This is a genomic window from Azospirillum brasilense, assembly GCF_007827815.1.
GTDB classification, from domain to species: domain Bacteria; phylum Pseudomonadota; class Alphaproteobacteria; order Azospirillales; family Azospirillaceae; genus Azospirillum; species Azospirillum brasilense_C.
The window spans coordinates 1-52131 of sequence record NZ_VITH01000011.1 but is presented as its reverse complement, the minus strand read 5'-3'; the positions used below and the strand labels follow the sequence as shown (position 1 = coordinate 52131).

Sequence of the window (52131 nt, the reverse complement as noted above, 5' to 3'; positions counted from 1 at the left end):
GGGAGAAGGTCAGGCTGCGGGCTTGCGCGGTGGATTGACCGGCGCCATCAGCGCCGAAAAACGCTGATCCATGGACTGCAGCCACATCAGCATGATGGACATCTGCCCCTTCAACTCGCGGATGTCGCCCTGAGTGGCATGCTGCATATCGATGAGCTGATCGAGCTTCGACAGGATTTCCGATTCGCGATCCATCACCGAATCCCCTGGGACGCATGCATTGCGATGCAAAACCCTACCACAACCTCCCGCGCCGGTCGAATCCGGAGAGGGACCTAGTTGATCGCCGCGCTCTGCTTGCCGCGGTAGTTCTTCAGGAACTTCTGGAACACGTCCACCTCGGCGACGCGGGAGCGGACGGTGTTGACGTCGATCAGGCCGAGCGCCTGCTCCGGCCGGGTCAGCACGCGGAAGGCGTCGGCGTCGGGACCGTTGGTCATCGCCGAGCCGAATTCCTTGCGCAGCAGGTTCAGGTTCGTGCCGTCACCCGCCAGGGCCAGCGCCACCGCGCGATTCAGGACGAGCTGCGAGGTCGCCGGGTTGATCGGCTGGGTCGGCGGCGGCGGCGCACCGATCAGCTTGTTCAGCGCGAAGGCCGCGGCCTCCCATTTCTGGGCACGCCACGCGATGTCCACCCGCAGCGAGTTGGCCGGCTTGCTGTCGTCCTCGGCCAGCAGCAGCAGCGCCTCGTCGCCGCGGCCCAGTTCGGCCAGCGCCTTGGCCTGCATCAGGCGGCGCTCGCCCACCAGATCCGCCGGCAGGTTCGGAACGTTGGACAGCTCCAGCGCGCGCAACGCGTCCTCCGGCTTGTTGTCGAGCAGGCGGACGGAGGCGAGCCGGGTGCCGACGCGCGCCTTGTCCTCGCCCGACAGGCGGTACTCCACCTGATGCTGCAGCAAGTCGGCGGCGCGGTTCAGCAGGTCCACCGAGATCAGCCGTTCGGCGAGCTGCCGGATGACCTCGTCGCCCGCCTCGCCCACCGGAGTCAGCTCGCGGAACTGGTCGTAGAGCTGAAGCGCCTCGATGGTCGGCAGCTTCTGCGCCCCGTCCTTGTAGAGGTCGGCGAAGATGCGCGACATCTCGCGGGTGATCTCCTCGGCCCGCGGCGTGTCGGCGACCAGGGCGGCGGTCTCCTTCATGGCGTTGAAGCCGTCGGCGTATTGGCCGGCGGCGATCAGCACCTCGCCCATGCGCTGGCGGATCTGCATCTCCAGCTCGTCGCCGCGCCACGTGAAGGTCAACCCGGCCAGCCGCTCCGCCGCGGCGGGCGGCGACATGCGGCCCTCCGCCAGTTGCAGGTTCACCAGCGCCAGCCCGGCCTTGGCCCGGTAATAACGGTCGAGGCTGTTGTAGGAGGCGGTCAGTTGCTCCAGCGCCCGCTCCGGCTCGTTGGTCTGGGCGTAGTAGAGGCCGCGGAGATACTGGACGTCGGGCCGCTCCTCGGCGTCCGTGCCGCCGCGCTCGACGATGCGGTCGAGCAGCCGCTTGGCGAACGGCGCGTCGCCGGTCTTCAGCGCCGCCTCGGCGGCGCGGGTCGCCAGCTTGGTCAGGATCGGGTCGGGGTAGGAGTTGAGGATCGGCGCCGCCGCCTTGAAGCCGGCCTGGGCCGCCGGCCAGTCGTTGCGGTCCGCCGCGATGGCGGCGCGCCACAGCGCAGCCTCGCCGTTGTTGGCGAGGTTCGGATGGGCGAAATCCTCCGCCGCGGCGTCGGTGTTGCCCGCCAGGAAGCGCGCGGCGCCGCGCAGGGCGCGGAATTCCGGCCAGCCTTCCAGATCGGGCTGGGCCTCCTGAAGGACGTCCATCATGCCGATGGCCTCCTGCCCGAAACCGTTCGCCAGATAGAAGCGGGCGAGGTCGAGCTGGGCGCGGGGCCGTTCGGAATCCGGCGCGTTGACGATGTTGAGCTGAAGATTCTGCCGCGCCTCGGTGTAATGGTCGAGGTCGCCCTTCTTCCAGGCCGGCAGGTCGAACAGGCGGCGCCCGGAGGGCACCGGCTTCGGATCGGTCGGCGGAGTCAGTGTGTTCGAAGCGCCGCCGGGCGACGGTCGCGGCGGCAGCGACGCCGTCTGCGCGGGCGCCGCCGGGCGGCTTCCGGCGTCGGCCATCGGCGACAGGTGCAGGCCCCCCGCCGCGGTGACCTCCACCCCTTCCTTGACCGGACGCACGGTGATGGCGTCGGCGATGGGCCGCACGACGACGCCCTGGTAGCTGGGCAACAGTTCCAGGTCGGCGTAGCGGTGCGATTCAGGGATGGCGTTGCCGGGAACCGGCAGCGGCACGACCTGGAGGCGGTCGCCGACGTCGGGATCGGACAGCGTCACCACGGTCGCTGCGTCCGCGGCGCGCACCAGCAGGCGGGCGCCCAGCAGGAAATCCGGCTCCGGGTCGATCTTCAGCTCGAAGGGCGGCGTGCCGGTCAGGCGGCTGGTCGGCGTGATCTTCCAGCTCGTCCCCTGCCGTTCGATCTTCGGCCAGACCAGCGGGCCGATCCGGGTGCGGAAGGCGCTGCCCCCGGTGGCCGGCACCGGCTCGATCGCACCGACCGTCCCGGCGCCGGTCCCCACGGCCTTGCCCGCGCCGATGGGCAGGGGCTTGTCGAACACGATGTAGAGATGGCCGGCGCGCGGGTAGACGGCGATGGACGCCGGGCCGCCCGCGTCGAACACCAGGGTCGGCCCCTGCGGCTCGGCTTTCGCCGGATCGGGTTTCGCGGTTTCGGGTTTGGCCGCTTCGGGCTTGGTGGCTTCGGCCTTGGCGGGCGCGGGAGCCGCCGCGACCTCCTTCGGCGGGGAGGCCGTCGCCGGTCTGGCGGCGGGAGGAGTGGCGGCCGGGGGTGTCGCCGTCGCGGGCGGCGGGGCCGCGGCGGTGGCCGAGGGTGGACGCACCGTGGTCGTGGTGGCGCCGGACGGCGGGGCCGCGTTCGCCGTGTCGGCCGTCGGCAGACCGGCGCGCGTGCCCGGATTCTGCACGTCGATCACCACGGAGCGGCCGGATTTGCTGTCCTTGATCTCGGCGTCCTGCGGCACCGCGAAGGTCACCGCCAGCGCGCCGTTGGCTTGCCGGAACTGCTCCACATTCTGGATGTTGCGCAGGGCCGTCTTGCCAACCGGCGCCAGGTCGGCGGTGCCGTTGCGGTCGAACAGCAGCGTGGCCGAGGCGCCGTCGCGGCGCAGCGTGTAGTTGGCGCCCTCCGGCCAGGTGAAGGACAGGCGGCTCTGATCCGGCGTGTCGGCCGCGCTGACCGTCACCCGCCCCGCGGAGCGCGCCGGGGCGGCGGCGGGCGGCGGCTCGGTCTTGGCCGCTGCAGCCGGAGCCTGGGTTTGGGCCGGGGCCGGGACTGGCGCTTGGGTTTGGGCTTGGGCTTGGGCCGGCGCCTCAGCGGCCGGGGTCAGGTCGAGCGCCACGGCATTGCCGTTGCGGAAACTCTTCAGCGTCACCGGCCGCTTCAGGTCGAAGGTCACCGTCTTGCCGTCGCCGCCGATCCTCACCCCGGACAGATAGCCGGGCAAGGCCGCCACGGTGCGGTCCAGCGCGGCGTTGATCGGCTCGTCGAAGCGGACGACCAGCGTGTTGCCCTCCACCGACGCGCTGTAGCCGGTCTGCCGCGGCCAGTCGAAGACCATGCGCCCGAAGGTCTTGTGGGTGGCGGCGCGCACCGGCACATCGACCGCCCAGGCGGCCGGCGGGACGGCGACCTGGGCGGCGAGCACAGCCGTGGCGGCCACGAAGCCGCTCAGCCAGCGCCGGTGTGCCCCGCCCCGCCCCATCCTTCTCACTCCTCCACGTCCGCATCGGCGGCGGCCGGTCCGGACACCGGCGGCCCCGCCGTCTCCTCGCGCACCACCACATCGACCCGCGCCCCGCCGGGCACCGGATCGATGCCGGGGGCTTCGCTCATCAGGCTGCGCGCCACGAGGTCGCGCTTGTAGCCCGTCTCGCGCAGCAGCGCCGCAACGGCGACCGCGCGCGTCAGGGCGCGTTCCCAGGCCAGCCCCGCGGACTGGTCCTCGCGCTCGGCGTGGCCGACGACCTCGATCCGGTTGCCGATCCGGCCCACCGCCGCGCCCAGCAGATACAGCACCCGCCGTCCCTGGTCGGTGAAGCTGCCGCCGGTCGGGTCGAACATCACATGGGCCGGCAGGCCGATCACCACGCGGTCGTCCTCCCGCCGCACCTCCACCGCCGCCAGATCCTCGTTGGCCGCGGTCTGGGTACGAAGCAGGGCGCTGAGATAATCCAGATTGATCGCCGAATATGACTCCACCGTGGCGGCGTTGAAGGCGGCCTTCGGCTCGGGCGGCGTCGCGGAGGGGGTGACCGCGGTGGACCGGGCCGACGACAGCGACTTGACCAGTCCGGTCCAGCGCTGCGCCTCCGGCTCGCTCATCGAATACATCAGCACGAAGAAGGCGAGCAGCAGCGACATCAGGTCGGTGAAGCTGATCAGCCAGATCGTCCGGTTGTGGCCGCCGCTCTTGTCCTCGGCCTTGGGCAGCTTGGGAAGGCGGATCATCGGCGCCCTCCCCCCGGAAGGTCGTCCATGGCGCGCAGGCTGAACAGCAGGCGGACGGCGCCCGGCGCGCCGCGCTCGATGCCCACCGTGACCGCGTCCGACGGCGCCCCGTCGGCGATCAGCAACCGGGCCAGCGCGCCCGCCCGCACCACCGGGCCGGGCGGCTGGCTGGGACCGCCCGCGCCACCGATGGACAGCAGCGCGTCCAGTTCGATCCGCTCGCCCGGACGGTTTTGCAGAAGCGCGTCGGCCACCCGGTCGATCAGACCGATGCGGTCCGGGCGCAGATCGGCCGTGCCGGGCAGGAACAGCTCGTCGGCGGGCAGGCGCACCTCCAGCAGGCGGCCCGGCGTGACGCTGTCCACCTTCGCCACGGCGATGGCGGTGGCGAACAGGTTGCCCAGCCCGTCCAGCCGCTGCACGGCGAAGACGGTGCCGGCGCGGGAGGCCAGCGGGTCGGCCGGCTCGCGCAGGCGGGGGTCGATGTAGAAGGCGGGAAAGCTGCGCTCCAGCGACACCAGGACCGTGCGCACCCGCTGGGCGGTCTGCACGGACTGGGCGTTCAGCACGATGAAGAAGACGAGCAGCAGCAGGAACAGCGACAGCAGAAGCACGATGCTTCCGTTGTTCGGGTTCGGCCGGCTGCCCGACAGGTCCGGCTTCCTGTGGCCGGGCGCAGCCATGGGATTAATCGAAGCTCGCCAGCAGGCGGTCGATCTCGTCCTGGTCCATGGCGGCGCTGGTCATCTGCGGCCCGTGCAGCAGCCCGGCCTCCGGGTCGTCCGCCGGGCGGTCGGTGGCGAAGTTCGGCGCCGCGTCGGTGTGGACGTCAGCCGCGGCGACCACCGGGGCGGGACGGGTGTGGTTCTGCCGCACCTCGTCGCCGAAGGCCGCGACGATCATGTCGACCTTCGATTCGATGTGCTTGAGCGTGCGCACGACCTTGGAGATGCGCTGGCCGGTGATGTCCTGGAAGTTGCAGGCCTCGAAGATCTTGGTCACCTGCTCGGTCAGCTTGGCGGAATTCTCCGGGTCGATCTGGCCGGAGATGCCGGTGATGACGTCGCAGGCGTCGAAGATGGCGAAGGTGGCCTGTTCCGTGGCGCCGACGACGGCGTCCAGTTCATCGGTGGCGTTGGGGATGTGCTGGTCGCGGATTTCCGCGGGCTGCAGCGCCGCCAGCTCCTGCTTGGCGCTCTCGATGAAGCGGGCGAGGTCGACCACCTCCTTGTAGAGGCGCAGGTCGGTGGCGGAGATGTCGCCGTCCATGCTGCCGAGGATGGAGCGGACGATGTCCGTCACCTCCTCGCGCGACAACGGCTGGGCCGCCTCGGCGTGGGCGGCGTCGAGCTGCTGGCGCAGGAGCTTCTGGTCGGCGAGCGAGGTGGAAACGGGCGGGGCCATGTGCGATCCGATGTGAGCGTTCCGTGGTCTTGTCCGGCCTGCGTGCGATCGGGTGCGTCGGCCGGCCCGGACGCGGGCGCCCGAAGCGGGTCCGACCCAACCTCGCGCCCTCGCACGGCCGCCGCCGACTCGGAGCCTCGTCAGCCTTTCCAACCCTAGTTTCGCTCGGTTAACACGCCGTTAAGCGCCTGAAACGTTGCAACGCAAAGACGGGACGGAATCACACGGCCGGAAGGAAAGCGGAAGCGTTGTTCTGCGCCCGCCCGCCTTCAACCAGCGCTCGCCATTGCCGAACTTTAAAGAGAGCTGCGGCAATTTGTTTCAATTCGAGTCCGCAAACGGACAAAGGGCCGCCCGTGGGGGCGGCCCTTCTTCACCGTGGCGCACACCAACTGTTGGGTTGGGTCACGTTGGCGGTGAATCCGTCAGGGATGACGGGGTTCCGGCGATCAGCTCCCGCTGCTTCGCCCGCCGCCATGGCTGTGTTCGCCGCCCTTGCGGCCCGCTTCCGATGCACGCTCCGGGTCGTTCTTGAAGTTGCCGCCGGACGCCTGACCACCCTTGTGGCCGGCCTCGGAGGCACGCTCCGGGTCGTTCTTGAAGTTGCCGCCGGACGCTTGGCCACCCTTGTGGCCGGCTTCGGAGGCGCGCTCCGGGTCGTTCTTGAAGTTGCCGCCGGAAACCTGACCGCCCTTGTGGCCGGCTTCCGCCGCACGCTCCGGATCGTTCTTGAAGTTGCCGCCGGAGTGCTGACCGCCCGAGCTACGGCCCTGGTTCTGGTCGTTCATCTTGTCTCCTTCCTTTTGCTGTTGGGCAAACTTGCGCTGCCCGAACACACCGGAGCCAACATGAACCGAAGCCGACCGTCGCGGGCCGTCTACCATCCTGACAGTACGTGTACTTATATTCAGTAGGTGCGGCTCCGGCGACGGGTATGACCAACCGCTCGGTCATACCCGCCTCACCGGAACCGCAATCAAAGGGCGTATTCAGTTCTTCGGTGCCGCGGGCACGCCACGCCGTTCGATGAGCGCCGAGGTCAGCTCCTTGGCCTTCAGGGGGTCCATCGCGGCCAGGATCGGCGCCGTCTTGGTTTCCTTCATCTTCTCCACCACCCCCAGAAGGACGGGCATGTCCAGCTCTTCGAAGATGCGGGCGGCCTCCTTGGGCTTCATCGTCTCGTAGATCTTCACGAGGCTTTCGAGTTGGGCCGCCTGCTTCTCGTCGCCCTGCCGCATCAGCTTCTGGATGTCGGCGCGGACCTTGTCCATCTCCTGCACCTTCTGATCGATGCGCTTCTCGGCGGCGGTCAGCAGGGCTTCGCGCTGCTCCAGTTCCTTGGTGCGGCGTTCGATCTCGGCGCGGCGCTCGGCGAAATGCTGGAGAAGCTCCTCGTTCTTCACCGGGCCAAGGGCGGCGTTGTCCGGCGGCGTCGGGTTGGGCGGCGCGCCGTTGCTCGACCCGCCCTGGGCCGGGGCCGGTTCGGGCGAGGGTTTGGCGCCGTTGGCGGCAAGCTGCATCGGCGGGGCCGGAAGGCCGCTCTGCCCCTGGGCCAGGGTCGCCGGGAATTCCGGCAGGCGGGCGTCGCGCGTGGTGATCCGCCACAGGTCGCCGACGCGCACCCCGAGCATCAGGACGGCGACGAAGATGGTCAGCGGCAGGATGCGGAACCGCCATGCCTTCATCTTCTCGCGCATCCGCTCCGACAGCGGACGGCGCGGGACGGCGGGCTTGCGCTTGGCCTTGGCCTTCACCTTGGCCTTCGGCTTCGCCTTGGCGGCGGCTTGGGCCGCCATTTGGGCCGCGGCCTGCGCGGCGCCGGGAGCCGACGGCTGGCCGGCCACACTCTGGCTGGTGCGGACGCCGGTCGGGGTGGCCCCGGCCGGGCGGATCACGACCTTGGGCTCCCCGCCGGCAGCGGCGGTCGCGCCCTTCGTGGTGGTGGCGTCGCTCATCCGACCCCCTTGCCGGCGTTCTCGATGGCTTGCAGAAGTTCACGTTCGGCGCGGGACAGACTCTCGCCCTCGCGCACGATGGGATCGGACACCGGGGCCGGACGCCGCGACAGGGCATCGACCCGCAGCGGATCGACCCGCAATGGATCGGCGCGCAGCGGCTCGTTCCGGAACGCGGCGGAACGCAGCGGCGGCAGGTCGTCGTGATCGTCGTGGCCGTCGTCGTGGAGATCGTGGCCATCGTCGTGGAGATCGTGGTCGTCGTGATCATGGTCGTCGTGACCGTGATCGTCCTCGACGATCGGGCGCGGGGCGACGGCCGGGCGGGAGGCCACGGGCGGACGGGCGGACAGGCCGGGGCGCGCCGCCGGACGCGCTGCGGGGCCCGGCTTCGGGCGCTCCCCGCCGACGTTGCCCAGCCGGTTGGCCATGGCGTCGGCCGCCTCGATCATGAATTCCAGCTCGTCGCGCAGGGTCTGCGCCTTGGCGACCGTGCGCTGCAGGTCGTCGCCGGTGTCGTGGGCCGTCTTCTTCAGCCCGCGCACGCCGGTTTCGGCGCGCGACATGGCCTCGTTCAGGCCGCGCACCAGCTCGGCCATCTCGCCGCGGCTCTCGCGCAGCTTGATGATCTGCCGGTTCAAAATGATCGCGTAGGCGATGGTCGCGGCGAGCAGCCCCACCATCACCAGATCGAGGACGAGCGTGAGGGTCGGGCTCATAGCCGCATGACCTCCTGCTTGGGCAGCTCCCGCTCGATCCGCACGGCGATGTGCCCGCCCTTGCGGCCCATGCGGCCTTGGAACATGGAAACGTCGCCGCAGCGCAGCTCGATGGTGCCGTCCGGCGTGGCGTTCAGAAGGATTCGGGTGCCGACGCGCCAGTTCAGCACGTCGTGCAGGGTCATCGTCACCTCGTCCAGCACCGCGGAGATGTCCACGTCGGTGACCAGCAGTTCCGAGGCGAGGTGGGTTTCCCAGATTGAGTCGCGGCCGAACTTCTCACCCATGAACATCTGGAGCAGAAGCTCGCGCACCGGCTCCAGCGTCGCGTAGGGGATCATCAGCTCCAGGCGGCCGCCGCGATCCTCCATGTCGATGCGCAGCTTGACCAGCACCGCCGCGTTGGCCGGGCGCGCGATGGTCGCGAAGCGCGGGTTGGTCTCCAGCCGGTCGAAGCGGAAGGTGACGGGCGACAGCGGGTCGAAGGCGGCGGACAGGTCGGACAGCACCACATGGACCATGCGCTCCACGAGGTTGCGCTCGATGGTCGTGTAGGGGCGGCCCTCGATGCGCATCGCCGCGGTGCCGCGCCGCCCGCCCAGCAGCACGTCGACGATGGAGTAGATCAGCGCCGAGTCCACGACCATCAGGCCGTAGTTGTCCCACTCCTCCGCCTTGAAGACGGAGAGCATGGCCGGCAGCGGGATCGAGTTCAGGTAGTCGCCGAAGCGCACCGAGGAGATCTGGTCGAGGCTGACCTCGACGTTGTCGGAGGTGAAGTTGCGCAAGCTGGTGGACATCATGCGGACGAGGCGGTCGAAGACCACCTCCAGCATGGGCAGGCGTTCGTAGTTGACCAGCGCCGAATTGACCAGCGCCATGATGCCGGAATTGTCGCCGTCCCCGGCCCCGCCCTGGTCGAAGCCGAGCAGGCTGTCGATCTCGTCCTGGTTCAGGACGCGGGTCGAACCGCCGCCGCCCATGTCCGCCATGTCGCCCATGTCGCCGCCGTCTTCGGCGAGGGCGGCCCATTCGGCGGCAAGGCGTTCTTCTTCGCTCAGTTCCTCGGTGTTGCTCATGGCCCGTTTCCGCCGCCCCTACTGGACCAGCATTTCCTTGAACAGAACGTCCTTGACCTTCACCGGATGGGCGGAGGCGGTGATCCGCATCAGCAGCTCCTGGCGCAGGCGGTACATGCCGGCCGACCCCTTCAGATCCTCCAGCCGCAGTTCGCGCAGATAGACCTGGAAGTTGTCGATGATGCGCGGCAGCACATGCTCGATCGCCGGTATGTCCTCGCCCTTCGCGAGCTGGATCGAGATCTTGATCTTCAGGAAGGCCGGACGCTTGCCGCTGCTGTTCAGGTTCACCAGCATGTCCGGCAGGTCGTAGAAGACCGGGGCCGCGTGCGGATCGGGCTGCGCCGGTTCCGCCGGCACCTCCGCGTGCTCCTCCTTCTTGCCGAGGAGCGAATCGAGCAGGCCGCTGAAATACACGCCCGCCCCGGCGCCGATCAGCAGCACCAACGGCAGGATGACGAAGAGGACCAGTTTCTTGCCGCTGAATTTCTTGCGCGGCAGGCCATCGGTCGGGACGTCGTCTTCAGCGTGCGCGGTCATGGAATCCTAAGCGCGAGCGGTGGCGGAGCGTGGCCTTACCAGCCCAGCAACCCTATCTTTCGGATAGTTAACAAAGCCTTTCAGACAGGGTCCGGGGCTGTGACAGACACGCAACCAAAGGCCGCGGCACGGTTCTTGATTGGGGCATCGCCGGAGAACCCTGTCAACCAAGGAGCGAACGCCCGAACCACGCCCGCAAGCCCCCTTTCCACGATCCCGCCCGCGTCCCCTGCCCGCCGCCTCCCGCGGCGGGAGCCGCCCATGCCCGCCGCCTCCGGCGGAGGGAGCCGTCATGACCCGCGCGCCGCCGGCGCCGCGGCAACGGGACGCTTTTGCCCGGCGGGGGGCGGCATCCCTTGCCATCCCACCGGCAGTTCTTGCCCGGCAGGCGCTTCCCCAACGGCGGCGGCGGCCCTCCATGCCGCAACTCCGGCAGATTCCCGCTTTGGCACGCGCCGTGCATTGCCATTTGCGCCGGTCGGAACGCTCCCCGGCCCGAATGGAAAGAGGCCGCCGATGGAAAACCCGATCTACGTGTCCCTGTCGCGCCAGATGACCCTGCGCCGCCAGCTGGACGTGATCTCGAACAACATCGCGAACATGAACACCACGGGCTTCAAGCAGCAGCGCATGCTGTTCACGGAGTTCCTGGAGCGTCCGGGCATGCACGAGCAGATCAGCTTCGTGCAGGACCGCGCCGTGGTGCGCGACCTCTCGGCCGGCGGATTGATGCAGACCGGCAACCCGCTGGACATGGCGCTGACCGGCCACGGCTACTTCACGGTCGATACGGCGAGCGGCCCGCGTTACACCCGCGCCGGCAACTTCCGCCTGAACGACCAGCGCCAGATCGTCGACGGCGGCGGCCTGCCAGTGCTGGGCGACAACGGCCAGCCGCTCGCCATCCCGAACGGCACCAAGGACATCATGGTGTCCGGCGACGGCACCGTCTCCACCGAGTTGGGTCCGGTCGGCCGGCTGAACATCGTCACCTTCCGCAACGAGCAGCTGATGACCGAGGTCGGGGCCGGCCTCTACGTCAGCGACGAGGAGCCGCAGGCGGCCCCGGCCGACACGAAGGTGGCACAGGGAATGCTAGAGAATTCGAACGTGAAGCCGGTGGTCGAGATGACGGCGCTGATCGAGATCCAGCGCCAGTACCAGTCGAACCAGAAGCTGATCGAGAACGAGCACGAGCGCATCCGCAGCGCCATCCAGAAGCTGGGCCGCACGGCCTGATCGACCGCGTAAAGGAGCAAGAACCATGCGCAGCCTCGCCATCGGCGCCACCGGCATGATCGCCCAGCAGCTGAACGTCGAAACCATCTCGAACAACATCGCCAACGCGACGACGACCGGCTTCAAGAAGCAGCGGGCCGAGTTCCAGGACCTGCTCTACCAGAATTTCCGCCGCATCGGCTCCACCTCGTCGGACGCCGGCACCATCGTGCCGACCGGCGTGCAGGTGGGCGCCGGGGTGCGCGTCGCCGCGGTGGCCCGCGTGCTGGAGCAGGGCAACCTGACGGTCACCGACAACAAGCTGGACGTCGCCGTCAACGGCTCCGGCTATTTCCAGGTGCAGCTCCCCAGCGGCGACACCGCCTACACCCGCGCCGGCAATTTCAAGCTGTCGCCGGAGGGCATCATCGTCACCGCCGACGGCTATCCGGTGCAGCCGGCGATCACCATCCCGGCGGAAGCGGTGGACGTCGCCATCAACGCCTCGGGCGAGGTGATGGTGAAGCTGGACGGCCAGGTGGCCCAGCAGAATGTCGGCCAGCTCCAGCTCGCCACCTTCGCCAACGCCGCCGGCCTGGAAGCGGTCGGCGACAACCTGTTTCTGCAGACCGGCGCGTCGGGCGAGGCGGTCGGCGGCAACCCCGGCGCTCCCGGTTTCGGCCGCGTGGTGCAGGGCGCGCTGGAGACCTCCAACGTCAACATCGTGCAGGAGATCACCACCCTGATCTCCGCCCAGCGCGCCTACGAGATGAACTCCAAGGTCATCAAGACCACCGACGAGATGATGCAGCAGGCCTCGCAGCTCCGCTGATCCCGGCATCGTCCTAAGGCTCGTCTTTGCAAGGAAGTCCCGCCATGTCCCGCCCCGCCCTGCGCATCCTCGGCACCGCCCTCCTCGCCGCCGCCCTCGCCGGCGGCCCGGCGGCCTTCGCCCAGTCGATGGACGGCACCCCGACGACGGCGGCGCAGGCGGTGGTCTACAGCCCGGCCCATGTCGAGGCGGTGCTGTCCGACGCGCTGTCCCGCCAGATCACCACGGGCCGCCTGCAGATGGAGCTGGACAACCGGGCGGTGGAGCTGCGCGCCCCGGCGGGCGCCGGCAGCCTGACGGTGGAGAACCTCTACTACAACCCGGTGCAGGGCCGCTTCGCCGCGGAGATGATCGTGGCCGATACCCGCCCGGCCGTGCGCCTCCCGGTGTCGGGCCGCGCCTACGGCGTGGTGCAGGTGCCGGTGCTGTCGCGGCGCATCGCGCCCGGCGACGTGATCGGCCCGGGCGACGTGGACTGGCAGGACGTGCGCGCCGACCTCGCCGGCAGCGACATCGCCGCCACCGACGCCCAGCTCATCGGCCTGACGCCGCGCCGCGGCGTCCCGGTGAACCAGCCCGTGCGTCTGCGCGACCTGCAGTCGCCGCGGGTCGTCGACAAGGGCGCGCTGGTCACCATCACGCTGGCCACCGAAAACCTGACCCTGTCGGTCCAGGGCAAGGCCCTGCAGGACGGCGGCCGGGGCGACGTGATCCGCGTCGTCAACACCCAATCCAACCGCATCCTCGAAGCGACCGTCGCGGGCCCCAACATCGTCGCCGTGGCAAAGCCCGGCCTCACCGCGAAGTAAGGAGAAAGCTCCCATGCCCGCCCCCAAGACGACCGCCCCCAGGCACACGGTCCGCACGGCGTTCCGCTTCGCTCTGCTCGCCGCCGTCGCCGCCGGTCTGCCCGCCTGCAACGCCATGTCGCGCGTGTCGGACATCGGCTCCGCTCCGGAACTCACCAAGATCAAGGACCCGCAGGCCCAGCCCGGCTACCAGCCGGTCAGCCTGCCGATGCCCACCCCGCTGCCGACGGAGCGCAACCCGAACTCGCTGTGGCGGACGGGCGCCAAGGCCTTCTTCAAGGACCAGCGCGCCGCCAAGGTCGGCGACCTGCTGACCGTTGACATCCAGATCAACGATCAGGCGCAGATGAACAATCAGACCACCCGCACCCGCGGCAACACCGAGAAGGCCGGCATGCCGAGCCTGTTCGGCTTCGAGGGCAAGGCGCTGCAGCGCGCGCTGCCCGACGGGGTGAACGCCGGCAGCCTGCTGGACCTGAACAGCTCGACCTCCAACGACGGCAAGGGCGCCATCAACCGCAAGGAACAGATCACCCTGAAGGTGGCCGCGCTGGTCACCCAGACCCTGCCCAACGGCAACATGGTGATCCAGGGCCGCCAGGAGGTCCGGGTGAATTACGAGGTGCGCGACCTGATCATCACCGGCGTCATCCGGCCGGAGGACATCACCGCGCAGAACACCATCAGCTACGAGAAGGTCGCCGAGGCCCGCATCTCCTACGGCGGACGCGGCCAGATCACCGACGTGCAGCAGCCCCGCTACGGCCAGCAGCTCTTCGACATCATCATGCCCTTCTGAGGACGGTCAGGGGACATCGGGCAGAAACGCAGACGAAGAACGACACGATGGAAGGGGGCCCGAACCCCATTCCATCGCGTTGCATGGCGCGACAGGAACACCCGCATCCCGGCCGGCTTCCACGCATCGCCGAACCAGCCATGCGACACGGACGCGGCACAGGCGTGTTTCGGTGGTCGCGCCACGGTCCAGCCGTGCGCTGCCCGCGCTGAGCCGGCAGTTTCTGCCGCCCGGCGCCTTCTGCCGTCCCCTTCCCTGCCCACCCGGGGCGTGTCACCGCCGTCGTGGGCCTGCACCGCGCCGGGCACGGTCAAGCCGGCCGCAACGGCACGCTGCATGTGGAGGTCTGGCTATCCCCGCCGGCGCACACGGCCCGATGCCCGGATCGCAGGAGGGCGCCGGCCACGCGATGGCCGTGGCGGCGGGTTGGGCAATCGCAAAGCCTGATGCATCAGGCTTTGCGCTCGATGACATCGGGCGGGCCGCTTTTTTTACTTGAGACAGAAAGCGAGATATCCGTTGCCCTCGACCTGACCCGGAGTGGTCAGGATCGAGCCGGAGGATTGGCCGGAAACGGTCATGCTCATGTCGATGCTGCCGTTGCCATCCAGATCGATGTGAGCCGTGGCACCCTTGTAGCCTTCGACGCCGCCCATCTCCTGCCAAGTCAGTTTCGAGACTCCCTCCTTCCAACCCCAGGTGGTCACCCATTCACCCGCCTCCAGGTCGGTGACGGTGGACCAGGTCACGCCGCCGCTGCGGCCATCGACGAAGAATGTGTCCGTGCCCCAGCCGCCGGTCAGGAAGTTGGAGCCCAAACCGCCATCCAAGACGTCGTCGCCATTCCGCCCGTCGATCGCGTCGTCGCCCGCAAGCCCGTTGATGAAATCGGCCCGACTCGAGCCCCGGATCGCTTCGCCGGCATCGGTGCCAATGTGCTGGTTCACCACTCCCGCCACCGGACCGGTGTAAGCGGCCATCGCGGTCTCCACACTGGCACCGCCGGTCGTGACGGCGACACGGTTGGTCGGATCTTTTCTGTAGTCGATGGTCGCTCGGGTCTGGAGCAGAGCTTCGCGGTTCAGATAATAGCCCAACGCCTCGTTGACATCCGGAGTGTTCAGATGCGTAATTTTCATACGATCCGTAAACGCTTCCCATGATAAATTCCCAATAAAACCGGGAGCCTTTGGAAGCAAAGAAATAATACTGTCATATGAATGGACCGAATCGGATAAAGTAATTTTCTCAATCTTGAACTGAGGATCGAGATAATTGAGGACATACACCAACTGACCCGACTTCGTGTCGCCAACCACCAAATGGCGCCCATCGATCGTCGCCGCGTACGTCGTCGGTCTGCTGACACCGATTCCCGATGCGATCAATTGATCGGAAGAACCACCCGAGTCGGCAATCACAATCGCTCCCGGTGATTGAATCGAATAAGTATCGTCCCCAGCGCCGCCAAGGAAGAAAACGAAGTCAATTCCATATCCACCGTAAAATACATCATTGCCTTGCAGACCGAAAAACACCGTATTTGATGAGGCGGCCATGGCATCGCCGTCCTTGGAACCGATGCGCTCAGCAAATCTCAATGCCATTTCCCGATTCCTTCATCATCAGATGATCAGCTTGCCAGCGCTTAACTTGCCCTTCACCGCTCGGCGCTTCACCGGCCTGTGCCCAACGTTGTGATCTCATCAGGACCAGCACCGCCACGGCTCGTTGTCAGGCATACCGAAGTGCTCACACCCGCCATCAAGTTCTACCAAAGCGGGTACGAAAAGGAAATTCAAAACCGTTTATGACCAATGGCGGGTGCGGCGGCGTGGTGCGCCCCTCAAGGATTGAGAGGGGACGCTCTTGGAGAGCAGGGCCGAGCAGCAGCGGCCATCGTTTCGGGTGGGTGGCGACCCTCTTCCCGCCGGGCCCGGGCGGCCCGTCACCCGCCCCCGGCCAGAAGCGCCTCGTAACGCCGGACGGTCTCCCGCATCTCCTCAAGGATCTGGCGCTGCTCCTCGTTCACCGCCCGGACGCGCTCCGCGTCGGCGCGCGCCTGCTCGGCATGAAGCCGGGCCTCCTCGGCAAAACACCGGGTCGCCTCATGGAGTTGCCGCGCCAGTTCCTCGGAGAGGCGCGCCTCCTCCGCCGACCGCCGGGCCATCTCGGCGGATCGGCGAAGCTCCTCGTCCAGAATGCGCGCCTCCTCCGCTTCCTGGCGCCGCGTTTCCCCGGTGATCCGCCCCTCTTCCGCGATCAGCCGGGCCCCTTCCGCTTCGACATTGCGCTGAAAATGCGCGACCCGTTCCTCTTCGGCCTCCTCCCGCATCCGCTCCGCCCCGATGCGGGCCTCTTCGGCCCGGCTGCGCCGCACCTCGCTGCGCCGACGCCAATCCTCGGCATCGGGGTTCTGCGCCTCAGGGTGGTTCGCGGGTTGATGGGCCTGGGCCATGGGGCTTCCCTTTCAGCAGGCGGTGAGACCCTTCCAACGCCTTTTCGGCGGAGCGCAGGCGCTCATGGGATTGGTCCAGGAGGCGCTTCCTGCGTGTCTGCGCCTCACGGACCAGGGCCTGCAATGTCTCGATCCGCTTCAGGACATCCATTTCACCGTCAACAGGCCGTTCTGGCAACCCGCACCATCGGGTTGTGGAGGACCGACCCGGGCGAGCAGCCGGACGCGCGAAAGCGCCACACCAGAAGGTGAGGCGCCATCGGAAGACGTTCGTCGTTTGGTGGCGGCGGCGGCAGAGAGGGGCAAGCCGTTTCCCAGGCTGGCCGGGACCGGCCGGAGCCGGTAGCGTGACGGTTCATTGCAGCGGGCCCGCGGCCGGCCCGAGCGAACCAAGCTCCGACAGAGGGGCGGGCCGCAACCTCCTCAGCACGCCGTCGGGAACTCACCCCGACACCGTCCCAGAACGGACAAAAGCCCCCGCCGGGATCGGAGGAGGCTTGTCCTTGGGCACGGCCGGAAGCGCCGGAAATGAACCGGCGCGTCAGTCGTCGCGCTGGGTGCGCTCCATGCGCTCGTGCCGCTCCTGGGCTTCCAGGCTCAGCGTCGCGATGGGACGGGCGTCGAGGCGGCGGACGGAGATGGGCTCCCCCGTTTCCTCGCAATAGCCGTAGGCCCCATCCTGCAACCGCTCCAGCGCCGCGTCGATCTTGGAGATCAGCTTGCGCTCGCGGTCGCGGGTGCGGAGTTCCAGCGCCCGGTCGGTTTCGGCCGACGCACGGTCGGCGATGTCCGGTTCCTGGATGCCGCCTTCCTGAAGGCTGCTCAGGGTCTCGCTGGATTCAGCCAGCAGCTCCGCGCGCCAGCGCAGCAGCTTCTGGCGGAAATATTCCCGCATGACGGGATTCATGAACTCCTCGTCTTCCGACGGGGTGTAGTTCTTAGGCAGAAGCGGAGACGACATCCGAGAGCATCCAACGCAAAAGGGTGATCCGGGCGGCGCGGAGTATAGGTAGGCGCACCGGCAACCGCAACCCCGCGCTTCGCCTATCGAAGCACGAACAAGCCCTTGGAGAAGCAAAGTTTTGTGAAACCGCCGGCGATGGCCGTACGGCCGATGCCGAAAAGCCGATCCTATGGCCGCAATGGCCGGCGGCCCCGGCCGCCCGACGCCGGCGCCGCGGCCTGCGGCGCTGGGAAAGGCGCTCAGGGGGTGAGCTTCGCCAGCTCGACCTGGGCGCGCAGGTCGATCTGGTCAAGAATGTCGGCCAGACGCGGATCGTCCACATGGACGCGCCGCGACTGCACCACCTTCACGAGGTCCATCAGCTTCTGCGCCGGAAGCGTGCCGGCCAGAAGCCCGTGCTGGATCTCCTCCAACTTGTCGAGCATCTCCTCGGCGCGCATCTTGCCGCGCGAGGCGCGGGCCGTGGCGTCGTCCACCTCCTGCAGCGCCAGCACGCTGGCGATGCCGGCCAGCGGCGCCGCCGCATGGACGCCCTGCGCGGTGTTGGTCTCGCCGACGAGCTGCTTGGAAAAGGACGCGCCGGACGAGCCTTCGGCCTTCCCCGTGCGCCGGACCGAGCTGCTGCCGCGAAGTTTTCCGGGGCCTTCGACTTTCATGTTCCGTGCAACCGGTTTCGGAAAAGCGCGATACTCTAGATGGAAGCACCTTAACATCCGGTCAAGGTTTGCCGCAATCGGGCAAAAATTGCCCCGCTTCCGTGACATAAAGCGGTCGGACGCGGTGCCAATTTCCGGCCTTTTCATCGGCCGCCGCCGCTTCCCCTTGCCGATCCTGCCCTTTGCCTGCCGTCCGCGCGTCTGGCACGCCATTTGTATAGGAAGGGACAGCCGTTGAGGAGTGTTCCCGCCATGACCGCCACCGCCCTGCCCCGTGCCATCATGCCGCGTGCCGCGACCGTGCTGCGCGCGGTCGCGATGCTGGCCGCGCTCGCCGCGGCGCTGCTGGCGCTGTCGGCTCCGGCCTCGGCCTCCTCGGCGCGGATCAAGGACGTGGTGGACGTCGAGGGCGTGCGCGACAACATGCTGATCGGTTACGGCTTGGTGGTCGGCCTGAACGGCACGGGCGACAGCCTCAACAACTCGCCCTTCACCGAGCAGAGCTTGGTCGGCATGCTGGAGCGGATGGGCGTCAACACCCGCGGCACCAACCTGCGCACCAAGAACGTGGCGGCGGTGATGGTGACGGCGACCCTGCCGCCCTACTCCGCCCAGGGCACGCGCATCGACGCCACCGTGTCGGCGATGGGCGATTCGAAGAGCCTGCTTGGCGGCACGCTGCTGGTCACCCCGCTGCTGGGCGCCGACGGCGAGGTCTACGCCGTGGCCCAGGGGCCGATCGCGGTGTCCGGCTTCTCCGCCCAGGGCCAGGGGGCCAGCGTGACGCGCGGCGTCCCCACCTCCGGCCGCATTTCCTCGGGCGCCATCGTCGAGCGCGAGATCCAGTTCTCGCTGGCCGAGCTGCCGGTGCTTCGCCTGTCGCTGCGCAACCCGGACTTCACCACGGCCCAACGTGTGGCCACCGCCATCAACATCCAGCTCCGCGGCAACCGGGCCCAGGCCACCGACCCGGCCTCGGTCCTGCTGAGCGTGCCGGAGGCCCGGCGCGGCGACATCGTCGGCCTGATCACCGAGATCGAGCAGCTCCGCATCACCCCCGACCAGGTCGCCCGCGTGGTGGTGGATGAAAAGTCCGGGGTGATCGTGATGGGCGAGAACGTCCGCATCTCCACCGTCGCCATCGCCCAGGGCAACCTGACCATCCGCGTCACCGAGACGCCGCAGGTCAGCCAGCCCGGCCCCTTCAGCCAGGGCCAGACCGCCGTGGTGCCGCGCACCGACATCCAGGTGGACGACCAGTCCAACAACCGCCTCGCCGTGATGAATTCCGGGGTGACGCTCCAGGAGTTGGTACAATCCTTGAATGCGCTTGGCGTGGGCCCCCGGGACATGATCGCCATCCTTCAGTCGATCAAGGCCGCCGGAGCCCTGCAGGCGGAGATCGAGGTGATCTGATGGATACGACGCTTTCCCTTCCCGGCCTTCCGCCCCCGCGCCTGCCCGCGGCCGCCGAGCGCGCCCAGGGGAACGCCCAGGGCAACGCGCAAGGGGGCTTCCGGACGGCGGTGCGGACCGATCTGGTCGATCCCAAAGGCGCCGAGAGCAAGGTGGACCCGGCGATCCGCGCCAAGATCCGCCAGTCTGCCAACGAGTTCGAGAGCGTCTTCGTCTCCCAGATGCTGGGCCACATGTTCGACGGGATCGAGGTGGACCAGACCTTCGGCGGCGGCCATGCCGAGGAGATGTTCCGTTCCATGCTGACCAACGAGTACGGCAAGCAGGTGTCCCGCAGCGGCGGGTTCGGCATCGCCGATCAGGTTTACCTCGAGCTTCTGCGCGCACAGGAGGGCACCCATGGATAAGGTCGACGTCCGTTTCCCGCAGCCGTCCAAGGCTCCCGCCGCCAATCTGCCCAAGAACGCCGAGGAGCGCGCCGCCGCCCTGGTCGAGCTGATGGACCGGCTGAGCGCGCATCTGGCGCGCGAGACCGAGGCGGTCATGCGCCACTGCACCAGCGCCGAGCTGGCCCGGCTGGGGCGCGAGAAGCAGCCGATGATGCTGGTCTACGAAGAGGTGTCGCGCCTGCTGCGCGTGGACCGCGAGGGCATGGCCGCCCTGCCCGACGAGGCCAAGGCCGCGCTGCGCGAGGCGACGCGCGGGTTGTACGAGGCCTCCGCGGCCAACGCCGACGCGCTCCGCCGGAACAGCGCGGCGCAGAAGATCCTGGTGGACACCGTGGTCGGCGCCATCAACCGCGCTCGGCAGACCACCACCCCCGCCTATGGCACCGCCCCGGTTCCGCCGCGCGCGACCTACGTCACGCCGAGCCACGGGCCATCCACCTCCGCCACGCTCAACACCCGGCTCTGACGCCGCCGCAGGCACCGGACTCCGTCGCAAGGGCCGTCCGACCGGGCGGCCCTTGCCGCGTTTCCGGGTCCGGCAAGAAGCGCCGGCCACCCGGCGGAATTTGCCGCCCGGCGGACGGAACTGCCGGGCACGGGACGGCGAGCGGACCCACCGGCACCGGCCGGGAACTGGCCCGTTAGTTGCTTCCGGATGGGGTGCACTTGTCCGCTTCGGGGAATCCCTTCCATGGCCATCCAAACGAACACCGCGCCCTCCGCGTTCGAAAGCCTGGTCCGGGGCCAGACCTCGTCCAGCCAGAACACGGCCCCGCGAAGCGACAAGTTCGCCTCCATGATGGATCGGCTGATCACCGAGGCCGCCACCCGCAAGCGCGATCAGGTCCAGGCGGAGGCCTCCGCCCAGGAGCGCCGCAGCGCCGCGGCGAGCGCCGCCGACCAAGCCGCCGCCGATCGGACGGCCGCCAACCGGGCCGCCGAGCGCAAGGCCGCGGAACGCAGCCCGCCTCCTCGCCCCGACCCCATCCGCGCGGAACCGGCCAAACCGCGCCAGGCCGCCGACGCGAACACCCAGGCCGACGCCCGCGCCGCCCGCAAGGACGAGGCCCAGCGCACCGCCGAGCGGAAGGACAGCCGCGCGTTCGACGCGGCCAAGGCCGGCGACTCCGCCCACGCGACGCGCACCGAACGGCGGGAGGCCGCCGCCTCGGCCCACGCCACGGCCAAGGAGGCGAAGGCCGCAAACGCCAAGGCGGCGCTCGATGATGCGGCCAAGGCGACGCCCGCCGGCGTCACCACCGGCGCCGACCTTGCCGCCGACACGGCCGGGACGCTCCTGCCGGACGACGCCAACGACGCGACGGGCGACGGTGGCGCCCGGGACGGAGCCGGCGGTCAGGGCGACGACGGGACCGGCGAGGCGGTGATCCTCGACTTGACCGTCACGGTGACCGAGACCACCGTGGAGATGGTCACGGCCGACCAGTCCGCCGTCCTGACCGACCGCGAGGCCGCCCTGGCGCTGGCCGTCGCCCCGCTGGTCCCCGCCCCGCTGGCCAACGGGCGGCCCGACGACGCGGCCGACAAGGCGACGGAGGACGGCACGGTCGAGGCGACGGCCGCGACAACGCCGCCCGCCGCCCCGGTTCCGGACGACGAGAAGGCGCCCTTGGCCGGTGCCCCCGCCACCGATGCCGCCTTGGCCGCCGCGGAAGCCGCCGCGGCTGCCCTGGCCGCCGCCGGCGCTCCTCATCCGGACGGCAAGACCAAGCCCGCCGCCGACGAGACCGTGACGGCGGCCGCGGCGGCCAAGCCGGTTGCGCAAGCGACGCCAACGCCGGTTGACGCGGCACCGGTCCAGGCCGTCCCGCAGCCCGAGCTGCCGGCGCACCACGCCGAGGCGAAGGACGCCGCCAAGGACAAGCCGGCGACGGCCGATGCGCTGTCCTCCGGCGCGCTGCCCGTCGCCGACCTGCCGAACGACGACAGCGCGCCGCTTCCGCAATCCCCGAATGAGCTTGCCGCGGCCAAGGCTAAGGGCGCGACACGGACCGGGGCGGACGGCGACGCCGGTGCCAACGCCGGCAACCGCGGCAACCCGGACCCGAACGGCAACGCCGCGTCCCTGGCCCAGCCGCCGGCACCCCAGGCACCGCTTGCCGACCCGGCAAAGCCTGCCGGGCAAAGCGCGTTCCTCAACGCCGCCGCTGCGGCCGCTGCGGACGCGCCGCCGCCGGCCGACGGCGCCCCGCACGCCACCACCCCGACGCACGCGGTTTTCGCCGGGATCGAGGGCACCCACACGGCGAGCGGCGTGGAGACGGGGCTGACCACGACGCAACTCCGCCCGTCCCGCGGGTCCGCCGGTCTGCCGATGGGCGTCCAGGAGCAGGTGGCCGTCCACATCAGCAAGAACGTGTCGGACGGTAACGACCAGTTCACCATCAACCTGCGCCCCGCCGAGCTGGGCCGCATCGACATCAAGCTGGACATCGGCCAGGACGGGCGGGTCACCGCGTCGGTCGCCGTGGAAAAGGCCCAGACCCTCGAACTTCTGCAGCGCGACAGCCGCAATCTGGAACGCGCCTTGCAAGATGCCGGGCTGAAGGCGGACAGCAACAGCCTCAACTTCAGCCTGCGCGGCGAAGGCGGCCAGTCGTTCCAGGAGTCGGGACGGCAGGGCGGCTCGGGCCGACGGGGCCGCGGCTTCGGTGGCGGCACGGGCGAGGTGGAGGATGCGCAGGCCGCCTACACCCTGACGCTGGCCCCGGGCCGCGTCGATATCCAAGCCTGATTCAGACCAGCTGCAGCCATTCCAGCGAAGGACGACGACCATGGCCACCACCAACACCGACTACGGCAGCAGCTGGAACACCAACCAGACCAAGACCAAGACCGACACTTCCACCAAGACCACCAAGACCGCCGACGAGCAGAAACTCGACACCGCGGTGAAGGGGCTGGGCGACAACTTCGAGCATTTCCTGAAGCTGCTGACCACGCAGATGCAGAACCAGGACCCGCTGAAGCCCATGGACACGAACGACATGACCAAGCAGTTGGTCGATTTCGCGAACGTGGAGCAGAACATCGGCACCAACAGCCGGCTCGACAAGCTGCTGAAGCTGCAGAACGCCTCGACCAACTCGACCAACCTCGCCTATCTGGGCCGCACGGTCACCTTCGAGGGCGACAGCTTCGACTACACCCAGGGCATGACGGCGGCCCCGCTGGCCTACGAGCTGGAGAAGTCCGCCAAGTCGGTGCGCGTGGACATCCTGGACAGCAAGAACCGCGTCGTCCGGTCGATGACCGGCGAGACCGCCGCCGGCACCAAGCACGTCGTGAACTGGGATTTCAAGGACGACGGCGGCAACGCCGTCCAGCCGGGCCAGTACCGCCTGAACATCGCCCCGGTGTCCGAGAAGAAGGACGACATCATCAAGGCGACCCCCTTCACCTTCGGCACGGTCAGCGGCATCGGGTCCAACAAGGACGGCGAAACGGTGATGTCCGTCGGCAGCGTCGAGGTTCCGCTGTCCAAGCTCTCCAAGGTGTACTGAGGGCGTCCCGCCCATCCGCTTCGGCGTCTTCCGAAGGCATGGTCAAAGGCATGGTCAAAGGCATGGGCAGAGGTCCGGACGGGCCTATGCGCCATGCCTTTTATGCTTAAAACATTAACCCTATCGTTTAGGCTTTTGTTAAGCGGAGAAGGGGTAGGTTACCACCAAATCGTGGAATACACTGCTGATGGTGGAGCGTCCGCGCATGTCATCTCGCGAGCTTGAAATGAGCGACGATGGCTCCAGTGGAGCGTCGGTCATCGGTCCAGCAGGACGGCCGATGACAGAAAATGATCTTCCCCCTCCGGACACCAAGCGCTGGGTGATGCGGCGCAAGGCGGAGGTTGTGGCCGGCGTGCGTTCGGGGCTGATCAGCCTTGAGGAAGCGTGCCGCCGCTACACCCTGTCCGTGGAGGAATTCCTGTCCTGGCAGCGGCTGATCGACAGCCACGGCATGCGGGGTCTGCGGGCCACGCGGCTGCAGGACTATCGTGGGAACCAGCCGCCGCCGTCCGTGCGCAGCCGCATGGCCAGCACCGCCGCCGAATAAGCGACTCTCCGCTCGCCGTCCGTCCGGACCAGACCGCCGCAGGCCCGCCCTGCGGCGTCGTTGTTTTGTGTTCCGGCGCAGGAACGGAGCGTGTTTTCCGCCCCGACATTTTGCGTCCGGGGAGCTTTGCAATTTTTGCGTGGCAGGTATCGCTTTCGTTCCCGCCCCGCAAAGATTAATGCAGGGCAACGAAGCAACCCGCGACGGGAGTTCACCACCCCATGCGCTATCTGGACGATCTGACCCCCGGCGACCGTTTCACCGGTGGCCCGGTGACCGTGACGGAGGAGGACATCGTCGCCTTCGCGCGGCAATTCGACCCGCAACCCTTCCACCTCGACCCCGAGGCGGCGCGGGACAGCGTCTTCGGCGGGCTGGCGGCCAGCGGCTGGCACACCGCCGGGCTGACCATGCGGATGATCGTCACCGGGGACGGCGCGCTCGCCGGCGGCTTCGTCGGGATGGGGGTGGAGGATATCCGCTGGCCCCTGCCCACCCGCCCCGGCGATGCATTGCGCATCGAGAGCGAGATCCTGGAGGTCCGCGTCTCGGCCAAGCGCCCCGACCGCGGCATCGCCCGCGTGCGCACCACCACGTTCAACCAGGATGGCGCGATCGTTCAGCAGATGACCGCCAACCTGCTCGTCCCCCGCCGCCCCGGCGCCGATGAGGCGTGATCGCGCAAGCAGAGCCCCGAACGCACAAAGGGCCGCCCGAGGGCAGCCCTTTTGTGTGCGTCGCTGTCGTGCCGTTGTCCTGGGAATGGTGGGCGCACAAGGACTCGAACCTTGGACCCGCTGATTAAGAGTCAGCTGCTCTACCAACTGAGCTATGCGCCCATTCCCATCCGGGGACCGAAGCACCCGGAGGCATGAAAGGGGTCTTGGGAGCGATCCCTTTCGATCCGGAAAGTGATGGTGGGCGCACAAGGACTCGAACCTTGGACCCGCTGATTAAGAGTCAGCTGCTCTACCAACTGAGCTATGCGCCCATCACTTCTCGTTCACACCGGCACCGAAGCCTTCGTCTCTGCGTCAGGGGGTGCCTGACCGTATCGACTAGGGTTCCTGTCCGGCCAAGCCGTCGTCCCGGCCGGTGTGGCGCGGTTTATAACGAAGGGTCCGGGGCTTGTCGATACCAAAATGGATAGGATCGCATTTTTTTGACAGGGCTCGTTCCGGCTCCGCACACACCCTTCGCAGCCGCCTTCGGGAGGGTCTTTGGACCGCCTTCTTTGACAGCCGGCCAAGCCCGGCGCTATCACCCTTCCCCAGCGATTGGGAGGAGCGGGGACGATGCAGGGCTGGACCGAGGGCTATGTGGGCGGGATCGGCTACATCCACGCCTTCTACCGGGAATTGTCGCCGGCGCTGCTGTCCTTCGCGCTGACCCTGCGCGGCTGGCGGCCTCCGATGGACCTCGCCGGGTCCTTCGCCTGCGCAGAGATCGGCTGCGGCCACGGGGTGAGCAGCGCCGTCCTGGCCGGCTGCCATCCCGACGCCCGCTTCGAGGCGGTGGACTTCAACCCCGGCCACATCGCCGGCGCCCAGCGCCTCGCCGCCGAGGCCGGGCTGGGCAACGCCGCTTTCCTGGAAGAGAGCTTCGCCGATTACGCCCAAAACGGGACCAAGGATCTGGACATCGTCACGTTGCACGGTGTCTGGTCCTGGGTCAGCGCGGAGAACCGGGCGATCCTGGTGGACCTGCTGAAGCGGCGGCTCAAGCCCGGCGGGCTGGTCTTCGTCAGCTACAACGCCCTGCCCGGCACGCTCGCCTACATGCCGCTGCGCCGCGTCCTGGTCGAGCATTGCGCCGACCGCACCGGCCCCCTGCCGGAGCGGATCGAGGAGGCCGTGGCCTTCGCCAGCCGCCTGACCGCCCTCAACGCCGGCTGGTTCGCCCAGGCCGACGCGCTGCCGGCGCGCCTGGACTCGCTGAAGCGCAAGTCGCCCAACTACATCGCCCACGAATACCTGAACCGCGACTGGACCGCCTTTTACCACGCCGACGTGGCGCGGGAACTGGCCGCCGCCAAGCTGGACTTCGCCGGCCCCGCCGTCCCGATGGAGCAGATGGACGAGCTGTCCCTGCCGCCGGACGCCCTGCCCCTGCTGGCCGAGGCGCGCGACCCGGCCTACCGCGAGACCTTGCGCGACCTGCTGACCAACCGCGCCTTCCGCCGCGACCTCTTTGTGAAGGGGGCGGAGCGGCTGACCGCGGCGGAGCGGCGGGACCGGCTGCGCGCCACCCGCTTCGCCCTTCTCGTACCGCCCGACGACCTGCCGGAGATGGTGCTGGCCCCGGTCGGGCGCGTGCCCCTGCCGCAGGACCTGCACGGCCCGCTGGCCGAGGCGCTGGCCGCCGGCACCCCGACGCTGGGCGAGTTGGCCGCCCTGCCCGCCCTCGCCCGCCACGGCGAGGAGGCGGTGCTGCGTGCCCTGATGATCCTGACCAGCCTGGCGCTGGTGGCGCCCGCCCTGCCCGAGGCCGGTCAGGCGGCGCGCGCGCTCCAGGCCGACCGCTTCAACGCCGCCATCCTGGACCGCAACCGCCGCGACGACACGCTGGACACTCTGGCGTCACCCGTCCTCGGCTCCGGCGTCGCGGTGTCGCGGCTGGAAGCGCTGTTCCTGCTGGCCCGGCGCAGCGGTGCCGACCCCGCGGCGACCGCTTGGGAGGCCCTGTCGGCCGATGGGCTCGCCCTGACGCGCGACGGCGCGCGGCTCGATGGCGAGGAGGCCAATCTGGCGGAGTTGCGCGCCCGCTTCGACCGCTTCACCCGTCTGCGCCTGCCCACCCTGCACCGTCTCGGCGTGGCGTGACCGGCGTCAGGTCCGGAACCAGTCGAGACAGCCAGTCGGCAGCAGCGTGTTGCTGACCAGCAGGGCGCCGTGCCGGTAGAGCGCCGCCGCGCTGCCGCCCTCGCCCAGGTCGATGGCCCAGAGCTGGCCGGAAGGGTCCTGCCAGACCGTCCGCCCGTCCACCGCCGCCACCGCGGCGAAGACATCCGTCGCCGTCGTGCCGGGCTGGAACAACACCATCACCGTGGTCACGCCGGGCGGCGGCAAGGCGGCGACCGGTCCGGCGACCAGAACCGCCAGCGTCAGGACGATGGGCGTCAGGACGATGGGCGTCACGGCGACCGGCGCGAGGCGACCACCCCCACCCGCTCCCCCGCCGCGCCGCAACCGCCAGCCCGCCGCGACGACGGCGACTCCGAAGACGACGAACCACAGCAGGTCCCACAGCAAGGGATTTGCCGAGTCCATGCGGATGCGGTGGATGCCGAGAATCCAGTGGGACAGGACGCCGTCGATGATGTGCCAGACGCCGAAGCCGATCAGCGCGTTGGCGGCCAGGAGACGGTCCGCCCCCGCTTCGGCGAAGCGGCGCCGGCTCCGCCACAGCAGCCACAGACCGCCCGCCGCGACGAGGTACATCGCGGCGTGGAACAGGCCGTCCGCCAGGATCTGGACGCGGATGTCCTGGACGGCGGACGATTCGACGGCCGACAGCAGGTGATGCCACTGCAGCACCTGATGCAGCAGAATCCCGTCGAAGAAGCCGCCGAGCGCGAAGCCCAGCAGGTATCCCGCCCAGGAAAGCCCGGTCGCGGCCTGTGCCGGTGACGGAGGATAAGTCGTGTCTGTGGACATGGCCCGACAACCGCCGCGGGCGCGGACGGGTTCCGCACCCGGCGCCCGAACGGTGGCGGGCTCTTCAGCCCCCGACCAGCCCGGCCTCGTCCGCCGCGCGGTCGAACTGGAGCGCGGCAAGCCGGGCGTAAAGACCGCCCTCGCGGACCAGATCGGCGTGGCGCCCGGTGGCGACGACGCGCCCCTGCTCCATCACCACGATCCGGTCGGCGTTGAGGACGGTCGCCAGACGGTGGGCGATGATGATGGTGGTGCGCCGGGTCATCAGCTTGTCCAGCGCGTCCTGCACCATGCGCTCGCTCTCCGCATCGAGCGCGCTGGTCGCCTCGTCGAGCAGAAGCACCGGCGGGTCGCGCAGGATGGCCCGCGCGATGGACAGGCGCTGGCGCTGCCCGCCGGACAGCCGCACGCCCTTCTCGCCGAGGAAGGTGTCCAGCCCTTCCGGCAGGGCCTGCAGGAACTCCAGCGCGTGGGCGGCCTCGGCGGCGGCGAGCACCTCGGCGTCGCTGGCGTCCGGACGCCCGTAGCGGATGTTTTCCCAGGCGTTGGCGGAGAAGACCACCGGGTCCTGCGCGACGAGGCCGAGCCGCCGCCGCACCTCCACCGGGTCGGCGTCGCGGACGTCCACCCCGTCGAGGGTGACCGCCCCGGCCTGCGGGTCGTAGAAGCGCAGCAGAAGCTGGAACACCGTGGATTTGCCGGACCCCGACGGGCCGACCAGGGCCACCGTCTCGCCCGGCTCGATCTCCAGCGAGAAGTCCTTGAGCGCCGCCCAGTCCGGCCGCGACGGGTAGTGGAAGCGCACGTCGCGGAAGGACAGCGCGCCCTGCGCCGGTTCCGGCAGGGCGCGCGGGTTGGCCGGGGCGCGGATCTCCGGTTCGGTGTCGAGCAGGTCGAACAGCCGCTCCGTGGCGCCGGCGGCGCGCTGCAGGTCGCCGGCCACCTCGCTGATCGCCCCGACCGAGCCGGCGACGACCACCGAATAGATGACGAAGGCCGAAAGCTGCCCGACCGTCAGCCGCCCGGCCAGCACGTCGTGCCCGCCGATCCACAGAATGAGGCCGACGGAGCCGAAGACCAGCACGATGACGATCATCGTCATGATGGCCCGCACCGTCACCCGCCGCCGGGCGGTGGCGAAGGCGTCCTCGACCCGCCCGCCGAACAGGCTGCGGTCGATGGTTTCGTGCGTGTAGGCCTGCATGGTGCGGATGGCGCCCAGCGTCTCCTCGACGAAGGAGCCGAGGTCGGCGATCTTGTCCTGGCTCGCCCGCGACAGGGCGCGCACCCGACGCCCCAGGATGATGATCGGCAGGATGACCACCGGCACGCCAAGGAACACCAGCCCAGCCAGCTTCGGCGAGGTCACCAGCAGCATCGCCGTGCCGCCGACGAACATCAGCGTGTTGCGCAGCGCGATCGAGACGGAGGACCCAACCACGGTCTGCAGCACCTCGGTGTCGGTGGTCAGACGCGTCAGGATCTCGCCGGTCTTGGTCGTTTCGAAGAAGCCTGGGGACAGCGTCACCACATGGCTGTAGACGGCGCGGCGGATGTCGGCCACCACCCGCTCGCCGATCCAGCTCACCAGATAGAAGCGCCCGAAGGTCGAGGCGGCCATCAGCACGATGACCACCAGCAGCACCAGGAGCGCCCGGTCGAGCAGAGCCGAATCGCCCGCGACGAAGCCTTGGTCCACCAGGACGCGCATGCCCTGCCCCAGCCCCAGAACGGTCCCGGCGGCCACGGTCAGGGCCAGCATGGCCCCCAGGATCTGCAGCCGGTACGGCCACAGGAAGGGAAAGAGCCGGCGCAGCGGCGACAGGTTGCGTCGGCGCGTTGCGGCGGAAGGCGTCGCTTCGGACACCGGATCGGACTTCGACGACGGACGGGACACCGGGGCTCCCCAGCGGCAGGACGATGTGCAGACGGTGCACGGAGGCAAACCCGGCATATAGCAAGGGGGGGGCCTATGAACAAGGTATGGTGCGGCCGGCGGATTGAACCGGGCGGACACGACGGCACGGCATCACGGCGGTCCGCAAGAACCGGCCGCCTTTTCCGGCGCAGGAACGCGGTTGCATCATGCCGCATGCTTTGCTATAGACCGCGCTCGCTTTGCAGGAACCCCGGCCATGAAGACTGATATCCATCCCGACTACCACGAGATCAACGTGGTGATGACCGACGGCAGCACGTTCAAGACCCGCTCCACGATGGGCAAGCCGGGCGATACGCTGCGCCTCGACATCGACCCGAAGTCGCACCCGGCCTGGACCGGCGTGCAGAAGCTGCTGGACACGGGCGGCCAGATCGCCAAGTTCAACAAGCGCTTCGCGAGCTTCGGCCTGAAGAAGTAATCTTCTTCGTCCGCAAAACGAAATGGGGCGTCCGGTCCGCCGGACGCCCTTTTCGCGTTTGCGGCTTTTGAGAAGGCCGGCCGTCAGCCGGCCAGCGCCACCGCGTCACGGGCGCGCTCATCCAGGCGGGCGACGCGCATGTAGAGCCGGTGGCTGCGCTCCAGAAGGCTGCGCAGGCCTTCGGGCAATTGCTCGTTGTCGGGGCCGGAGGGATCGGTGCAGATGTCCCCGCCCGACAGGGCGAAGTCGTCGCTCGCCGCCTGCTCGCGGGTCATCTCCCCGGCATGGACGGCCTTCTGCGCCAGCAGCCAAGCCATCACCTGGGTCAGGCGGCTGGTCACCCGCATGGATTCGTACGAGATCTGAAGCCGGACCTGGGGCGGCAGCGCCCGATGGCTGACGGCGTCGTGATAGGCGATGTAATTGCGCGCCTCGATCAGCAGCGCCATCGTCTCGTCGTAAGTCCCGTTGAAGAAGGTCGGTGTTTCCATCACGGCCGTACCCCTCCCGCGGCCGAATGGCCCGATTCCGAGCCTCGCCGCAACTGATTAACAATCGATGAGTGGTTATGAACCCCGCCCGGCCGTCCGCTGGACGGTGACGGCGCGGTCCGGCGAATTTCAAAAAACGCCCTCTTGAACGGGCAAGTCGCTCGCTTATCTGTCGCGGTGTCGGCGGACGCCCAGTTGGGGTTCGCCGGAACCGCAAAACCGGGGACCGACGACGATCGTGGTCTCCGATCGCTGTATCGCTCATTTGGAGGATATGTCATGCGCTCCTACGACCTTTCGCCCCTGTTCCGTTCGACCGTCGGGTTCGACCGCCTCTCGCGCCTCCTGGAGAACGCGATGACCGGCGACGAGGCCGCCGCGTCCTACCCGCCCTACAACATCGAGAAGACGGGCGACGACGCTTACCGGATCACCATGGCCGTCGCCGGCTTTGGCCCGGAGGACCTGGAGATCACCGCTCAGCAGAACTCTCTGGTGGTCACAGGGAAAGCTAAGAAGGAACAGGAGACCGGCCAATTCCTCTACCGGGGTATTGCCGGCCGCGCTTTCGAGCGCCGCTTTCAGCTTGCCGACTTCATCAAGGTGGGCAACGCCAATCTGCTGAACGGGCTGCTCCACATTGATCTGGTGCGCGAGGTGCCGGAGACGATGAAGCCGCGGACCATCCAGATCGGCACCAACAGCGCGGCGAAGCCCGCCCTGACCCAGCAGGCCGCCTAACCGCAAGGCACCACACGTCCATACGGCGCTCCGGGAAACCGGGGCGCCGTTTCTGTGTTCATCGGAGTCCGCCCCCCTCATGCGTCGGCCATGACCCGGCCGGGCGGCAAGGCCACGGTCACCGTCGTTCCCTGCCCCGGCACGCTGGCGATGCGCAGGGTGCCGCCATGGGCCTCGACCAGTCGCTTCGAGATGGACAGGCCGAGCCCCATCCCCTCGTAGCGCCGCGCCATCGACTGGTCGACCTGGACGAAGGGGGTCATCGCCTTCGGCAGATCCTCCGCCGCGATGCCGATCCCGGTGTCCGTCACCGACAGTTCCAGCCCGCCGTCGCTTCCGCGACGCGCCCGGATCAGGGCAGGCTCTCCGGGGTTGGAGAACTTGACGGCGTTCGACAGCAGGTTCACCAGGACCTGCCGCAGGCGCAGCGCGTCGCCGGTCAGCGTCGGCAGGCCATCCTCCAGGTCGATGTGGATCGGCACGCCGCGTTTGCCCGACTGGATGGCGACGAGGTTCAGCGCCTCCCCCACCAGGGCGGACGGTTCGACGGGCGTCTCGTTCAAGCGCAGCCCGCCGGCCTCGATGGTCGTGATGTCCAGGATGTCGTCGATGATCGCCAGCAGATGCTCGCCCGACTGGCGGATCGAGCCCGCGTAGTCGATGTAGCGGTCCACCTCGGCCGCGCCGAGCAGCCGCATCTCGATCACCTGGGCGAAGCCGATGACCGCGTTCAGCGGGGTCCGCAATTCGTGGCTCATCACCTGGAGGAAGGTCGACTTGGCGCGGTCCGCCGATTCGGCGGCCTCCTTCGCGGCGATCAGGTCGCTTTCGCTCCGCTTGCGCGCGGTGATGTCGCGGATGATGCCGGTGAAGACCCGTCGTCCACCGGTTTCCACCGCGCTCACCGACAGTTCGATGGGAAAGCGGTCGCCACCACGCCGCACCGCGACGGCCTCCTGCACGGCCCCGGCGCCATGGGCCTCGCCGCCCGGCTGGTAGACGGCCAGCCCGCCATCCTGGAGCAGCGTCGCGATGCCGGGGATCAGCCGGTCGACCCGATTCCACAGCATGTCGACGGCCGGAATGCCGAACATCGCCTCCGCCGCCGGGTTGAAGCTGTGGACGATGCCCTCCCCATCCATGGTGACGATGGCGTCGGCCGCGGCGTCCACGATGGCGTTGGTCCGGGCCTCCGCCATTAGCAGCGCGTCGACCGTCCGCACATATTCAGTCATGTCGCTCAGCGTGCCGACCCAGCCCTGCACCCGCCCATCCACGTCGGTCAGCGGCGAGCCCTGGCACAGGGCGAAGGTGATCGTGCCGTCGGCGCCGCGGAACCGGACATTCAGGAGAATGGGCTGGCCCGACGCCACGGCCTCCGCCCAGTCGGCCTCAAGCCGCGGCCGGTCGTCCGGATGCACGGCCGCCAGCCAGGCATGGCCCTGCAGGGCATCGGGCGGCAGTCCGGCGATGGCGGCGAAGCGCGGGTTGGCCGACGCGATTCCGCCGTCGCGATCCGTCTCGAACAGGCCGATCGGAGCGGAGCGGGCCAGCGTCTGGTAACGCGCTTCGCTCGCCCGCAGCCGCTCCCCGGCTTCCACGCGGTCGGTGACGTCACGGGCGTGGAGGACGGTTTCCGGGGCACCGGCGTCGCCCATGCGGCGCAAGGCCGTCACCTCCACATGCCGCCAGCCGCCCGCCGCGTGGCGCAGCCGGCAGGCGAACGGACCAACGGCGTCGCCGGGCGATCCATCGTCGCTTGGCCCGTCACCGGACGGTCCGACATTCTGCCGGGCGAGACCGCGGGCGACCGCCTCCCGGTCATCCGGATGGACGCAATCCAGCAGGGCGGTCCCCAGCAGCGCCTCCGGCGGAGTGCCGAGCACGCGGAGCGCCCCGGCTCCCACATCGGCAAACCGCCCGTCCGGCGCCACCAGCGCGACGATATCGCCGGCAACCGCCATCAAGGCATGGACAGACCGCTCAAGACTTCGCACAGCTCACCATTCCGCATCGCCGCTTCAGTGCAGAACAGTAAGACGCGAACCTGTTAACGATTCATGATGAGACTGTAATCAACGAAGAAACAACAGGCTTAGCGGGCAGCAAACCGGGCCGAAAAAGCATCTGTGGTTGCGTTTGGCGCTTCCGTCATAACCATATGGCCTATGCCGGACAGCAGAACGACTTCAGAGCCACTGACTTTGGCAGCAAGCGCCTTGCCCGATTTTGCCGGAGTCATGCGGTCGACTCCGCCCAACAGGAACAGTGCCGGGCAGGACACCGCCGCGGCGGCCGCACCACCGCGGCCATAGGCGTTGCAGGCGCCGAGATCGACACCCAGCACGCCGGGCCGCGCCCGCTGCATCAGGCGCCGTCCGCCGGGCACCAGCGACAGGCCGGGCGCCGCGGCACCGCCGACATGACCGCAAGGCCCGTGCCCCCAGCCGACCACCAGCTCGATGGCGGACGGGTCGTTCAGCGCCGCGGCGGCAAGCAGGTCGGGATGGACCGGCATCGTCTCCGCCACGCCCAGCAGGGCCAGCGATTCGATCCGGTCGCCGTGCCGCGCCGCGGTCTCCAGGGCCACCAGGGCGCCCATGGAATGGCCGGCGAGCGCCACCTTCGCCACACCCGCCGCGTCCAGCAGCGCCACGACCCAGTCGGCCAACTCTTCGATGGATGGCAGCGGCGCCCCGGCGGAGCGGCCATGGCCCGGCAGATCGACCGCCAGGACCGACCGCCCGTGATGGGCGAGGTAGCGGCTTTGCAGACTCCACACCGTGTGATCCATGCCGGCACCGTGGATCAGCACGATCGCCGGACGCGCCGGGTCGAAGGGCCGTCCGCCGGTGTGGGCGTAGACGGTTTGGCCGTTGACGGTCAGGTCCATGGCAGCCTCCTCACGCCTTCGTCGCGGCGCGCAGCGCCTGGCGCAGATCGTCGATCAGGTCGTCGCAATCCTCCAGCCCGATGGACAGGCGGATCATGTCCTCCCCCACCCCGGCGGCGGCGAGCGCCTCGGCGTCGAGCTGGGCGTGGGTGGTGCTGGCGGGGTGGATGACCAGCGACTTGGCGTCGCCGACGTTGGCGAGGTGGGAGAACAGCGCCAGCTTCTCGATGAAGCGCCGCCCGGCCTCCCGCCCGCCCTTGATGCCGAAGGAGATGATCGAGCCGGCGCCGTGCGGCAGGAGCTGGGCGCGCAGCCGGTGGTCGGGATGGTCGGGCAGCTCCGGGTGGGTGACCCAGGCGACGCTGCCGTTTTCCGCGTAGGCCTCGGATTCGAGGAAGCCCAGCACCTTGCGGGTGTTGTGGATGTGGCCCTTCATGCGCAGCGGCAGCGTCTCCACGCCCTGGAGGATCTGGAAGGCGTTCATCGGGCTCATGCAGGCGCCAAAGTCGCGCAGCCCCTCGGCGCGGGCGCGCATGATGAAGGCCGCCGGCCCGTACTCCTCCGCGAAGTCGATGCCGTGATAGCCGGCGTAGGGCTCGGTCAGGGTCGGAAACTTGCCGGACGCTTCCCAGTCGAAGGTGCCGCCGTCGATCACCACGCCGCCGATGGCGACGCCGTGCCCGGCCAGCCATTTGGTGCAGGAGTGCATCACCAGATCGGCGCCGACGCTCAGCGGCTTGCACAGGTAGGGCGTGACGAAGGTGGCGTCGACCATCAGCGGCAGGCCGGAGTCATGGGCGATCACCGACAGGCCGGGGATGTCGAGCACCTCCAGCCCAGGATTGCCCAGCACCTCGCCAAACAGCAGCCGTGTCTCCGGCCGGATGGCCGCGCGGAAGCCGTCGAGGTCGCGCGGACTCACGAAGGTCGTGGTGATGCCGAATCGCGGCAGCGTGTAGGCCAGCAGGTTGCGGCTGCCGCCGTAGATCGAGGAGGAGGCGACGATGTGCCCGCCGGCGTCCATCAGCGTCATGATGGCGAGCGTCAGCGCCGCCTGACCGCTGGCCGTGCAGACCGCGCCGACACCGCCGTCCAGGGCAGCCAGCCGTTCCTCCAGCACCGCCACCGTGGGGTTGGAGATGCGGGAATAGATGTGGCCCGGCCGTTCCAGGTTGAACAGCGAAGCGGCGTGGTCGGTGTCGTCGAAGACGTAGGACGTGGATTGGTAGATCGGCACCGCCCGCGCCCCGGTGGCCGGATCGGGCCGCTGGCCGGCGTGCAGGCTCAGCGTGTCGAACTTCAGGAACTTGGCGTCAGCCATTCCCATCCCCCTGAAAAGGTAAGGGCCGCCCGTGGTGCGAGCGGCCCTCTGCTGCTTCGTTTTTATTGCCTGCCCTGCTCAACTCGGTGAGCTGATTTGCGGCGAGGGTATGGCTGGATGACGCAAAGGTCAAGTAGTGGCTTTCCGAAAGTTGCCATGGATTTCGAAGCAACCCGTCGAGGCAGATCACTCCACCCCGACCATCGTCTCCTCGACCAGCCAGTCGACCACCTGGGCCAGAGCCTCCCAGCCGGTGGCGCCCTGCTCCAGCGCCTCGCGGTAGATCGCCACCTGACGATGGGCGCTGGTGCCGCGCCGGATGATGTCGCGGGCGTTGGCGACCTCGGCCACACAATCGAAGCGCTCCGCGTCCTCGCGGGTCAGCTCGATCAGTTCCTCCATCAGGTCGCCGTAAGGAACGATGGTGCCGCGCCCGAAATCGACCAAACCCTCGTCGAGCCCGTAGCGCTGGGCCCGCCAGCGATTCTCGCCGATCAGCAGGTTCTTGTAGGGCCGCCACGTCACGTTCTTCGACCGGAGCCGCCACAGCATGCGCAGCAGGCAGCGGAACAGCGCCGCCACCGTCACCGCGTCGTCGAGGCGGGTGCAGACGTCGGTGATCCGCATCTCCAGCGTCGGGAAACGCTGGGACGGGCGGATGTCCCACCACAGCTTGCTCGCATCCTCGATGATCCCGGCGTTGACCAGGACGTTCACCTGCTGCTGGTACTCGCCGAAGCTCTGGAAGCTGTCGGGCATGCCGGTGCGCGGCAGTTCGTTCCACACCGCCAGCCGGTAGGATTTCCGCTGCATGTCCTGCCCCCGCCAGAAGGGCGAGGAGGTGGACAGCGCCAGCAGATGCGGCAGGAAGTAACGGACCTGGTTCATCAGGTCGATGCGCAGGTCGTCGTCCTCGATCCCGACATGGACGTGCATGCCGCAGATCATCAGCCGCCGCGCCGGCGCGCCCAGATCACGGGCCAGCATGTTGTAGCGGTCGCGGTTGGTGTGCTTCTGCGGCTCCCAGGCGGCGAAGGGATGGGTGGAAGCGGCGATGGGCGCCAGATTGTGGGCGCGCGCCACCCCGGCCACCGTCGCGCGCAGCCGCGCCAGCTCCGCCCGCGCCTCCGCCAGGGTGGAGCAGACCGGTGTGCCGACCTCGATCTGGCAGCGCAGGAACTCCGGATGGATCTGGCCCGGCGCCTGCTCCTGGCAGGCTTCCAGCATCTCGTCCGGCGGGTTGCGCGCGATGTCCCGCGAGCTGCGGTCCACCAGCAGATACTCTTCCTCAAGCCCCAGCGTGAAGGCTGGCTCCATGAACGCTCACTCCCGCGGGAACAGTTTGATTTCGTAGAGGCCGGGGTCGGCCAGAATCGGCTCCAGAGCGTCGCCCAGCACCGTCGCCCACAGCGCCGCCCCCTCCGGCGTGGCGATCAGGTCCTGGCGCACCTCGACCAGGACGTTGGGCAGTCCGGCGGGGGTCGCGTGGCTTTCCACCGTGCCGCCCAGGGTCGTCCGGCCCGAATAGGGCTCGTTGTCGCCGACGCACCAGCGCCCGTCGGCGCGCAGCCGCGCGATCATCGGAATCGGGATGCGCGGGTCATGGTCCCACAGGATGCCGACGTGCCAGGGCCGGGCGACGCCGCGCATCGCCGGCGTGAAGCTGTGGATCGACAGCAGCACCGGCACCTGCCCGCGCTCGCGCCGCCGGGCGACCTCGGCGGCGACCGCCGCGTGATAGGGCCGGAAGATGGCGTCGATGCGCCGCTCCTCCTCCGCGCGGTCCAGGGCGCGGTTGCCGGGGATCACCACATCGTCGCTGACCACCGGGATCGCGGTGGAATCGTTCAACGCGCGGTTCGGATCGATGACCAGCCGGGAATAGCCGGACAGCACCGCCGTCGCGCCGAACCGCTCCGACAGCCGCCGCGTCACCTCGGCCGCGCCGATGTCGTAGGCGATGTGCCGGCACAGATTGGTCTCGTCCAGCCCCAGCGTCCCCAGCGCCTTCGGGATGGCGCGCGAGGCGTGGTCGCACAGCAGGAGCACCGGACTGTCCGACTCCGGGCGCAGGACGGTGACCGGCGGCGGATCGTCGGGACCCAGCAACGGCGACGGCGGCGCGGCGCGCGGCGGCGACGGCAGGGTCACCGGTCGGAGGTGTTCGGCGGGCTTGCAGGGGGATCGCTGCGTCATGGTGGCACAGTATTGCAGGGTCTCGGGCGCAGCGGAAGTTCCCGCCGGTTGGTCCGAGGGCAACGGCCGGGACGCCTGGATGATCCCGTCGTCGCGGCAATGTCCCACAATCCGGGCCTTCCGCAGACGTGCCATGCGGCGGGGGAACATGGCGCCTGCAGGTTGCGTCCGCTATAACGGACGCCATGCCGGACGCCAGCACCCTCGCCCCCGTCGCGCGCGTCGACTCCGCGCAGCGGATCGCGCTGATCGCTCTCCTGACCGGGGCGCTGGGCATCGCCTTCGCCCCGATTTTCGTGCGCCTGTCCGAACTGGGACCGAGCGCCACCGCCTTCTGGCGGCTGGCCTTCGCCATCCCCGCCTTGTGGGTCTGGATGGCCGTGGAGCCGAAGGGCGGCGCGCGCGCGCGCAAGCCCTCGTCGCGGCGCGACTACGCCCGGCTGACCGCCGCCGGCCTGTTCTTCGCGGGCGACCTCGCCATCTGGCACTGGTCGATCCGCTACACCTCCGTCGCCAACTCCACACTGCTCGCCAACTTCGCGCCGATCTTCGTGACGCTGGTGTCCTGGCTGGTGTTCAAGGAACGGTTCAGCCGGACCTTCCTCACCGGACTCGCCCTCTCCCTGTGCGGCGCCATCATCCTGATGGGGCAAAGCCTGCAACTGAGCCCCGACCACCTGTTCGGCGACGCACTGGGGCTGCTGACCGCGGTGTTCTACAGCGGCTATTTCCTGATGGTCGGGCGGCTGCGGGCGGAGTTCTCCACCGCCACCATCATGACCTGGAGCGGGATCGTCACCGGCCTCGCCTTGCTGCCCATCGCCCTGCTGTCTGGGGAGAGCCTGATCGCCGGCTCGCTCGGCGGCTGGGGCGTTCTTCTGGGCCTCGCCCTGGTCAGCCACGCCGGCGGTCAGAGCCTGATCGCCTACGCGCTGGCCCATCTGCCCGCCGCCTTCTCCTCGGTCAGCCTGTTGCTCCAGCCGGCCGCCGCGGCGGTTCTGGCCTGGGCGCTCCTCGCCGAACCGCTCGGCGCGTTCCAGGCGGTCGGCGGCACCGTGGTACTGGCGGGCATCTTGGTGGCGCGGCGCGGGAGCCGATGAAAAGCACGGACGGAGCGGACCATACGCCGCCGTCCGGATGCGAGTTGACGTGATTTGCCCGACTCGGGTACGACCTATGACCGATTGCTGATGAAAGGGCATGACACCGTGTCCGACACCGAAGAACCCCACCACGTACCGCCCTCCTCCCAGCGCATTTCCGAATGGGTGGCGGAACGGCTTCTCGAACGGATCGCCCGCGGCGAACTGGTTCCGGGAGAGCGCCTGCCGGGCGAGCGTCAACTCGCCGAGCAACTCCATGTCAGCCGGGTGTCGGTGCGCGCGGCCCTGCAGAAACTGAAGACCCAGGGTTTCCTGACCGCCGTGCAAGGCGGCGGCACACGGGTGGTGTCCTCCGCCGGGGCGATGGACGGCGCGCTGACCGAGATGGTCCGGGTGAAGCACGCCAACCTTTGCGACCTCGTGGAGATTCGGCAGGCCCTGGAGAGCTGGGCGGCCCGGCGCGCCACCGAGCGCGCGACGCAGGAGCAGATCGACCACATCGGGCGGGTCCTCGCCGCCATGGGCGAGACGGGCCGGGACGGCAAGCAGGCCGCTGACGACATGGACTTCCACCTCGCCGTCGCGCAGGCGGCGGGAAGCCCGGTCTATCTGCATCTGCTGGCGACCATCCGCGACATCCTCGGCCAGATGATGGAATACCATCACACCGAGCCCTTCGCGCTGGGCCGCGAGGCGCTGATGATCGATCATCACCACGCCATCTACGACGCCATCAAACGCCGTGACGCCGATGCCGCGGCGGCGGCGGCGGCCGATCACCTCGGCTGGGTGCTCGACCGCTACAACGATCTGAGCCGCAAGGCGGAGGACCTCTCCCGCCCCGACACCGACGGCGCCCCGTAACAACGAACGCCGCCACCGGGGAGGACCACCCTCCCCGCCCCGTCGCCAGGGCATGAAAAAAGCCGCAAGGATCCGGAGATCCTTGCGACTTTTCCTTGTTCAACCGATCGTGGGGATCCCGGTTTGGCGGCCCGGTCAGGCCGCCAGGATGCCCTCGATCTGCTTCGTCACATCGTCGATCTCGGCCATGCCGTCCACCGTCTTCAGAACGCCACGGCTCTGGTAGTACGGAAGGATCGGCGCGGTCTGCTCGTGATACTGGGCGAGGCGGGTTTTCACCGTGTCGGCGTTGTCGTCGGCCCGGCGCTTGAACTCCGTGCTGCCGCAAACGTCGCACACACCCTCGACCTTCGGCTTCTCGAAGACGTCGTGATAACCCTTGCCACACTTGGCGCAGGTGTAACGGCCGGTGATGCGCTCGACCAGGATGTCGTCGACGACCTTCATCTCGATCACGTGATCGAGCTTCAGGCCCTTGTCCGACAGCATGGTGTCCAGCGCCTCGGCCTGGGCGACCGTCCGCGGGAAACCGTCGAGGATGAAGCCGTTGGCGACATCCGGCTTGGAAATGCGTTCAGCGATGATTTTGACCATCAGCTCATCCGGCATCAATTTGCCGGCGGACATGATGTCCTTCGCCTGCTGCCCAAGCGGACCACCCTCGGCGACCATCGCGCGGAGCATATCGCCCGTAGAAAGCTGGACGAGCCCGCGCGTGTCTTCGAGACGCCGCGCCTGGGTCCCCTTCCCGGCGCCCGGCGGTCCGAGCAGAATGAGATTCATTACTTTCTCCCCCGAAGCTTCGCTTTTTTAATCAGCCCCTCATACTGGTGGGCCAGCAGATGGGAATGAATCTGCGCAACCGTGTCCATCGTCACCGTGACCACGATCAGCAGGCTGGTGCCGCCAAAATAGAACGGAACCGAATGCTGGGAAATCAGGATTTCGGGGAGGAGACAAACCGCCACAAGGTAGGCCGAACCGATCACCGTCAGGCGGGTCAGCACGTAGTCGATGTAGTCCGCGGTGTTCTTTCCCGGACGGATGCCGGGAATGAAGCCGCCATACTTACGCAGGTTCTCGGCCGTGTCCGCGGGGTTGAAGACGATGGCCGTGTAGAAGAAGCAGAAGAAGATGATCAGCGCCGAATACAGGATCATGTAGAGCGGCGTGCCGTGCGCCAGATAGCGCGTGACGGTCTGCAACCACTCCGGACCCTCGCCGCCGGCAAAGCCGACCGCGGTCAGCGGCAGCAGCAGCAGCGACGACGCGAAGATCGGCGGGATGACGCCCGACGTGTTCAGCTTCAGCGGCAGGTGCGACGCTTCGCCGCCGAACACGCGGTTGCCCATCTGCCGCTTCGGGTACTGGATCAGCAGACGGCGCTGCGCGCGCTCCATGAAGACGATGAAGAACACGACCCCCACCGCCATCAGCAGCAGGAAGACGATGAACAGCGTGGACAGCGCGCCGGTGCGGCCCAGCTCCAGCGTGCTGACGAGCGCGCGCGGCAGCTCGGCGACGATACCGGCGAAGATGATGAGGGAGATGCCGTTGCCGATGCCGCGGGCGGTGATCTGCTCGCCCAGCCACATCAGGAACATGGTGCCGCCGACCAGCGTGATGACCGTGGCGATCTTGAAGAACAGCCCCGGTTCCGGAACCGCGGCGCCGGACGCGCCGGTCATCGCTTCAAGCCCCACCGCCAAGCCCCAGGCCTGCACGGTCGCCAGAAGGACGGTGCCGTAGCGGGTGTACTGGTTCAGCTTCTTGCGGCCCGATTCGCCCTCCTTCTTCAGCGCTTCCATCTGCGGCGACACCGCGGTCAGAAGCTGCACGATGATGGAGGCCGAAATGTACGGCATGATGTTGAGCGCGAAGATCGTCATGCGGTGCAGCGCGCCGCCGGCCAGCATGTCGAACATGCCCAGGATGCCCCCGCCCTGCTGCCGGAAAATATCGGCCAGGATCTGCGGGTTGACGCCCGGAATCGGGATGTAGGTGCCCAGGCGGTAGATGATCAAGGCACCAAGGGTGAACCAGATCCGCTTCTTCAGCTCGGTCGCCTTGGAGAAGGCCCCGAAATTAATGTTCGCGGCAAGCTGCTCGGCCGCTGATGCCATGGGTCGTATCCCTGTCCCTAATGCACGAACGGGCGGTCCTGCAGGATGCAGGCCGCCCCTCGCAACTTCGCTTCATTTAGTGCCGGAAGATGCCCGCGCGCAAGCGCGGGCTTCCGATCACTCGGCGGCTTCGGCGGCGGACGCGGTCAGCGTGACGCTGCCACCCGCCTTCTCGACCGCTTCCACAGCCGACTTGGAGGCGCCGGCCACGGTGAAGCTGGCCTTCGTCGTCAGGGCGCCCTTGCCCAGCAGACGGATGCCGTCCTTCTTCACCTTGCCGGTGACGCCCGCCGCTTCCAGAGCCACCGCATCGATGGTCTGGCTGGCGTCGAGCTTGCCGGCGTCGATGAACTTCTGGACCAGGCCCAGGTTCACGACCGAGTATTCCTTCGCGAAGATGTTGCGGAAACCGCGCTTCGGAAGGCGGCGGTGAAGGGGCATCTGGCCGCCTTCAAAGCCGTTGATGGCCACGCCGGTGCGCGAGGTCTGACCCTTGACGCCACGGCCGCCGGTCTTGCCCTTGCCCGAACCGATACCGCGGCCGACGCGCATGCGCTCCTTACGGGCACCGGGGTTGTCCCGGAGATCGTTCAGCTTCGTCATGGGTTCAGCCCTCGTTCTCGACGCGGACCAGGTGCGCGACCTTGGCGATCATGCCCCGCACGGCCGGAGTGTCCTCCAGTTCGCGGGTCCGGTGCAGCTTGTTGAGACCCAGACCGACCAGCGTTTCGCGCTGGTCGTGCTTGCGGCCGATCGGGCTGCCGGTCTGGGTGACGATGACGGTCTTCTTCTCGGCCATGATCAAGCCTCCTGCGCACCGGCAGCGCCGGTTTCACGCTTGCCGAGGATGTCGCTCACGCGACGGCCGCGACGGGCGGCGACGCTGCGCGGGCTGGAAACCTGCGACAGGGCGTCGAAGGTCGCCTTGATCATGTTGTGCGGGTTCGAGGTGCCGATGGACTTCGTCACCACGTCCTGCACACCCAGCGCCTCGAAGATCGCGCGCATCGGACCGCCGGCGATGATGCCGGTACCGGCCGGGGCGGTGCGCAGCACGACCTTGCCGGCACCGAAGTGACCGTTGGAGTCGTGGTGCAGCGTGCGGCCTTCGCGCAGCGGAACGCGGATCATGCCGCGCTTCGCCTGGTCGGTGGCCTTGCGGATCGCCTCCGGCACTTCACGGGCCTTGCCCGATCCGACGCCGACGCGGCCCTTGCCGTCACCGACCACCACCAGGGCGGCGAAGCCGAAGCGACGGCCGCCCTTCACAACCTTGGCGACGCGGTTGATCCCAACGAGCTTTTCGATCAGCTCGCTCTCTTCCCGGTCGCGATCGCGCGGCTGCCGATCACGGTCGCTCCGCTCGCCTCTTTCACGTGCCATTTCGGAGCCTCCTTAGAACGACAGCCCGCCCTCGCGGGCGGCGTCAGCCAGGGCCTTGACCCGGCCGTGGTAAATGTAGCCACCACGGTCGAACACGACCTCGGTGACGCCCGCCGCCTTGGCGCGCTCAGCGATGAGCGCACCGATCTTCTGGGCGGCTTCGACGTTCCCACCGTGCTTGAGCTGCTCGCGCAGCTCCTTTTCCACGGACGAGGCCGAGGCGACCGTGCGGCCGTTCTCGTCGTCGATGATCTGGGCGTAGATGTGCAGATTGGACCGGAAAACCGAAAGGCGAGCCCGCCCGCCGGCCTTCTTGGCAATCTGCGCGCGCACGCGCTGCTTGCGGCGCTCGTGGAGTTGCTTTGGCTTGAGCATGGCGGACCTTACTTCTTCTTGCCTTCCTTGCGGATGATCGTCTCGGTGTCGTACTTGATGCCCTTGCCCTTATAGGGCTCCGGCTTCTTCCAACCACGGATCTCCGCGGCCACCTGACCGACCTTCTGCTTGTCGAAGCCCGACACCGAGATCGCGGTGGGCTTGTCACACTTGATGGTGATGCCCTCCGGGATCGGGTACTTGACGTCGTGCGAGTAGCCGAGCTGCATGACCAGCTCCTTGCCCTGCACGGCGGCACGGTAACCGACGCCGTTGATCTCGAGGTTGATGGTGAAGCCCTGGTTGACGCCCGTGACCATGTTGTTGATCAGGGTGCGCGAGGTTGCCCACATGATGCGGGCGCGCTTGCTGTCGTTCGCCGGGGCCACCACGACCTTGCCGTCTTCCAGCTTGGCCGTGATGTCGTCGATGAGGGTCAGGCTGAGCGAACCCAGCTTGCCCTTGGCCGACACCTGCTGGCCGTTGACGGAGACGTCAACACCAGCCGGAACCGGCACGGGATGCTTTCCAATGCGCGACATCGAAGGGTCCCCCTTAGAACACGCGGCAGAGGACTTCACCGCCGACGTTGGCGGCGCGGGCCTCATTGTCCGACATCACGCCGCGCGGCGTGGAGAGGATCGCGATGCCGAGGCCGTTGAAGACGCGGGGCAGATCGGTGATCTTCGAATAGACGCGGCGGCCGGGCTTCGACACGCGGGCGATCTGCTTAATCACAGGCTCGCCTTCGTGATACTTCAGCTCGATCTTCAGGTTCTTGATGCCGGGGCGCAGCTCCTCCTCGGAGTAGCCGCGGATGTAACCCTCGCGCTTGAGAACCTCAAGCACGTTGCTGCGCAGCTTCGACGCCGGGCTCTGCACAACAGACATACGGGCGTGCTGACCGTTGCGAATGCGGGTCAGCATATCGCCGAGCGGATCGCTCAAAGACATTCTCCGACCCTCCTTACCAGCTCGACTTCACCATCCCCGGGATCTGGCCAGTGGAGGCCAGTTCACGGAGGGTGACGCGGGACAGCTTGAACTTGCGATAGAACGCCCGCGGACGGCCGGTCATTTCGCAGCGGTTGCGGATGCGCACCTTCGACGAGTTGCGCGGCATTTCGGCCAGCTTGAGGCGGGCGGCGAACTGCTCTTCCGGCGGGAGGGAGCGATCGGAGGCGATGGCCTTCAGGCGGGCACGCTTGTTGGCGAACTGCTTCACCAGCTTGGTGCGACGCTTGTTCTTCTCGATGGCACTGGTCTTAGCCATGGGGTCGTGCTCCAGCCAATCAGGCCACAAACGGCATGTCGAAGGCCTTCAGGAGAGCCTTGGCCTCCTTGTCGGTCTTCGCCGAGGTGACGAAAATGATGTCCATGCCGCGGATCTGATCGATCTTGTCGTAGTCGATCTCCGGGAAAATGATCTGCTCCTTCACGCCCATGGCATAGTTGCCACGGCCGTCGAAGCTGTTGCCGGGAATGCCGCGGAAGTCGCGGACACGCGGCAACGCGATCGTGACCAGGCGATCCAGGAACTCGTACATCCGCTCACGACGGAGCGTGACCTTGCACCCGATCGCCATGCCCTCACGCAGCTTGAACTGCGCGATCGACTTGCGGGACTTCGTGACGATCGGCTTCTGGCCGCTGATCGCCGTCAGTTCGCTCACCGCATTCTGGATCTTCTTGGAGTCGCCGACAGCTTCGCCGACACCCATGTTGATGACGATCTTCTCGATCCGCGGAACTTCCATGTCGTTCGCGTAGCCGAACTCAGCCTTGAGCGCGGCGCGGATCTTGGAGTCGTACACTTCCTTCAAACGTGCAGCCATTGGTCCGGTCCTCACACGTCGATGACTTCGCCGGACCGCTTGGCGACACGCACCTTGCGGCCATCCTCAAGGACCTTGAAACCGACGCGGGTCGGCTTGCCGTCCTTGGGGTCGACATGAGCAACGTTCGAGACGTTGATGGGCGCCTCGAACTCAACGATGCCGCCCTGCGAGGTGGCGCTCGGACGCTGGTGCTTCTTCACCACGTTCACGCCCTGCACGACGACACGGTTTTCCGCCGGGATGACCTTGAGGACCTCACCGGTCTTCCCCTTGTCCTTGCCGGCAAGGATGACGACCTTGTCCTTGGTCTTGATCTTCGCGGCCATCACAGCACCTCCGGCGCCAGCGAGATGATCTTCATGAACTTCTTGCCGCGAAGCTCACGAGTGACCGGCCCGAAGATACGCGTGCCGATCGGCTCGCCCTGCTTGTTGATCAGCACGGCGGCATTGCGGTCGAAACGGATCGCGGACCCGTCCTCCCGGCGCAGTTCCTTCGCGGTGCGGACGATGACGGCGCGATGCACGTCGCCCTTCTTGACGCGACCCTTCGGAATGGCCTCCTTGACGGAGACGACGATGACGTCGCCGACGGTGGCCACCTTCCGCTTGGACCCGCCAAGCACCTTGATGCACTGCACCCGGCGCGCCCCGCTATTGTCGGCGACTTCCAGGTTGGTTTGCATCTGGATCATGGTTTGTACCCTTCCGTTTACGCGGCGCCGCTAACGGCGGCGGACTCAAGCACGACCGTCCAGCGCTTGCGCTTGGAGATCGGGCGGCATTCGATGATCGAAACGGTATCGCCGACCTTGAACTGGTTGCCCTCGTCGTGGGCGGCGTACTTCTTCGACTGACGAATGAACTTCTTGTACACGGGGTGCATGACGCGGCGCTCGACCAGGACGATAACCGTCTTGTCGCCCTTGTCGCTGACCACCGTGCCCTGCAGAACGCGGCGAGGCATAGGTAGCCCTCCTTACTTGCCGGCTTCGGCCGAGCGCGTGCGCTCGCCGAGGATCGTCTTGATGCGCGCGATGTCGCGACGCACCACTCGCACCCGCGCGGTGTTCTCCAGCTGGCCGGAGGCCCGCTGGAAACGCAGGTTGAACTGTTCCTTCTTGAGCTGGAGGAGCTGATCGTTCAGCTCCTCGGTGCTCTTCGCACGAACGTCGACGGGCTTCATGCCGCCACCTCCTCACCGCCGCCGAGGCGGGTCACCAGCTTGGTCTTGATCGGCAGCTTGGCGGCCGCCAGGGCGAACGCCTGCTTTGCCACATCCGCGGGCACGCCGTCCAGCTCAAACAGGATGCGGCCGGGATGAACGCGGGCCGCCCAGTACTCGGGCGTGCCCTTACCGGAACCCATGCGGACTTCGGCGGGCTTGGTGGAGACCGGCAGGTCCGGGAACACGCGGATCCACACGCGGCCCTGACGCTTCATGGCGCGGGTGATCGCGCGGCGGGCCGCCTCGATCTGGCGGGCCGTGATGCGCTCCGGCTCCAGGGCCTTGAGCCCGAAGGAGCCGAAGTTCAGCTGGGTGCCGCCCTTCGCGTTGCCGTGGATGCGGCCCTTGTGGGCCTTGCGGTACTTGGTACGCTTCGGAGAAAGCATCGCTCGTGCCCCTTACTAGCGGTCAGCCCGCTCAGAGCGGTCACGGTCGCCGCGACCACGGCCCCCACGCTCCTCACGGTCACCACGCTCGCGACGCTCGCGCCGCGGCTCGCCATCGGTCGACACCGGCTCGGTGCCCATGCGCTTGTCCTGCGCCATCGGGTCGTGCGCCATGATCTCGCCCTTGAAGACCCACACCTTGACACCGCAGGTGCCGTAGGTGGTCTTCGCGGTCGCGGTGCCGTAGTCGATGTCCGCACGCAGGGTGTGCAGCGGAACGCGGCCCTCGCGGTACCACTCCAGGCGGGCGATCTCGGCGCCGCCGAGACGACCGGAGCAGTTGATCCGGATGCCCTGGGCGCCCAGACGCATGGCCGACTGAACGGCGCGCTTCATGGCGCGACGGAAGGCGACCCGGCGCTCGAGCTGGCTGGAGATGTTCTCGGCGATGAGCTTGGCATCGATCTCCGGCTTGCGGATCTCGATGATGTTCAGGCTCACCTCGCCGCCGGCCATCTTCGACAGCTCGGTGCGCAGCTTCTCGATGTCCGCGCCCTTCTTGCCGATCACCACGCCGGGACGGGCCGAGTGGATGGTGACGCGGGCCTTCTTGGCCGGACGCTCGATGATGACGCGCGAGCAGCCGGCCTGCTGCAGGCGACCCTGCAGATAGCCGCGCAGCTTCAGGTCCTGGTGCAGCAGGTTGGCGTAGTCGCGCTTGGCGAACCAACGGCTGTCCCAGGTCCGGTTGATGCCGAGGCGCAGCCCGATCGGATTGACTTTCTGACCCATCTTACTCGGCCCCTTCGGCAGCGGCGGCTTCGCGCTCACGCACGATGATCGTCAGGTTGGAGAACAGCTTCTCGACCCGCGCGCCACGGCCACGGGCACGGGCGTGGAAGCGCTTCATCACCAGGGCGCGGCCGACCGTCGCCGAGGAGACGTACAGGCGGTCCACATCGAGCTGATGGTTGTTCTCGGCGTTGGCGATCGCGGCCTGCAGAACCTTCTTCACCTCGCCGGCGATGCGGCGCTTGGAGAAGGTCAGCTCGGCCACGGCGCTGCTGGCATCCTTGTTCCGGATGAGCTGGGCGACGAGGTTCAGCTTGCGCGGGCTGGTGCGGATCATCGGATTGGAGGCGATCGCCTCGTTCTCCGCGATACGGCTGGGGTTGGAGGGCTTGCCCATGGCTTACTTCCTCTTCGCCTTCTTGTCCGCCGCGTGCCCGTAGAAGGTGCGCGTCGGAGCGAACTCACCGAACTTGTGGCCGATCATGTTCTCGGTCACCAGAACCGGCAGGAACTTGTGGCCATTGTACACGCCGAACGTGAGACCCACGAACTGCGGCAGGATCGTCGAGCGGCGCGACCAGATCTTGATGATCTCGTTGCGGCCCGAGGCCCGCGACTTGTCCGCCTTCTTGAGCAGGTAGCCGTCGACGAACGGGCCCTTCCAAACGGAGCGTGCCATCGTCCGCCCTCCTTACTTCGAATGACGGCGGCGCAGGATCAGGCCATCCGTCTTCTTGTTGTGACGAGTCTTCTTGCCCTTGGTCGGCTTGCCCCACGGCGTGACCGGATGACGGCCACCCGAGGTGCGCCCTTCACCACCACCGTGCGGGTGGTCGATCGGGTTCATGGCGACACCACGGACGGACGGACGGATGCCCAGCCAACGGCTGCGACCGGCCTTGCCCTTGTTGGTGTTCATGTTGTCCGGGTTCGACACGGCACCCAGGGTGGCCATGCAGTCGCCGCGGACCACGCGAAGCTCGCCCGAGGGCAGCTTCAGCTGGGCGTACCCGCCGTCGCGGCCAACCAGCTGCAGGTAGGTGCCGGCCGAACGGGCCAGCTGACCACCCTTGCCGGGCTTCAGCTCGACGTTGTGCAGCACCGAACCGACCGGGATGTTCTTCAGCGGCATGGCGTTGCCGGGCTTCACATCCACCTTCTCGCCGGCGATCACCGTGTCGCCCACCTTCAGGCGCTGCGGCGCCAGAATGTAGGACATGGTGCCGTCCTCATACTTGATGAGGGCGATGAAGGCCGTGCGGTTCGGATCGTACTCCAGGCGCTCGACAGTCGCCGGGACGTTGAACTTGCGGCGCTTGAAGTCCACCAGACGGTAGACGCGCTTGTGACCGCCACCCATCCGGCGCGCGGTGATGCGGCCGGTGTTGTTGCGGCCGCCGGACTTGGTCAGGCCCTCGGTGAGGGTCTTGACCGGCTTGCCCTTCCACAGCTCCGAGCGGTCGACGATGACCAGCTGGCGGAGCGACGGCGTAATTGGGCGATATTGCTTCAGAGCCATCGGATCACACTCCCGCTCAGATGCCCGTGGTCACGTCGATCTTGTTCCCCTCGGCGAGGGTCACGACGGCCTTCTTGAAGTCCGAGCGACGGCCGATGGTCCCGCGGAAGCGCTTGGTCTTGCCCTTGGTAACCAGGGTGTTGACCGCCGTCACCTTCACGTTGAACAGCCCCTCGACAGCCGACTTGATCTCCGGCTTGGTCGCCGACAGCGGCACGCGGAACGTCACCTGATTGTGCTCCGACGCCATCGTCGACTTCTCGGTGATCACCGGAGCCAGGATGAGGTCGTACATCCGCTCCTGGCTCACCGCAGGTTTCGACTGCTTGCTCATTTCAGGCGAGCCTCCAGCTGCTCGACCGCGTTGCGGGTCAGGACCAGCGTATCGCGGCGAAGAATGTCGTAGACGTTGGCGCCCTGCTCCGGCAGCACGTCGATCAGCGGGATGTTGCGCGAGGCCCGAGCGAAGTTCTCGTTCAGGTTGGCGCCATCGATGATCAGAGCCGAGGTCAGGCCGAGCGAAGCGAGACGGACAGCCAGTTCCTTGGTCTTGTGGCTCTCGGCCGAAGCGGCGTCGAGGACCAGGAGCTTGCCTTCCGCGGCCTTGGTGGACAGCGCGGTCTTCAGGGCCAGCTTGCGGACCTTCTTGGTCAGGTCATGCTCGTGCGAGCGGACGACCGGGCCGAAGATGGTCGCGCCGCCACGGAACTGGGCGGAACGCATGGAGCCCTGACGGGCGCGGCCGGTGCCCTTCTGGCGGTACGGCTTCTTGCCGGTGCCGGAGATCTCGCTGACCGTCTTGGTCTTGTGGTTGCCGGCGCGGCGCTTGGCCAGCTGCCAGTTGACCATGCGGGCCAGGATGTCCGTGCGGGACGGAAGGCCGAAGACCTCGTCAGCCAGCTCGATCTCGCCGACGGTCTCGTTGTTCAGGTTCTTAATGGTCGCCTTCATGGCCATCACTCCTGCGGCTCGGCGGCGGCTTCAGCGGCCGGCGCAGCCTTGATCCCCGCGGGGAACGGCAGTCCTTCCGGAGCCTTCTTCTTCACCGCGTCGCGGATGCGGAGCCAAGCCCCCTCGGCGCCCGGAACGGCACCCTTGAGGAAGATCAGACCGCGGTCCTCATCGACCGACACGACCTTCAGGTTCAGAACCGTGACCTTCTCGTCGCCGAGATGACCGGCCATCTTCTTGTTCTTGAAGACCTTGCCGGGGTCCTGGCGGTTACCCGTCGAACCGTGCGAGCGGTGCGACACCGACACGCCGTGCGTCGCGCGCAGACCACCGAAGTTCCAGCGCTTCATCGGACCGGCGAAGCCCTTACCGATGGAAGTGCCGGTGACGTCGACGAACTGGCCCGGGAGGAAATGCGCAGCCGAGAGCTCGGCGCCGACCTCGATCAGCGCGTCGGCATCGACGCGGAACTCGACCAGCTTGCGCTTGGGCTCGACGCGCGCCTTGGCAAAATGCCCGCGCTGCGGCTTCGTGACGTTCTTCACCTTGATGGCGCCTGCGCCGAGCTGGACGGCGGTGTAGCCATCCTTGTCCTCGGTGCGAACGGCGACGACCTGGCAGCTGTCGACTTTCAGCACAGTCACCGGCACGTGCTGCCCGTCGTCCGTGAAGACGCGGGTCATGCCGACTTTCTGCGCGATCAAACCGGATCGCATTGTTCTTTATCTCCTGACCAGGGACATCCTCGGAGGGAGAGGTCCCTCAACAGCAACGAATTAGAGCTTGATCTCGACGTCCACACCGGCAGCGAGGTCGAGCTTCATCAGCGCGTCCACCGTCTGCGGCGTCGGATCGACGATGTCGAGCAGACGCTTGTGGGTGCGGATTTCGAACTGCTCGCGCGACTTCTTGTCGACGTGCGGCGAGCGGTTCACCGTAAACTTCTCGATCTGCGTCGGCAGCGGGATCGGGCCCCGCACCCGAGCACCGGTCCGCTTGGCGGTGTTGACGATCTCGCTGGTCGACTGGTCGAGCACGCGATGGTCAAACGCCTTCAAGCGGATGCGGATGTTCTGGCTGTCCATGTCCAAACGTCCCTTGCACCTCGTTTCGATGACGCGACTGCGTCACCGGCACCCCAAAATCAGTCCCCCGGGGACCCGCGGCGGCAGGCGAACCTACGCCGGCTCACCGAAGCGGTGGGCGGCGGTTCGTCTGTCCGATCTGACGGCCGATACGAAAAAGAACATCCCCCGCATCGCAATGCGGATGGATGTTCCTGGCAGCAACCGGTGCAAGTGGAGCTTGCGGTGCCGTTCGTGATCGGGCTGCGTCTAGGCCGGACGTGCCTACTACCAACCCAAATTCCAGAGGGCGTAACGTGTATGCCCTGGGCGCCCTGGTGTCAACCCACATTTTCCCACCTGTGACAGGAGGGTGACGGGATCGGCCCGGTTCGGCGCGCCACGCCGCATTATCGCGGATCGGCCATGCAAAAAGGGGCCGGCCCGCAGGCCGGCCCCCCTTCGCAAAACAGACGCTTACTTGATGATCGAGGCGACGACGCCGGCGCCGACCGTGCGGCCACCTTCGCGGATGGCGAAGCGCAGGCCCTCGTCCATGGCGATCGGAGCGATCAGCTCGACTTCCATGGAGATGTTGTCGCCCGGCATCACCATCTCGGTGCCTTCCGGCAGCTTCACCATGCCCGTCACGTCGGTCGTGCGGAAGTAGAACTGCGGACGGTAGTTGGTGAAGAACGGCGTGTGGCGGCCACCCTCTTCCTTCGTCAGGATGTAGGCCTCGGCCTTGAAGGTGGTGTGCGGCGTGATGCTGCCCGGCTTGGCCAGAACCTGGCCGCGCTCGACGTCCTCACGCTTCGTGCCGCGCAGCAGCGCGCCGATGTTGTCGCCCGCCTCACCCGAGTCGAGGAGCTTGCGGAACATCTCGACGCCGGTCACGGTGGTCTTGACCGTGGTCTTCAGACCGACGATCTCGACTTCCTCGCCGACCTTGACGATGCCGCG

62 protein-coding genes and 2 tRNA genes are annotated in these 52131 nt (G+C 68.0%); 16 read left to right on the top strand and 48 right to left on the bottom strand.

Features of this window, described 5'->3' with window-relative positions:
- Positions 1-9 precede the first annotated feature (9 nt).
- The 10 genes from FBZ83_RS21710 to FBZ83_RS21665 all read right to left on the bottom strand — a co-directional run bounded on the left by FBZ83_RS21710 (position 10) and on the right by FBZ83_RS21665 (position 10210).
- Complete coding sequence (locus FBZ83_RS21710) at positions 10-195, bottom strand: hypothetical protein (RefSeq protein ID WP_145688619.1); 186 nt, start codon at positions 193-195, stop codon at positions 10-12.
- Between the two features lie 80 nt (positions 196-275).
- Entirely contained in the window at positions 276-3767 is a 3492-nt protein-coding gene (locus FBZ83_RS21705) for a tetratricopeptide repeat protein (protein ID WP_145688616.1), read from the bottom strand.
- Between the two features lie 5 nt (positions 3768-3772).
- Complete coding sequence (locus tag FBZ83_RS21700; RefSeq protein WP_145678402.1) at positions 3773-4513, bottom strand: flagellar motor protein MotB; 741 nt, start codon at positions 4511-4513, stop codon at positions 3773-3775.
- The gene (locus FBZ83_RS21695; protein WP_247888424.1) at positions 4510-5196 is read right to left on the bottom strand and encodes a hypothetical protein; all 687 of its coding nucleotides are present in this window, start codon (positions 5194-5196) and stop codon (positions 4510-4512) included. Before FBZ83_RS21695 ends, FBZ83_RS21700 begins: the two co-directional genes overlap by 4 nt.
- A gap of 4 nt (positions 5197-5200) precedes the next feature.
- Positions 5201-5917 (bottom strand): protein phosphatase CheZ, encoded by a 717-nt coding sequence (locus FBZ83_RS21690; RefSeq protein ID WP_145688609.1) that lies wholly within the window; start codon positions 5915-5917, stop codon positions 5201-5203.
- 449 nt (positions 5918-6366) lie between these two features.
- Entirely contained in the window at positions 6367-6705 is a 339-nt protein-coding gene (locus FBZ83_RS32490; protein ID WP_137114835.1) for a general stress protein, read from the bottom strand.
- Positions 6706-6906: 201 nt separating this feature from the next.
- The gene (locus tag FBZ83_RS21680; protein ID WP_145688602.1) at positions 6907-7872 is read right to left on the bottom strand and encodes a MotE family protein; all 966 of its coding nucleotides are present in this window, start codon (positions 7870-7872) and stop codon (positions 6907-6909) included.
- A complete protein-coding gene (locus tag FBZ83_RS21675) occupies positions 7869-8591 on the bottom strand; it encodes a DUF6468 domain-containing protein (RefSeq protein ID WP_145678398.1) in 723 nt (240 codons plus the stop codon). The genes FBZ83_RS21680 and FBZ83_RS21675 overlap by 4 nt, the downstream gene beginning before the upstream one ends.
- The gene (gene fliM / locus FBZ83_RS21670) at positions 8588-9670 is read right to left on the bottom strand and encodes a flagellar motor switch protein FliM (RefSeq protein WP_035674995.1); all 1083 of its coding nucleotides are present in this window, start codon (positions 9668-9670) and stop codon (positions 8588-8590) included. The genes FBZ83_RS21675 and fliM overlap by 4 nt, the downstream gene beginning before the upstream one ends.
- Before the next feature lie 18 nt (positions 9671-9688).
- Positions 9689-10210 (bottom strand): flagellar basal body-associated FliL family protein, encoded by a 522-nt coding sequence (locus FBZ83_RS21665; protein WP_035674997.1) that lies wholly within the window; start codon positions 10208-10210, stop codon positions 9689-9691.
- Between the two features lie 516 nt (positions 10211-10726).
- On the opposite strand from FBZ83_RS21665, the gene flgF reads away from it, so the two are divergent.
- From flgF to flgH, 4 genes are read left to right on the top strand one after another with little or no spacing between them, the layout of a single operon-like run.
- The gene (gene flgF / locus FBZ83_RS21660; protein ID WP_145688594.1) at positions 10727-11449 is read left to right on the top strand and encodes a flagellar basal-body rod protein FlgF; all 723 of its coding nucleotides are present in this window, start codon (positions 10727-10729) and stop codon (positions 11447-11449) included.
- 25 nt (positions 11450-11474) lie between these two features.
- Positions 11475-12260 carry a flagellar basal-body rod protein FlgG gene (flgG, locus tag FBZ83_RS21655; protein WP_014240989.1) on the top strand — a complete coding sequence of 262 codons (786 nt, stop codon included), beginning with the start codon at positions 11475-11477 and terminating at the stop codon, positions 12258-12260.
- A 44-nt stretch (positions 12261-12304) separates the two neighbouring features.
- Positions 12305-13069: a flagellar basal body P-ring formation chaperone FlgA gene (gene flgA, locus FBZ83_RS21650; protein WP_145688584.1), complete on the top strand. Its 765-nt coding sequence runs from the start codon at positions 12305-12307 to the stop codon at positions 13067-13069.
- A 13-nt stretch (positions 13070-13082) separates the two neighbouring features.
- Positions 13083-13868, top strand: coding sequence for a flagellar basal body L-ring protein FlgH (gene flgH, locus FBZ83_RS21645; RefSeq protein ID WP_186466156.1), 786 nt, complete (start codon positions 13083-13085; stop codon positions 13866-13868).
- A gap of 491 nt (positions 13869-14359) precedes the next feature.
- On the opposite strand, the gene FBZ83_RS31510 is transcribed toward flgH, so the two are convergent.
- From FBZ83_RS31510 to FBZ83_RS21625, 4 genes are all read right to left on the bottom strand, one after another.
- A complete protein-coding gene (locus FBZ83_RS31510) occupies positions 14360-15475 on the bottom strand; it encodes a calcium-binding protein (RefSeq protein ID WP_247888423.1) in 1116 nt (371 codons plus the stop codon).
- Positions 15476-15816: 341 nt separating this feature from the next.
- A complete protein-coding gene (locus tag FBZ83_RS31700; RefSeq protein ID WP_211101685.1) occupies positions 15817-16326 on the bottom strand; it encodes a hypothetical protein in 510 nt (169 codons plus the stop codon).
- 541 nt (positions 16327-16867) lie between these two features.
- Entirely contained in the window at positions 16868-17287 is a 420-nt protein-coding gene (gene dksA, locus FBZ83_RS21630) for an RNA polymerase-binding protein DksA (RefSeq protein WP_145678390.1), read from the bottom strand.
- 242 nt (positions 17288-17529) lie between these two features.
- A complete protein-coding gene (locus FBZ83_RS21625; protein ID WP_014240995.1) occupies positions 17530-17946 on the bottom strand; it encodes a flagellar assembly protein FliX in 417 nt (138 codons plus the stop codon).
- 252 nt (positions 17947-18198) lie between these two features.
- On the opposite strand from FBZ83_RS21625, the gene FBZ83_RS21620 reads away from it, so the two are divergent.
- The 7 genes from FBZ83_RS21620 to FBZ83_RS21590 all read left to right on the top strand — a co-directional run bounded on the left by FBZ83_RS21620 (position 18199) and on the right by FBZ83_RS21590 (position 24562).
- Positions 18199-19362 carry a flagellar basal body P-ring protein FlgI gene (locus FBZ83_RS21620; RefSeq protein WP_145688572.1) on the top strand — a complete coding sequence of 388 codons (1164 nt, stop codon included), beginning with the start codon at positions 18199-18201 and terminating at the stop codon, positions 19360-19362.
- Complete coding sequence (locus FBZ83_RS21615; protein WP_145688563.1) at positions 19362-19769, top strand: rod-binding protein; 408 nt, start codon at positions 19362-19364, stop codon at positions 19767-19769. The genes FBZ83_RS21620 and FBZ83_RS21615 overlap by 1 nt, the downstream gene beginning before the upstream one ends.
- Positions 19762-20277: a flagellar basal-body protein gene (locus tag FBZ83_RS21610; protein WP_145688558.1), complete on the top strand. Its 516-nt coding sequence runs from the start codon at positions 19762-19764 to the stop codon at positions 20275-20277. Before FBZ83_RS21615 ends, FBZ83_RS21610 begins: the two co-directional genes overlap by 8 nt.
- Before the next feature lie 225 nt (positions 20278-20502).
- Entirely contained in the window at positions 20503-22566 is a 2064-nt protein-coding gene (locus FBZ83_RS32380) for a flagellar hook-length control protein FliK (RefSeq protein WP_145688556.1), read from the top strand.
- A 40-nt stretch (positions 22567-22606) separates the two neighbouring features.
- Positions 22607-23335, top strand: coding sequence for a flagellar hook assembly protein FlgD (locus tag FBZ83_RS21600; RefSeq protein ID WP_145688554.1), 729 nt, complete (start codon positions 22607-22609; stop codon positions 23333-23335).
- Positions 23336-23522: 187 nt separating this feature from the next.
- Positions 23523-23885: a DUF1153 domain-containing protein gene (locus FBZ83_RS21595; protein ID WP_425321498.1), complete on the top strand. Its 363-nt coding sequence runs from the start codon at positions 23523-23525 to the stop codon at positions 23883-23885.
- Between the two features lie 221 nt (positions 23886-24106).
- Complete coding sequence (locus FBZ83_RS21590) at positions 24107-24562, top strand: MaoC family dehydratase (RefSeq protein WP_145688552.1); 456 nt, start codon at positions 24107-24109, stop codon at positions 24560-24562.
- Positions 24563-24648: 86 nt separating this feature from the next.
- On the opposite strand, the gene FBZ83_RS21585 is transcribed toward FBZ83_RS21590, so the two are convergent.
- A tRNA-Lys gene (locus tag FBZ83_RS21585) sits at positions 24649-24724 on the bottom strand.
- 76 nt (positions 24725-24800) lie between these two features.
- A tRNA-Lys gene (locus FBZ83_RS21580) sits at positions 24801-24876 on the bottom strand.
- A 304-nt stretch (positions 24877-25180) separates the two neighbouring features.
- On the opposite strand from FBZ83_RS21580, the gene FBZ83_RS21575 reads away from it, so the two are divergent.
- Complete coding sequence (locus FBZ83_RS21575) at positions 25181-26707, top strand: class I SAM-dependent methyltransferase (protein WP_145688549.1); 1527 nt, start codon at positions 25181-25183, stop codon at positions 26705-26707.
- Between the two features lie 6 nt (positions 26708-26713).
- Here the strand turns inward: FBZ83_RS21575 and FBZ83_RS21570 are convergent, their stop codons facing one another.
- Both FBZ83_RS21570 and FBZ83_RS21565 read right to left on the bottom strand, forming a co-directional pair.
- On the bottom strand, positions 26714-27541 hold the full coding sequence (locus FBZ83_RS21570; RefSeq protein WP_145688547.1) for a DUF2243 domain-containing protein: 828 nt from the start codon (positions 27539-27541) through the stop codon (positions 26714-26716).
- A gap of 64 nt (positions 27542-27605) precedes the next feature.
- Positions 27606-29495, bottom strand: a complete 1890-nt coding sequence (locus FBZ83_RS21565; RefSeq protein ID WP_145688545.1) for an ABC transporter transmembrane domain-containing protein — start codon at positions 29493-29495, stop codon at positions 27606-27608.
- A gap of 181 nt (positions 29496-29676) precedes the next feature.
- On the opposite strand from FBZ83_RS21565, the gene rpmE reads away from it, so the two are divergent.
- Positions 29677-29901 carry a 50S ribosomal protein L31 gene (rpmE, locus tag FBZ83_RS21560; protein ID WP_014241009.1) on the top strand — a complete coding sequence of 75 codons (225 nt, stop codon included), beginning with the start codon at positions 29677-29679 and terminating at the stop codon, positions 29899-29901.
- A gap of 83 nt (positions 29902-29984) precedes the next feature.
- Here rpmE and FBZ83_RS21555 read toward each other — a convergent pair whose 3' ends face one another.
- On the bottom strand, positions 29985-30392 hold the full coding sequence (locus FBZ83_RS21555) for a DUF1465 family protein (RefSeq protein WP_109070617.1): 408 nt from the start codon (positions 30390-30392) through the stop codon (positions 29985-29987).
- Positions 30393-30671: 279 nt separating this feature from the next.
- Here FBZ83_RS21555 and FBZ83_RS21550 point away from each other — a divergent pair, with 279 nt between their 5' ends.
- On the top strand, positions 30672-31133 hold the full coding sequence (locus FBZ83_RS21550) for an Hsp20 family protein (protein WP_145688543.1): 462 nt from the start codon (positions 30672-30674) through the stop codon (positions 31131-31133).
- Between the two features lie 77 nt (positions 31134-31210).
- Here the strand turns inward: FBZ83_RS21550 and FBZ83_RS21545 are convergent, their stop codons facing one another.
- The 5 genes from FBZ83_RS21545 to FBZ83_RS21525 form a co-directional block, all read right to left on the bottom strand.
- Positions 31211-33097 (bottom strand): sensor histidine kinase, encoded by a 1887-nt coding sequence (locus FBZ83_RS21545; RefSeq protein ID WP_247888430.1) that lies wholly within the window; start codon positions 33095-33097, stop codon positions 31211-31213.
- A gap of 131 nt (positions 33098-33228) precedes the next feature.
- Positions 33229-34026 carry an alpha/beta fold hydrolase gene (locus tag FBZ83_RS21540; RefSeq protein WP_145688539.1) on the bottom strand — a complete coding sequence of 266 codons (798 nt, stop codon included), beginning with the start codon at positions 34024-34026 and terminating at the stop codon, positions 33229-33231.
- A 10-nt stretch (positions 34027-34036) separates the two neighbouring features.
- Positions 34037-35347, bottom strand: a complete 1311-nt coding sequence (locus FBZ83_RS21535; protein ID WP_145688538.1) for an O-acetylhomoserine aminocarboxypropyltransferase — start codon at positions 35345-35347, stop codon at positions 34037-34039.
- Positions 35348-35533: 186 nt separating this feature from the next.
- A complete protein-coding gene (locus tag FBZ83_RS21530) occupies positions 35534-36664 on the bottom strand; it encodes a carboxylate-amine ligase (protein WP_145688535.1) in 1131 nt (376 codons plus the stop codon).
- A gap of 6 nt (positions 36665-36670) precedes the next feature.
- Positions 36671-37543 (bottom strand): N-formylglutamate amidohydrolase, encoded by an 873-nt coding sequence (locus tag FBZ83_RS21525; RefSeq protein WP_145688531.1) that lies wholly within the window; start codon positions 37541-37543, stop codon positions 36671-36673.
- Between the two features lie 185 nt (positions 37544-37728).
- On the opposite strand from FBZ83_RS21525, the gene FBZ83_RS21520 reads away from it, so the two are divergent.
- Together FBZ83_RS21520 and FBZ83_RS21515 are read left to right on the top strand one after the other, a co-directional pair.
- Positions 37729-38643, top strand: coding sequence for a DMT family transporter (locus FBZ83_RS21520; protein ID WP_145688529.1), 915 nt, complete (start codon positions 37729-37731; stop codon positions 38641-38643).
- A 108-nt stretch (positions 38644-38751) separates the two neighbouring features.
- Entirely contained in the window at positions 38752-39510 is a 759-nt protein-coding gene (locus tag FBZ83_RS21515) for a FadR/GntR family transcriptional regulator (protein ID WP_247883304.1), read from the top strand.
- 135 nt (positions 39511-39645) lie between these two features.
- Here the strand turns inward: FBZ83_RS21515 and FBZ83_RS21510 are convergent, their stop codons facing one another.
- The 24 genes from FBZ83_RS21510 to FBZ83_RS21395 all read right to left on the bottom strand — a co-directional run.
- Entirely contained in the window at positions 39646-40293 is a 648-nt protein-coding gene (locus FBZ83_RS21510; protein ID WP_014241019.1) for an adenylate kinase, read from the bottom strand.
- Entirely contained in the window at positions 40293-41633 is a 1341-nt protein-coding gene (secY, locus tag FBZ83_RS21505) for a preprotein translocase subunit SecY (RefSeq protein WP_014241020.1), read from the bottom strand. Before secY ends, FBZ83_RS21510 begins: the two co-directional genes overlap by 1 nt.
- Positions 41634-41750: 117 nt before the next feature.
- Positions 41751-42236: a 50S ribosomal protein L15 gene (gene rplO, locus FBZ83_RS21500; RefSeq protein ID WP_014241021.1), complete on the bottom strand. Its 486-nt coding sequence runs from the start codon at positions 42234-42236 to the stop codon at positions 41751-41753.
- A gap of 4 nt (positions 42237-42240) precedes the next feature.
- Positions 42241-42432 (bottom strand): 50S ribosomal protein L30, encoded by a 192-nt coding sequence (rpmD, locus tag FBZ83_RS21495; RefSeq protein WP_014241022.1) that lies wholly within the window; start codon positions 42430-42432, stop codon positions 42241-42243.
- Positions 42433-42434: 2 nt separating this feature from the next.
- A complete protein-coding gene (gene rpsE, locus FBZ83_RS21490) occupies positions 42435-43016 on the bottom strand; it encodes a 30S ribosomal protein S5 (RefSeq protein WP_035675037.1) in 582 nt (193 codons plus the stop codon).
- 12 nt (positions 43017-43028) lie between these two features.
- Entirely contained in the window at positions 43029-43391 is a 363-nt protein-coding gene (gene rplR / locus FBZ83_RS21485) for a 50S ribosomal protein L18 (protein WP_014241024.1), read from the bottom strand.
- A gap of 8 nt (positions 43392-43399) precedes the next feature.
- Complete coding sequence (gene rplF, locus FBZ83_RS21480; RefSeq protein ID WP_114857557.1) at positions 43400-43933, bottom strand: 50S ribosomal protein L6; 534 nt, start codon at positions 43931-43933, stop codon at positions 43400-43402.
- A 13-nt stretch (positions 43934-43946) separates the two neighbouring features.
- Complete coding sequence (gene rpsH / locus FBZ83_RS21475) at positions 43947-44345, bottom strand: 30S ribosomal protein S8 (RefSeq protein WP_035675041.1); 399 nt, start codon at positions 44343-44345, stop codon at positions 43947-43949.
- Positions 44346-44358: 13 nt separating this feature from the next.
- Positions 44359-44664, bottom strand: coding sequence for a 30S ribosomal protein S14 (gene rpsN / locus FBZ83_RS21470; protein WP_014241026.1), 306 nt, complete (start codon positions 44662-44664; stop codon positions 44359-44361).
- A gap of 19 nt (positions 44665-44683) precedes the next feature.
- The gene (gene rplE / locus FBZ83_RS21465) at positions 44684-45226 is read right to left on the bottom strand and encodes a 50S ribosomal protein L5 (RefSeq protein WP_035675042.1); all 543 of its coding nucleotides are present in this window, start codon (positions 45224-45226) and stop codon (positions 44684-44686) included.
- Between the two features lie 11 nt (positions 45227-45237).
- Entirely contained in the window at positions 45238-45558 is a 321-nt protein-coding gene (gene rplX / locus FBZ83_RS21460) for a 50S ribosomal protein L24 (protein WP_088123921.1), read from the bottom strand.
- Positions 45555-45923: a 50S ribosomal protein L14 gene (gene rplN / locus FBZ83_RS21455; protein WP_012973215.1), complete on the bottom strand. Its 369-nt coding sequence runs from the start codon at positions 45921-45923 to the stop codon at positions 45555-45557. The genes rplX and rplN overlap by 4 nt, the downstream gene beginning before the upstream one ends.
- A gap of 17 nt (positions 45924-45940) precedes the next feature.
- A complete protein-coding gene (gene rpsQ / locus FBZ83_RS21450) occupies positions 45941-46195 on the bottom strand; it encodes a 30S ribosomal protein S17 (RefSeq protein WP_014241029.1) in 255 nt (84 codons plus the stop codon).
- Positions 46196-46207: 12 nt separating this feature from the next.
- Positions 46208-46414 (bottom strand): 50S ribosomal protein L29, encoded by a 207-nt coding sequence (gene rpmC / locus FBZ83_RS21445; protein ID WP_145678370.1) that lies wholly within the window; start codon positions 46412-46414, stop codon positions 46208-46210.
- Positions 46411-46842 carry a 50S ribosomal protein L16 gene (rplP, locus tag FBZ83_RS21440; RefSeq protein WP_014241031.1) on the bottom strand — a complete coding sequence of 144 codons (432 nt, stop codon included), beginning with the start codon at positions 46840-46842 and terminating at the stop codon, positions 46411-46413. The genes rpmC and rplP overlap by 4 nt, the downstream gene beginning before the upstream one ends.
- A 15-nt stretch (positions 46843-46857) precedes the next feature.
- Positions 46858-47634 (bottom strand): 30S ribosomal protein S3, encoded by a 777-nt coding sequence (gene rpsC, locus FBZ83_RS21435; RefSeq protein WP_114857559.1) that lies wholly within the window; start codon positions 47632-47634, stop codon positions 46858-46860.
- Between the two features lies 1 nt (position 47635).
- On the bottom strand, positions 47636-48031 hold the full coding sequence (rplV, locus tag FBZ83_RS21430) for a 50S ribosomal protein L22 (RefSeq protein ID WP_035675046.1): 396 nt from the start codon (positions 48029-48031) through the stop codon (positions 47636-47638).
- Positions 48032-48034: 3 nt separating this feature from the next.
- The gene (gene rpsS, locus FBZ83_RS21425) at positions 48035-48313 is read right to left on the bottom strand and encodes a 30S ribosomal protein S19 (RefSeq protein ID WP_014241034.1); all 279 of its coding nucleotides are present in this window, start codon (positions 48311-48313) and stop codon (positions 48035-48037) included.
- 12 nt (positions 48314-48325) lie between these two features.
- A complete protein-coding gene (gene rplB / locus FBZ83_RS21420) occupies positions 48326-49153 on the bottom strand; it encodes a 50S ribosomal protein L2 (RefSeq protein ID WP_014241035.1) in 828 nt (275 codons plus the stop codon).
- A 16-nt stretch (positions 49154-49169) separates the two neighbouring features.
- Positions 49170-49487, bottom strand: a complete 318-nt coding sequence (locus FBZ83_RS21415; RefSeq protein WP_035675048.1) for a 50S ribosomal protein L23 — start codon at positions 49485-49487, stop codon at positions 49170-49172.
- Positions 49484-50104: a 50S ribosomal protein L4 gene (rplD, locus tag FBZ83_RS21410; protein ID WP_145688527.1), complete on the bottom strand. Its 621-nt coding sequence runs from the start codon at positions 50102-50104 to the stop codon at positions 49484-49486. The genes FBZ83_RS21415 and rplD overlap by 4 nt, the downstream gene beginning before the upstream one ends.
- Positions 50105-50109: 5 nt before the next feature.
- Positions 50110-50820 (bottom strand): 50S ribosomal protein L3, encoded by a 711-nt coding sequence (gene rplC / locus FBZ83_RS21405; RefSeq protein WP_035675049.1) that lies wholly within the window; start codon positions 50818-50820, stop codon positions 50110-50112.
- Between the two features lie 60 nt (positions 50821-50880).
- Positions 50881-51189: a 30S ribosomal protein S10 gene (gene rpsJ / locus FBZ83_RS21400; protein ID WP_014241039.1), complete on the bottom strand. Its 309-nt coding sequence runs from the start codon at positions 51187-51189 to the stop codon at positions 50881-50883.
- A 456-nt stretch (positions 51190-51645) separates the two neighbouring features.
- Positions 51646-52131: EF-Tu/IF-2/RF-3 family GTPase (locus tag FBZ83_RS21395; protein WP_247888421.1), on the bottom strand; the 486-nt coding region annotated here is incomplete at its 5' end.

What these genes read in the sequence shown, in the direction of transcription:
- FBZ83_RS21590 (WP_145688552.1), top strand. Translation starts at nt 24,107, where the DNA reads ATGCGCTATCTGGACGATCTGACCCCCGGCGACCGTTTCACCGGTGGC.
- FBZ83_RS21705 (WP_145688616.1), bottom strand. Translation starts at nt 3,767, where the DNA reads ATGGGGCGGGGCGGGGCACACCGGCGCTGGCTGAGCGGCTTCGTGGCC.
- FBZ83_RS21665 (WP_035674997.1), bottom strand. Translation starts at nt 10,210, where the DNA reads ATGACCGCGCACGCTGAAGACGACGTCCCGACCGATGGCCTGCCGCGC.
- FBZ83_RS21555 (WP_109070617.1), bottom strand. Translation starts at nt 30,392, where the DNA reads ATGGAAACACCGACCTTCTTCAACGGGACTTACGACGAGACGATGGCG.
- rplF (WP_114857557.1), bottom strand. Translation starts at nt 43,933, where the DNA reads ATGTCGCGCATTGGAAAGCATCCCGTGCCGGTTCCGGCTGGTGTTGAC.
- rplR (WP_014241024.1), bottom strand. Translation starts at nt 43,391, where the DNA reads ATGCTCAAGCCAAAGCAACTCCACGAGCGCCGCAAGCAGCGCGTGCGC.
- FBZ83_RS21570 (WP_145688547.1), bottom strand. Translation starts at nt 27,541, where the DNA reads ATGTCCACAGACACGACTTATCCTCCGTCACCGGCACAGGCCGCGACC.
- rplB (WP_014241035.1), bottom strand. Translation starts at nt 49,153, where the DNA reads ATGGCTCTGAAGCAATATCGCCCAATTACGCCGTCGCTCCGCCAGCTG.
- FBZ83_RS32490 (WP_137114835.1), bottom strand. Translation starts at nt 6,705, where the DNA reads ATGAACGACCAGAACCAGGGCCGTAGCTCGGGCGGTCAGCACTCCGGC.
- FBZ83_RS21710 (WP_145688619.1), bottom strand. Translation starts at nt 195, where the DNA reads ATGGATCGCGAATCGGAAATCCTGTCGAAGCTCGATCAGCTCATCGAT.
- flgH (WP_186466156.1), top strand. Translation starts at nt 13,083, where the DNA reads ATGCCCGCCCCCAAGACGACCGCCCCCAGGCACACGGTCCGCACGGCG.
- rplC (WP_035675049.1), bottom strand. Translation starts at nt 50,820, where the DNA reads ATGCGATCCGGTTTGATCGCGCAGAAAGTCGGCATGACCCGCGTCTTC.
- rpmC (WP_145678370.1), bottom strand. Translation starts at nt 46,414, where the DNA reads ATGAAGCCCGTCGACGTTCGTGCGAAGAGCACCGAGGAGCTGAACGAT.
- FBZ83_RS31700 (WP_211101685.1), bottom strand. Translation starts at nt 16,326, where the DNA reads ATGGCCCAGGCCCATCAACCCGCGAACCACCCTGAGGCGCAGAACCCC.
- FBZ83_RS21610 (WP_145688558.1), top strand. Translation starts at nt 19,762, where the DNA reads ATGGATAAGGTCGACGTCCGTTTCCCGCAGCCGTCCAAGGCTCCCGCC.
- FBZ83_RS21415 (WP_035675048.1), bottom strand. Translation starts at nt 49,487, where the DNA reads ATGAGCAAGCAGTCGAAACCTGCGGTGAGCCAGGAGCGGATGTACGAC.
- rpsJ (WP_014241039.1), bottom strand. Translation starts at nt 51,189, where the DNA reads ATGGACAGCCAGAACATCCGCATCCGCTTGAAGGCGTTTGACCATCGC.
- rpmE (WP_014241009.1), top strand. Translation starts at nt 29,677, where the DNA reads ATGAAGACTGATATCCATCCCGACTACCACGAGATCAACGTGGTGATG.
- rpmD (WP_014241022.1), bottom strand. Translation starts at nt 42,432, where the DNA reads ATGGCCGAGAAGAAGACCGTCATCGTCACCCAGACCGGCAGCCCGATC.
- rpsH (WP_035675041.1), bottom strand. Translation starts at nt 44,345, where the DNA reads ATGTCTTTGAGCGATCCGCTCGGCGATATGCTGACCCGCATTCGCAAC.
- rplN (WP_012973215.1), bottom strand. Translation starts at nt 45,923, where the DNA reads ATGATCCAGATGCAAACCAACCTGGAAGTCGCCGACAATAGCGGGGCG.
- rpsC (WP_114857559.1), bottom strand. Translation starts at nt 47,634, where the DNA reads ATGGGTCAGAAAGTCAATCCGATCGGGCTGCGCCTCGGCATCAACCGG.
- fliM (WP_035674995.1), bottom strand. Translation starts at nt 9,670, where the DNA reads ATGAGCAACACCGAGGAACTGAGCGAAGAAGAACGCCTTGCCGCCGAA.
- FBZ83_RS21545 (WP_247888430.1), bottom strand. Translation starts at nt 33,097, where the DNA reads ATGGCGGTTGCCGGCGATATCGTCGCGCTGGTGGCGCCGGACGGGCGG.
- rplD (WP_145688527.1), bottom strand. Translation starts at nt 50,104, where the DNA reads ATGAAGGCGACCATTAAGAACCTGAACAACGAGACCGTCGGCGAGATC.
- rpsN (WP_014241026.1), bottom strand. Translation starts at nt 44,664, where the DNA reads ATGGCTAAGACCAGTGCCATCGAGAAGAACAAGCGTCGCACCAAGCTG.
- FBZ83_RS21695 (WP_247888424.1), bottom strand. Translation starts at nt 5,196, where the DNA reads ATGGCTGCGCCCGGCCACAGGAAGCCGGACCTGTCGGGCAGCCGGCCG.
- dksA (WP_145678390.1), bottom strand. Translation starts at nt 17,287, where the DNA reads ATGTCGTCTCCGCTTCTGCCTAAGAACTACACCCCGTCGGAAGACGAG.
- FBZ83_RS21525 (WP_145688531.1), bottom strand. Translation starts at nt 37,543, where the DNA reads ATGACGCAGCGATCCCCCTGCAAGCCCGCCGAACACCTCCGACCGGTG.
- rpsQ (WP_014241029.1), bottom strand. Translation starts at nt 46,195, where the DNA reads ATGCCTCGCCGCGTTCTGCAGGGCACGGTGGTCAGCGACAAGGGCGAC.
- FBZ83_RS21540 (WP_145688539.1), bottom strand. Translation starts at nt 34,026, where the DNA reads ATGGACCTGACCGTCAACGGCCAAACCGTCTACGCCCACACCGGCGGA.
- rpsE (WP_035675037.1), bottom strand. Translation starts at nt 43,016, where the DNA reads ATGGCACGTGAAAGAGGCGAGCGGAGCGACCGTGATCGGCAGCCGCGC.
- FBZ83_RS21700 (WP_145678402.1), bottom strand. Translation starts at nt 4,513, where the DNA reads ATGATCCGCCTTCCCAAGCTGCCCAAGGCCGAGGACAAGAGCGGCGGC.
- FBZ83_RS31510 (WP_247888423.1), bottom strand. Translation starts at nt 15,475, where the DNA reads ATGGCATTGAGATTTGCTGAGCGCATCGGTTCCAAGGACGGCGATGCC.
- FBZ83_RS21625 (WP_014240995.1), bottom strand. Translation starts at nt 17,946, where the DNA reads ATGAAAGTCGAAGGCCCCGGAAAACTTCGCGGCAGCAGCTCGGTCCGG.
- FBZ83_RS21615 (WP_145688563.1), top strand. Translation starts at nt 19,362, where the DNA reads ATGGATACGACGCTTTCCCTTCCCGGCCTTCCGCCCCCGCGCCTGCCC.
- FBZ83_RS21535 (WP_145688538.1), bottom strand. Translation starts at nt 35,347, where the DNA reads ATGGCTGACGCCAAGTTCCTGAAGTTCGACACGCTGAGCCTGCACGCC.
- FBZ83_RS21530 (WP_145688535.1), bottom strand. Translation starts at nt 36,664, where the DNA reads ATGGAGCCAGCCTTCACGCTGGGGCTTGAGGAAGAGTATCTGCTGGTG.
- rplO (WP_014241021.1), bottom strand. Translation starts at nt 42,236, where the DNA reads ATGACGAAGCTGAACGATCTCCGGGACAACCCCGGTGCCCGTAAGGAG.
- rplP (WP_014241031.1), bottom strand. Translation starts at nt 46,842, where the DNA reads ATGCTTTCTCCGAAGCGTACCAAGTACCGCAAGGCCCACAAGGGCCGC.
- rplE (WP_035675042.1), bottom strand. Translation starts at nt 45,226, where the DNA reads ATGGCTGCACGTTTGAAGGAAGTGTACGACTCCAAGATCCGCGCCGCG.
- flgF (WP_145688594.1), top strand. Translation starts at nt 10,727, where the DNA reads ATGGAAAACCCGATCTACGTGTCCCTGTCGCGCCAGATGACCCTGCGC.
- FBZ83_RS21595 (WP_425321498.1), top strand. Translation starts at nt 23,523, where the DNA reads ATGGTGGAGCGTCCGCGCATGTCATCTCGCGAGCTTGAAATGAGCGAC.
- FBZ83_RS21575 (WP_145688549.1), top strand. Translation starts at nt 25,181, where the DNA reads ATGCAGGGCTGGACCGAGGGCTATGTGGGCGGGATCGGCTACATCCAC.
- rplV (WP_035675046.1), bottom strand. Translation starts at nt 48,031, where the DNA reads ATGGGCAAGCCCTCCAACCCCAGCCGTATCGCGGAGAACGAGGCGATC.
- FBZ83_RS21690 (WP_145688609.1), bottom strand. Translation starts at nt 5,917, where the DNA reads ATGGCCCCGCCCGTTTCCACCTCGCTCGCCGACCAGAAGCTCCTGCGC.
- FBZ83_RS32380 (WP_145688556.1), top strand. Translation starts at nt 20,503, where the DNA reads ATGGCCATCCAAACGAACACCGCGCCCTCCGCGTTCGAAAGCCTGGTC.
- FBZ83_RS21675 (WP_145678398.1), bottom strand. Translation starts at nt 8,591, where the DNA reads ATGAGCCCGACCCTCACGCTCGTCCTCGATCTGGTGATGGTGGGGCTG.
- flgG (WP_014240989.1), top strand. Translation starts at nt 11,475, where the DNA reads ATGCGCAGCCTCGCCATCGGCGCCACCGGCATGATCGCCCAGCAGCTG.
- FBZ83_RS21600 (WP_145688554.1), top strand. Translation starts at nt 22,607, where the DNA reads ATGGCCACCACCAACACCGACTACGGCAGCAGCTGGAACACCAACCAG.
- flgA (WP_145688584.1), top strand. Translation starts at nt 12,305, where the DNA reads ATGTCCCGCCCCGCCCTGCGCATCCTCGGCACCGCCCTCCTCGCCGCC.
- rpsS (WP_014241034.1), bottom strand. Translation starts at nt 48,313, where the DNA reads ATGGCACGCTCCGTTTGGAAGGGCCCGTTCGTCGACGGCTACCTGCTC.
- FBZ83_RS21510 (WP_014241019.1), bottom strand. Translation starts at nt 40,293, where the DNA reads ATGAATCTCATTCTGCTCGGACCGCCGGGCGCCGGGAAGGGGACCCAG.
- secY (WP_014241020.1), bottom strand. Translation starts at nt 41,633, where the DNA reads ATGGCATCAGCGGCCGAGCAGCTTGCCGCGAACATTAATTTCGGGGCC.
- FBZ83_RS21620 (WP_145688572.1), top strand. Translation starts at nt 18,199, where the DNA reads ATGACCGCCACCGCCCTGCCCCGTGCCATCATGCCGCGTGCCGCGACC.
- FBZ83_RS21550 (WP_145688543.1), top strand. Translation starts at nt 30,672, where the DNA reads ATGCGCTCCTACGACCTTTCGCCCCTGTTCCGTTCGACCGTCGGGTTC.
- FBZ83_RS21520 (WP_145688529.1), top strand. Translation starts at nt 37,729, where the DNA reads ATGCCGGACGCCAGCACCCTCGCCCCCGTCGCGCGCGTCGACTCCGCG.
- FBZ83_RS21565 (WP_145688545.1), bottom strand. Translation starts at nt 29,495, where the DNA reads ATGCCGGGTTTGCCTCCGTGCACCGTCTGCACATCGTCCTGCCGCTGG.
- FBZ83_RS21680 (WP_145688602.1), bottom strand. Translation starts at nt 7,872, where the DNA reads ATGAGCGACGCCACCACCACGAAGGGCGCGACCGCCGCTGCCGGCGGG.